The sequence below is a fragment of the Jatrophihabitans fulvus genome, assembly GCF_054781375.1.
Genome location: NZ_BAAGUN010000006.1, coordinates 284,481 through 339,400, shown reverse-complemented (window position 1 = coordinate 339,400; position 54,920 = coordinate 284,481). Strand labels below are relative to the sequence as shown.

At 70.6% G+C, this 54,920-nt stretch carries 53 protein-coding genes (1 of these 53 only partly in view); 25 read left to right on the top strand and 28 right to left on the bottom strand.

What is annotated here, in order from left to right:
* Positions 1-591: HNH endonuclease signature motif containing protein (locus tag ACYVP9_RS19525; RefSeq protein ID WP_460606610.1), on the top strand; the 591-nt coding region annotated here is incomplete at its 5' end.
* A gap of 4 nt (positions 592-595) precedes the next feature.
* On the opposite strand, the gene ACYVP9_RS19520 is transcribed toward ACYVP9_RS19525, so the two are convergent.
* The 7 genes from ACYVP9_RS19520 to ACYVP9_RS19490 all read right to left on the bottom strand — a co-directional run bounded on the left by ACYVP9_RS19520 (position 596) and on the right by ACYVP9_RS19490 (position 7,509).
* Entirely contained in the window at positions 596-1,579 is a 984-nt protein-coding gene (locus ACYVP9_RS19520; RefSeq protein WP_460606609.1) for an NBR1-Ig-like domain-containing protein, read from the bottom strand.
* A gap of 130 nt (positions 1,580-1,709) precedes the next feature.
* Positions 1,710-2,639 carry a SpoIID/LytB domain-containing protein gene (locus ACYVP9_RS19515; RefSeq protein WP_460606608.1) on the bottom strand — a complete coding sequence of 310 codons (930 nt, stop codon included), beginning with the start codon at positions 2,637-2,639 and terminating at the stop codon, positions 1,710-1,712.
* A gap of 1 nt (position 2,640) precedes the next feature.
* A complete protein-coding gene (locus ACYVP9_RS19510) occupies positions 2,641-3,498 on the bottom strand; it encodes a peptidase inhibitor family I36 protein (protein ID WP_460606607.1) in 858 nt (285 codons plus the stop codon).
* 44 nt (positions 3,499-3,542) lie between these two features.
* The gene (locus tag ACYVP9_RS19505) at positions 3,543-4,418 is read right to left on the bottom strand and encodes a peptidoglycan-binding domain-containing protein (RefSeq protein WP_460606605.1); all 876 of its coding nucleotides are present in this window, start codon (positions 4,416-4,418) and stop codon (positions 3,543-3,545) included.
* Between the two features lie 170 nt (positions 4,419-4,588).
* Complete coding sequence (locus ACYVP9_RS19500) at positions 4,589-5,656, bottom strand: carboxylate-amine ligase (RefSeq protein WP_460606604.1); 1,068 nt, start codon at positions 5,654-5,656, stop codon at positions 4,589-4,591.
* A 96-nt stretch (positions 5,657-5,752) separates the two neighbouring features.
* The gene (locus ACYVP9_RS19495) at positions 5,753-6,682 is read right to left on the bottom strand and encodes an SDR family oxidoreductase (RefSeq protein ID WP_460606602.1); all 930 of its coding nucleotides are present in this window, start codon (positions 6,680-6,682) and stop codon (positions 5,753-5,755) included.
* 47 nt (positions 6,683-6,729) lie between these two features.
* A complete protein-coding gene (locus tag ACYVP9_RS19490) occupies positions 6,730-7,509 on the bottom strand; it encodes a Rossmann-fold NAD(P)-binding domain-containing protein (protein WP_460606600.1) in 780 nt (259 codons plus the stop codon).
* Between the two features lie 103 nt (positions 7,510-7,612).
* Between ACYVP9_RS19490 and ACYVP9_RS19485 the strand changes: the two genes are divergently transcribed.
* Positions 7,613-8,182, top strand: coding sequence for a TetR/AcrR family transcriptional regulator (locus ACYVP9_RS19485; RefSeq protein WP_460606599.1), 570 nt, complete (start codon positions 7,613-7,615; stop codon positions 8,180-8,182).
* Positions 8,183-9,388: 1,206 nt separating this feature from the next.
* On the opposite strand, the gene ACYVP9_RS19480 is transcribed toward ACYVP9_RS19485, so the two are convergent.
* Positions 9,389-10,195, bottom strand: a complete 807-nt coding sequence (locus tag ACYVP9_RS19480; RefSeq protein WP_460606623.1) for a sugar phosphate isomerase/epimerase family protein — start codon at positions 10,193-10,195, stop codon at positions 9,389-9,391.
* Between the two features lie 120 nt (positions 10,196-10,315).
* Between ACYVP9_RS19480 and ACYVP9_RS19475 the strand changes: the two genes are divergently transcribed.
* From ACYVP9_RS19475 to ACYVP9_RS19460, 4 genes are all read left to right on the top strand, one after another.
* Positions 10,316-11,449: an epoxide hydrolase family protein gene (locus tag ACYVP9_RS19475; protein WP_460606598.1), complete on the top strand. Its 1,134-nt coding sequence runs from the start codon at positions 10,316-10,318 to the stop codon at positions 11,447-11,449.
* A gap of 14 nt (positions 11,450-11,463) precedes the next feature.
* A complete protein-coding gene (locus tag ACYVP9_RS19470) occupies positions 11,464-12,480 on the top strand; it encodes an LLM class oxidoreductase (RefSeq protein WP_460606597.1) in 1,017 nt (338 codons plus the stop codon).
* Between the two features lie 86 nt (positions 12,481-12,566).
* Complete coding sequence (locus tag ACYVP9_RS19465; RefSeq protein ID WP_460606622.1) at positions 12,567-14,075, top strand: MFS transporter; 1,509 nt, start codon at positions 12,567-12,569, stop codon at positions 14,073-14,075.
* A 123-nt stretch (positions 14,076-14,198) separates the two neighbouring features.
* Positions 14,199-15,350, top strand: coding sequence for a thiolase family protein (locus tag ACYVP9_RS19460; protein ID WP_460606596.1), 1,152 nt, complete (start codon positions 14,199-14,201; stop codon positions 15,348-15,350).
* A gap of 16 nt (positions 15,351-15,366) precedes the next feature.
* Here the strand turns inward: ACYVP9_RS19460 and ACYVP9_RS19455 are convergent, their stop codons facing one another.
* The gene (locus tag ACYVP9_RS19455; protein WP_460606595.1) at positions 15,367-16,422 is read right to left on the bottom strand and encodes an aldo/keto reductase; all 1,056 of its coding nucleotides are present in this window, start codon (positions 16,420-16,422) and stop codon (positions 15,367-15,369) included.
* Positions 16,423-16,503: 81 nt separating this feature from the next.
* Between ACYVP9_RS19455 and ACYVP9_RS19450 the strand changes: the two genes are divergently transcribed.
* Positions 16,504-17,295 (top strand): SDR family NAD(P)-dependent oxidoreductase, encoded by a 792-nt coding sequence (locus ACYVP9_RS19450; RefSeq protein ID WP_460606594.1) that lies wholly within the window; start codon positions 16,504-16,506, stop codon positions 17,293-17,295.
* Positions 17,296-17,326: 31 nt separating this feature from the next.
* On the opposite strand, the gene ACYVP9_RS19445 is transcribed toward ACYVP9_RS19450, so the two are convergent.
* Positions 17,327-18,097: a Rossmann-fold NAD(P)-binding domain-containing protein gene (locus tag ACYVP9_RS19445; protein ID WP_460606593.1), complete on the bottom strand. Its 771-nt coding sequence runs from the start codon at positions 18,095-18,097 to the stop codon at positions 17,327-17,329.
* A 79-nt stretch (positions 18,098-18,176) separates the two neighbouring features.
* Here ACYVP9_RS19445 and ACYVP9_RS19440 point away from each other — a divergent pair, with 79 nt between their 5' ends.
* From ACYVP9_RS19440 to ACYVP9_RS19430, 3 genes are read left to right on the top strand one after another with little or no spacing between them, the layout of a single operon-like run.
* Positions 18,177-19,355, top strand: coding sequence for a thiolase family protein (locus ACYVP9_RS19440; RefSeq protein WP_460606592.1), 1,179 nt, complete (start codon positions 18,177-18,179; stop codon positions 19,353-19,355).
* Positions 19,355-20,350: an NAD(P)H-dependent flavin oxidoreductase gene (locus ACYVP9_RS19435; RefSeq protein WP_460606591.1), complete on the top strand. Its 996-nt coding sequence runs from the start codon at positions 19,355-19,357 to the stop codon at positions 20,348-20,350. The genes ACYVP9_RS19440 and ACYVP9_RS19435 overlap by 1 nt, the downstream gene beginning before the upstream one ends.
* Complete coding sequence (locus ACYVP9_RS19430; protein ID WP_460606590.1) at positions 20,347-20,847, top strand: hotdog family protein; 501 nt, start codon at positions 20,347-20,349, stop codon at positions 20,845-20,847. Before ACYVP9_RS19435 ends, ACYVP9_RS19430 begins: the two co-directional genes overlap by 4 nt.
* A gap of 16 nt (positions 20,848-20,863) precedes the next feature.
* On the opposite strand, the gene ACYVP9_RS19425 is transcribed toward ACYVP9_RS19430, so the two are convergent.
* The 6 genes from ACYVP9_RS19425 to ACYVP9_RS19400 form a co-directional block, all read right to left on the bottom strand.
* Positions 20,864-21,328 (bottom strand): acyl-CoA thioesterase, encoded by a 465-nt coding sequence (locus ACYVP9_RS19425; protein ID WP_460606589.1) that lies wholly within the window; start codon positions 21,326-21,328, stop codon positions 20,864-20,866.
* Positions 21,325-22,584 carry an FAS1-like dehydratase domain-containing protein gene (locus ACYVP9_RS19420; RefSeq protein WP_460606621.1) on the bottom strand — a complete coding sequence of 420 codons (1,260 nt, stop codon included), beginning with the start codon at positions 22,582-22,584 and terminating at the stop codon, positions 21,325-21,327. Before ACYVP9_RS19420 ends, ACYVP9_RS19425 begins: the two co-directional genes overlap by 4 nt.
* Before the next feature lie 173 nt (positions 22,585-22,757).
* The gene (locus ACYVP9_RS19415) at positions 22,758-23,960 is read right to left on the bottom strand and encodes an acetyl-CoA C-acetyltransferase (protein WP_460606588.1); all 1,203 of its coding nucleotides are present in this window, start codon (positions 23,958-23,960) and stop codon (positions 22,758-22,760) included.
* A gap of 128 nt (positions 23,961-24,088) precedes the next feature.
* A complete protein-coding gene (locus ACYVP9_RS19410) occupies positions 24,089-24,859 on the bottom strand; it encodes a FadR/GntR family transcriptional regulator (RefSeq protein WP_460606587.1) in 771 nt (256 codons plus the stop codon).
* Positions 24,860-25,020: 161 nt separating this feature from the next.
* Positions 25,021-25,458 (bottom strand): acyl-CoA thioesterase, encoded by a 438-nt coding sequence (locus ACYVP9_RS19405; protein WP_460606586.1) that lies wholly within the window; start codon positions 25,456-25,458, stop codon positions 25,021-25,023.
* Positions 25,455-26,438: an LLM class F420-dependent oxidoreductase gene (locus ACYVP9_RS19400; protein WP_460606585.1), complete on the bottom strand. Its 984-nt coding sequence runs from the start codon at positions 26,436-26,438 to the stop codon at positions 25,455-25,457. The genes ACYVP9_RS19405 and ACYVP9_RS19400 overlap by 4 nt, the downstream gene beginning before the upstream one ends.
* A gap of 109 nt (positions 26,439-26,547) precedes the next feature.
* Between ACYVP9_RS19400 and ACYVP9_RS19395 the strand changes: the two genes are divergently transcribed.
* From ACYVP9_RS19395 to ACYVP9_RS19385, 3 genes are read left to right on the top strand one after another with little or no spacing between them, the layout of a single operon-like run.
* Complete coding sequence (locus ACYVP9_RS19395) at positions 26,548-27,702, top strand: amidohydrolase family protein (RefSeq protein ID WP_460606584.1); 1,155 nt, start codon at positions 26,548-26,550, stop codon at positions 27,700-27,702.
* 37 nt (positions 27,703-27,739) lie between these two features.
* Positions 27,740-28,594, top strand: coding sequence for an acyl-CoA thioesterase (locus ACYVP9_RS19390; protein ID WP_460606583.1), 855 nt, complete (start codon positions 27,740-27,742; stop codon positions 28,592-28,594).
* A complete protein-coding gene (locus tag ACYVP9_RS19385; protein ID WP_460606582.1) occupies positions 28,591-29,496 on the top strand; it encodes an SDR family NAD(P)-dependent oxidoreductase in 906 nt (301 codons plus the stop codon). The genes ACYVP9_RS19390 and ACYVP9_RS19385 overlap by 4 nt, the downstream gene beginning before the upstream one ends.
* A gap of 27 nt (positions 29,497-29,523) precedes the next feature.
* Here ACYVP9_RS19385 and ACYVP9_RS19380 read toward each other — a convergent pair whose 3' ends face one another.
* Together ACYVP9_RS19380 and ACYVP9_RS19375 are read right to left on the bottom strand one after the other, a co-directional pair.
* Positions 29,524-31,035, bottom strand: coding sequence for a class I adenylate-forming enzyme family protein (locus tag ACYVP9_RS19380; RefSeq protein WP_460606581.1), 1,512 nt, complete (start codon positions 31,033-31,035; stop codon positions 29,524-29,526).
* A gap of 12 nt (positions 31,036-31,047) precedes the next feature.
* Entirely contained in the window at positions 31,048-31,353 is a 306-nt protein-coding gene (locus ACYVP9_RS19375) for a hypothetical protein (RefSeq protein ID WP_460606620.1), read from the bottom strand.
* Positions 31,354-31,490: 137 nt separating this feature from the next.
* Here ACYVP9_RS19375 and ACYVP9_RS19370 point away from each other — a divergent pair, with 137 nt between their 5' ends.
* Together ACYVP9_RS19370 and ACYVP9_RS19365 are read left to right on the top strand one after the other, a co-directional pair.
* Positions 31,491-32,684, top strand: a complete 1,194-nt coding sequence (locus ACYVP9_RS19370) for an NAD(P)/FAD-dependent oxidoreductase (protein ID WP_460606580.1) — start codon at positions 31,491-31,493, stop codon at positions 32,682-32,684.
* On the top strand, positions 32,684-34,138 hold the full coding sequence (locus ACYVP9_RS19365; protein ID WP_460606579.1) for an acyl-CoA synthetase family protein: 1,455 nt from the start codon (positions 32,684-32,686) through the stop codon (positions 34,136-34,138). The genes ACYVP9_RS19370 and ACYVP9_RS19365 overlap by 1 nt, the downstream gene beginning before the upstream one ends.
* 35 nt (positions 34,139-34,173) lie before the next feature.
* Here ACYVP9_RS19365 and ACYVP9_RS19360 read toward each other — a convergent pair whose 3' ends face one another.
* Genes ACYVP9_RS19360 through ACYVP9_RS19325 form a run of 8 tightly spaced genes read right to left on the bottom strand, consistent with a single transcriptional unit; the run spans position 34,174 to position 41,121 of the window.
* On the bottom strand, positions 34,174-35,238 hold the full coding sequence (locus ACYVP9_RS19360) for a DUF2889 domain-containing protein (RefSeq protein WP_460606578.1): 1,065 nt from the start codon (positions 35,236-35,238) through the stop codon (positions 34,174-34,176).
* Entirely contained in the window at positions 35,235-36,047 is an 813-nt protein-coding gene (locus ACYVP9_RS19355) for an SDR family oxidoreductase (RefSeq protein ID WP_460606577.1), read from the bottom strand. The genes ACYVP9_RS19360 and ACYVP9_RS19355 overlap by 4 nt, the downstream gene beginning before the upstream one ends.
* Positions 36,044-37,288, bottom strand: coding sequence for an acyl-CoA dehydrogenase family protein (locus ACYVP9_RS19350; RefSeq protein WP_460606576.1), 1,245 nt, complete (start codon positions 37,286-37,288; stop codon positions 36,044-36,046). Before ACYVP9_RS19350 ends, ACYVP9_RS19355 begins: the two co-directional genes overlap by 4 nt.
* Before the next feature lie 5 nt (positions 37,289-37,293).
* Positions 37,294-38,445: an acyl-CoA dehydrogenase family protein gene (locus ACYVP9_RS19345; protein WP_460606575.1), complete on the bottom strand. Its 1,152-nt coding sequence runs from the start codon at positions 38,443-38,445 to the stop codon at positions 37,294-37,296.
* On the bottom strand, positions 38,442-39,236 hold the full coding sequence (locus ACYVP9_RS19340; protein ID WP_460606574.1) for a Rossmann-fold NAD(P)-binding domain-containing protein: 795 nt from the start codon (positions 39,234-39,236) through the stop codon (positions 38,442-38,444). Before ACYVP9_RS19340 ends, ACYVP9_RS19345 begins: the two co-directional genes overlap by 4 nt.
* 7 nt (positions 39,237-39,243) lie before the next feature.
* Positions 39,244-40,059 carry a mycofactocin-coupled SDR family oxidoreductase gene (locus ACYVP9_RS19335; RefSeq protein ID WP_460606573.1) on the bottom strand — a complete coding sequence of 272 codons (816 nt, stop codon included), beginning with the start codon at positions 40,057-40,059 and terminating at the stop codon, positions 39,244-39,246.
* 1 nt (position 40,060) lies between these two features.
* Positions 40,061-40,357, bottom strand: a complete 297-nt coding sequence (locus tag ACYVP9_RS19330; RefSeq protein ID WP_460606572.1) for an acyl-CoA synthase — start codon at positions 40,355-40,357, stop codon at positions 40,061-40,063.
* Entirely contained in the window at positions 40,354-41,121 is a 768-nt protein-coding gene (locus ACYVP9_RS19325; RefSeq protein WP_460606571.1) for a Clp protease/crotonase-like domain-containing protein, read from the bottom strand. The genes ACYVP9_RS19330 and ACYVP9_RS19325 overlap by 4 nt, the downstream gene beginning before the upstream one ends.
* A gap of 69 nt (positions 41,122-41,190) precedes the next feature.
* Here ACYVP9_RS19325 and ACYVP9_RS19320 point away from each other — a divergent pair, with 69 nt between their 5' ends.
* The 7 genes from ACYVP9_RS19320 to ACYVP9_RS19290 all read left to right on the top strand — a co-directional run bounded on the left by ACYVP9_RS19320 (position 41,191) and on the right by ACYVP9_RS19290 (position 49,374).
* Positions 41,191-42,126, top strand: a complete 936-nt coding sequence (locus ACYVP9_RS19320; RefSeq protein WP_460606570.1) for an acyl-CoA thioesterase — start codon at positions 41,191-41,193, stop codon at positions 42,124-42,126.
* Positions 42,127-42,181: 55 nt separating this feature from the next.
* Positions 42,182-43,414, top strand: coding sequence for a CaiB/BaiF CoA transferase family protein (locus tag ACYVP9_RS19315; RefSeq protein ID WP_460606569.1), 1,233 nt, complete (start codon positions 42,182-42,184; stop codon positions 43,412-43,414).
* Positions 43,415-43,643: 229 nt separating this feature from the next.
* The gene (locus ACYVP9_RS19310; RefSeq protein WP_460606568.1) at positions 43,644-44,861 is read left to right on the top strand and encodes a cytochrome P450; all 1,218 of its coding nucleotides are present in this window, start codon (positions 43,644-43,646) and stop codon (positions 44,859-44,861) included.
* Between the two features lie 55 nt (positions 44,862-44,916).
* Positions 44,917-46,998 (top strand): branched-chain amino acid ABC transporter permease, encoded by a 2,082-nt coding sequence (locus ACYVP9_RS19305; protein WP_460606567.1) that lies wholly within the window; start codon positions 44,917-44,919, stop codon positions 46,996-46,998.
* On the top strand, positions 46,995-47,825 hold the full coding sequence (locus tag ACYVP9_RS19300; protein ID WP_460606566.1) for an ABC transporter ATP-binding protein: 831 nt from the start codon (positions 46,995-46,997) through the stop codon (positions 47,823-47,825). The genes ACYVP9_RS19305 and ACYVP9_RS19300 overlap by 4 nt, the downstream gene beginning before the upstream one ends.
* Entirely contained in the window at positions 47,822-48,544 is a 723-nt protein-coding gene (locus tag ACYVP9_RS19295; RefSeq protein ID WP_460606565.1) for an ABC transporter ATP-binding protein, read from the top strand. Before ACYVP9_RS19300 ends, ACYVP9_RS19295 begins: the two co-directional genes overlap by 4 nt.
* Positions 48,541-49,374 carry an NAD(P)-dependent oxidoreductase gene (locus ACYVP9_RS19290; protein ID WP_460606564.1) on the top strand — a complete coding sequence of 278 codons (834 nt, stop codon included), beginning with the start codon at positions 48,541-48,543 and terminating at the stop codon, positions 49,372-49,374. Before ACYVP9_RS19295 ends, ACYVP9_RS19290 begins: the two co-directional genes overlap by 4 nt.
* 3 nt (positions 49,375-49,377) lie before the next feature.
* Here the strand turns inward: ACYVP9_RS19290 and ACYVP9_RS19285 are convergent, their stop codons facing one another.
* On the bottom strand, positions 49,378-50,949 hold the full coding sequence (locus ACYVP9_RS19285) for a class I adenylate-forming enzyme family protein (protein WP_460606563.1): 1,572 nt from the start codon (positions 50,947-50,949) through the stop codon (positions 49,378-49,380).
* A gap of 10 nt (positions 50,950-50,959) precedes the next feature.
* On the bottom strand, positions 50,960-52,195 hold the full coding sequence (locus tag ACYVP9_RS19280; protein WP_460606562.1) for a cytochrome P450: 1,236 nt from the start codon (positions 52,193-52,195) through the stop codon (positions 50,960-50,962).
* A gap of 78 nt (positions 52,196-52,273) precedes the next feature.
* Between ACYVP9_RS19280 and ACYVP9_RS19275 the strand changes: the two genes are divergently transcribed.
* The 3 genes in view from ACYVP9_RS19275 to ACYVP9_RS19265 are tightly spaced (each overlapping or abutting the next) and all read left to right on the top strand, a layout consistent with a single transcriptional unit that may run on beyond the window.
* On the top strand, positions 52,274-53,464 hold the full coding sequence (locus ACYVP9_RS19275; protein ID WP_460606561.1) for an acyl-CoA dehydrogenase family protein: 1,191 nt from the start codon (positions 52,274-52,276) through the stop codon (positions 53,462-53,464).
* On the top strand, positions 53,461-54,558 hold the full coding sequence (locus tag ACYVP9_RS19270; protein ID WP_460606560.1) for an acyl-CoA dehydrogenase family protein: 1,098 nt from the start codon (positions 53,461-53,463) through the stop codon (positions 54,556-54,558). Before ACYVP9_RS19275 ends, ACYVP9_RS19270 begins: the two co-directional genes overlap by 4 nt.
* A protein-coding gene (locus ACYVP9_RS19265; RefSeq protein ID WP_460606559.1) for an LLM class oxidoreductase crosses the window boundary here: on the top strand, positions 54,555-54,920 show its start. The gene runs 468 nt beyond the window's last position; 366 of the gene's 834 nt are visible here — the first part of the coding sequence; the start codon lies at positions 54,555-54,557; the stop codon falls past the right edge of the window. Before ACYVP9_RS19270 ends, ACYVP9_RS19265 begins: the two co-directional genes overlap by 4 nt.

The window sequence follows — 54,920 nt, the reverse complement described above, 5'->3', positions numbered from 1 at the left end:
GTGGACGAGCCGGTGGACGACGCGCCGATGGACGTCACGGGCAAGCTCGAGGCGCGTCCCGACGAGCCGGTGGTCGATCCGGTCGCGGCCATGGTCCCCGACTTCACGTCACCCGCACCCGGGTGCGGCACCCATTCAGCCGCTGCCGCTGGACTCGACGAGGCCGCGCTGTTCGAGGCCATCCGCCGCTTCCTCGCGCGCCTGCTCCCCCGCCGCCCCGGGCGAGGAACTGTCCTCGCCTACGGCCGGGTACGCCGCAACGCCACCGGCACCCAACGCAAGGCCATGGCCGCCCGCGACGGGGCCGGTTGCTGCTTTCCCGGCTGCACCCGCCCGCTGGCCTGGACCCAGGCCCACCACATCGTCCGCTGGGAGGACGGCGGCCGCACCGACATCGACAACATGTGCCTCGTCTGCACCTACCACCACCAACTGCTCGACACCGGCGACTGGCACGTCCGCATGAGCTCCGACGGCCGACCCGAATGGATGCCACCCCGCCTGCTCGACCCGCGCCGGCGGCCTGTGCGCAACGACGCGCATCACCCGCCCGACGTCCGGTTCGGACCCGTCCTCGTCAGGCTGAGCTGAGCGCTCAGCGCACGAACACCTGGAAGTTGAGCGGACGGCTTCCGGGGAAGGCGATGTGGCCGCGGTCGTCGATCATCTTGAAGCGCACGTAGCAGAACGTCGGCTCGGGCGGGGTGGTCACTTCGACCTGCACCTCGGCGAATCGGCCCGGGAGGGTGCGGGGCACGCGCACGTCGGTGATGGTCTGGCACTGGTCGCCGCGTTGCGGCAGGTCGAGGCGTCGCAGTTCGTACCGGTTCCAGACCCGCGTGCCGACGTTCTTCAACCGCCACACCTTGCGCACGGTGCGGTCGGTGCCGACCGTGCTGCAGTCGGGCAGGGTCAGGTCGGCGACGAGTTGGCCGCGGTCTCCGGCATTGGCCGGCGGCGCCGACGGCGGGTTCGTCCGCATCACCGGGCACCCGGCGGACGCCAGGCCGAGCGCACGGGAGCCGCTCGGCGGAGCGGCCGCCGTCCTGCCGTCGTCGCGGGACGCCGCCACGATCGCGACCGTCGCCGCGGCTGCCGCCGCGGCGATGCCGACGCCTGCGAGCACCTGCACCGATCGGGAGCGCGGCCGGCGTCCTCGACGGGGCGCCGACAGCTCGTCCCAGTGCGCCGGCTCGGGCTCCACCGAAGCCACCGTCGAAGCCACCGTCGAAGCCACCGTCGCCGTGACCTCGTCGGGTCCGACCGGGTCACCGCCGGCGGTGCGGGCGGTGGTGCCGTCGGTGGCGCCGTCCGTCCGCACGGCCCGGTTGGCCTCCTGCCACGCGGCGCGGTAGTCGGCGGGGTCGGCCCCGCAGGCCTTCACGAACTCGACGGTCGTCGGCCAGCTGGGCAACCGGTTGCCCTGCGCCGCCTCGTGCAGCGTGGTGTGGGAGATCGCGCGCGACCGTCCCGACATCTCCCGGAACGACGGGGTGCCGGCGGCGGCCCGCAGCTCCCGCAGGGTCGCGGCGAACCGCTCGATCGCCGCTGCCCGCCCGGAGGGTCCGCAGTCGGTCACCTCGCCGCTCCTGTTCGCGTCGTCGCTGTCCCGCGAACGCTAGGCTAGCGCCCGATTCGTCCCTTTCGCACGTCGGGACCGCCCGCCGCAGGACGCGGCGGACGGCCCCGGACGGGACGTCACCGGATGTTCAGTCGAGCGTGATCCCGTCGTAGTAGTACCGCAGGATCGTCTGCCAACCCTTGCCCTCCTCGGCGCGGTCCTGCGAGCCGTACTGCGACATCCAGTCGCCGTCGACGTAGCTGCTGCCGCAGGCGGTCGTGGTCGCGCAGTAGTGCGCCTGCAGGACGTGCCCGCTGCGCGCCAGCCGGGTGCCCCAGGTCGCGTCGACCGCGTTGCTGGTGGACGTGACCGCCGAGCCAGGCTTGTAGACCTGGCTGCGGGTGTCGTCGTACACGTCGAAGCACCGTCCGTCCGACGTCTTGCGGTCGGAGTGCAACGCCCAGTACCAGCCGAAGCTCTTGACGGCCATGGCGCCGGCCTTCAGTGCGTCGGCGTCCCAACTCGCCTTCCACTCGTTCGGCAGCACGTTCTTCACGTAGGTCTTGAACGCGACCCGGTCGATGGCCCCGGAGCCGGCGCGGTAGACGAGGATCGAGCTGGGCAGGGTGGTGTCGTTGCCGTCGCTGGAGCACCCGCCCCCGGAGCCCAGCAGCTGGTGCGACGCGTTGTTGTTCTTCAGCGTTGCGTCCAGATTGCCCTTGGCGCCGGCGGCGAAGTCCTGGCTGTGACCGGCGAAGTTGCTGTTGAAGTAGACCCGGACGGTCTTGCCGGTGCGGTTCCACACCGACGCGGCGTTGTTCTTGACGCACAGGCCCTTGCCGTTGCCGGCGCCCTTGAATTCGTAGCACGTCGGCTGCGTCGCGCCGTAGTCGTCCAACGAGCCGACGAAGTCGGAGATCGATCCCTGCTCGTCGCTGTTGAAGAAGTAGCAGAACTCGCCGCTGTCGCAGTGGCCGTCACGGCTCGCGGCCGCGGCCGGCGCGGCGAGAACCGCCGCGCCGGCCACGAGCAGGGCGAGCGTCGTGAGGACGGCCATGACGCCCGATCGTGCGGTCATGTCAGTGGTTCACCTTGAACCACGGCTGCGTCCACCCGAGGTAGTGCTCTCCGAAGCTGGACTCGATCGTGGCGATCGTCGTCCTGCCGTAGCGACCGGCCTGGTAACGCCCGTCCGTGCCGACGTCCGTCGAGGCGAAGCTGCCGTTGCCGAGCGAGAGCATCACGTGGCCGTAGCCCTGCGAACCGCCGGAGAAGAACGCCAGTCCACCCGCGGGCACCGTCCGGTCACCGCCGTGCTTGTACGAGGCGGGCACCTGGGTCCAGTGCAGGTACGCGTCGTGCGACCCGCTGTTCGACCAGCCGTAGGCGAGGGCGACGACGTGGTCGCAGGTTCCGGTGCCGAGCGAGGTGCTGCCGAGGTGGCTGTTGGCCCAGGAGACCGCGCCCGCGCACGTGCGCGGATCGCCGAGGCCCGAGGTCGAGCAACCCGCGGTGCTGGCCGCGCCGATCCGGTGGGACGCGTTGTTGTTCTTCAGCGTCGAGTTCAGGTTGGCCTTCGCTCCCGCCGCGAACGTCTGCGAGGCGCCGCCGTAGTTGCTGTTGAAGTACACCGTCACCGACTTGCCGGTGCGGTTCCAGACCGAGGCGGCGTTGTTCTTGATGCACTGGCCCTTGCCGTTGCCGTCGCCCTTGAAGTCGTAGCAGCTCGGCTGGGTGGTGCCGTAGTCGCCGATCGACGCCGTGAAGTCCGAGATCGAGCCGGCGTTGTCGGAGTTGAAGTAGTAGCAGAACTCGCCGTCGTTGCAGGTGCCGTCGCGGCCGGCCGCGGCGGCGGGCTGGGCGCTCAGCACGAGCGCGGGGGCGGCGAGCGTGAGCGTCGTCGCGGCGACGCCGAGGACCTTGCTGATGGTGCGCATCACTGTCTCCTTCGGGGTTGGGAACGGTGCGGTCGGTCGAGCGGTCAGGGGGAGCGCTGGTACTCCTCCCAGGTGCGGATCGGTGAGACGGGCGGACCGTCGTCGGGCGCCTTGTTCGCGAGGCCGTTGAGGCCGAGGTAGTAGTCGCCCACCTGGTGTTGGGCCTGCGACGACAGGTCGGTGTCGCTGATCGCGACGGCGTGGATGTGGAAGGGCCAGTCGCCCTGGCTGGGCGTCCGGGACCACGCGGCGAAGCCGACGACCCGCAACGCCCGCACGACCTTGGTCTTCGTCGTCGCGCTCATCCCGTCGACGTTCACGTCGACGACGCCGCCACCGTCGTGTGTCCCGGCGGAGGTCGGGTCGCCGCCCGGGTTGTACGAACCCTGGTCGAGCACGAGGTCGCGACCCAGCCTGGCCTCGGCGGCGGCGAGCATGTCGCGGGTGCGGGTGTCGATCGTCGTCCCGTTGCCGCCACTGACCTTCGTCCCGGGCGACAGGACGTGGGTGACGGTGAAGCGGCCGGTGCCGAGCTTCGTGAGCGAGGCCCGCCCCGGCAGCCCGTTCGCGGCGAGACCGGTGTAGCCGAGCGAGGCCTGGTACTTGGCGTACGCGGCGACGGTCGTGGTGCCGAAGTAGCCGTCGACCCACTGCGCGTCCAGCAGGCCCCGGGCCCGCAATGCCTGCTCGACCAGCAGGACGCTCGCCTTCGCGCCCGGCGTCAGGGTGTCGTCGGCGCGGCGCGGGTCGATCTGGGCTGCCTTGACGGTCGCCTCCATGTCGACGGCCGGCAGCGTCTGCGCCACGGCGGTGCCCGGCGCGGCCGCGGCGGAGGTCGTGACGATGCCGGCCGCGAGCGCGGCGATCCCGGTGAGCACGACAGCGGTCGCGCGCCGGGACGGACGGTGACGGTCGCCCATGGTGCCTCCTGGGTCCGCAGTGGTCCGGACCTGTGTCCGGTGCGGGCCCACTGTGGACCTGGGAGCTGGGTGTGCGAAAGGGGCAGTTCTCCCCTTACGGGCAGAACCCCGCGAAACGGGCGTCCGGGGGTGTTGTCAGACCGTCCGGGCGGCCGTCCTGACGCCGTCCGTCAGTGCACGGACGCGGTGGCGACGGCCCCGGCGGGATCGTCGGCGGCACGCTGGCGACCGTCCCAGGTGCCGGTGCGGCGCAGGTCGGCGAGCGCGCTCGCGACCGTCCGGCGCTCGTCGGGGGAGAGGGTCGGACGGACGAGTTCGGTGGCCCGGTCGGCGAGCTGCCACGCCTCCACCAGCGCGCCCGGTTCCCCGGTGGGGTCGGCGAGCAGGTCGGCCATGCCGTACCGCGACGCGCGCCACGTCGCACCCTGCAGCAGCTCGATGCGGGTGGTGACGGTCGGCAGGTCGTCGTCGAGCGCGGGCGTGACCAGCCCGCGGGCGATGCCGGCCAGCGCGGCGGCGTGCGACGCGTCCGGCAGCACGTCGAAGACGCGGAGCTCGACCGTCGGGTAGCGCTCCGAGAGCCGCGCGTCGAAATAGATCATCGCGGCGTCGTGGGCGGCACCGGACGCGACGAGCGCGCCGGCCGTGCGGTGGTAGGTCGCCGCGTCGCCGAACGCCGCCGTCGGTCCGGCGGACGGCCACTGGTTCCACAGCACGCGGCGGTACGACGCGTAACCCGTGTCGCGACCGTCGTACCAGGGCGAGTTCGCCGCGAGCGCCGTGAGCAGCGGCAGCCACGGCGCGATGCGGTCGACGACCGCGACGCCGGCCGTGTCGTCCGGGACCTCGACGTGGACGTGCATCGCGCTCGTCAGCTGCACCCGCGCCACCTGCGCGAAGCGGTCGCGCATGCTCTCGTAGCGTTCGACCGGGGTCGTGCGGTCGGACGCCGCGCCCGGCCAGGTCCCCGACGCGACGAGCCGCGCGCCCCGGCGGGCGGCGTCCTCGACGAGCGTGCGGCGCAGTCCCGCCAGGTCGTCGGCGAGCTCGCCGAGGGTGGCAGCCGGCTTGGTCGCGAGCTCGACCTGCGAGCGCTTGAACTCGGGGTCGTACTGCCCGTCCGGGTCGCGGCGGGCCGCGTCGTCGGCGACGGACGCGCCCGCGTCCACCAGCTCGGCCGAGCCGCTACGGGCGAGGAAGAACTCCTCCTCGACCCCGACCGTGGGTACAGCCCTCACGTCCATCCCTCCCGTCGCCTGCGAGGGTTCGTACCCGCGCTGCGCGGTGGGTGACCGGCGGTGACGGAAACGCCCACGGATACCCGGGATCCGGCGTCAGTGAGCGGGTCGACCCACCTCGTCGACCGCGGGTCGGAGCAGGTCCTCGAGACCGATGCGCCGGTAGAACTCGTCGCGGATGCGGTCCCCGACGGCGTTGACGACCTCGGCCCCGTCGTCCGCGGGATCGATGTGCACGCGGAAGGGTCGACGGCCCTTCGGGGTGTCGACGGCGCGGGCGACGGCGCGGGCGACCTCGGTCGGATCCTGGTCGGCGGGGGCGAGTGCGGCGAGACGCCGGCCGACCTGATCCATGAGACCCGCGTACTCGGCCTCGTACGCGGCGGCCACGTCGCCGTCCTGGGCGTGACCGGCGTGCGCGAAGTGGTTCGTGCCCACGGTGAACGAGCCGGGAACGACGATGGTGGTGTCGACGCCGAAGCGTGCGAGTTCTGCCGCGTAACTGACGGCCAGCGCGTCCATCGCGGCCTTGGCGGCGAAGTACGGCGCGAGGTAGGGCGGCGTTCCGCCGCGGGTGCTGGTCGAGCCGATCCACACGACGAGCCCGTCGCGTCGGGCGCGCAGGTGCGGCAGGGCGGCGCGGTTGAGGCGCTGCGCGGACAGCACGTTCACGTCGTAGACGGCGGCGAGCTGTTCCGGCGTGAACGCCTCCGCCGGCCCGAGCACCATGTGGCCGGCGTTGTGGACGACGACGTCGAGACGCCCGGTCTGTTCGATCACGGACGCCACGGCGGCATCGACCGATTCCTGGTCGACGACATCCATCTCGACCGTGCGCAGGTCGGCGTGATGGTCGGCGGCCCAGGCGGCGACGTCGTCGGACGCGGCCCGGTTGCGGGTGCTGACGTTCCGCATGCCGGCGAAGACGATGTGGCCGGCGGACGCGAGCTCCCGTGCGGTGAGCGCGCCGAATCCGCTCGAGGCTCCGCTGATGAGAACGGTCTTCGGGGAGGGTCCCGTGGTCATGTGCTTGTTCCTTCCGATCGGTTCGGTCGTCGCCTCGGGCCCGGGGCTCAGGCCACGCCGCCGTTGGCGTAGAGGACCTGGCCGTTGATCCACCGGGCGGGGCCGGCGAGAAAGGCGACCAGTTCGGCGATGTCGCTCGGGCGGCCGAGCCGCTCGAGCGGGGCCATGGCGGCCAGGTGGTCGATCGCCTCCTGGGGCTTCCCGTCGAGGAACAACGGGGTGGCGGTCGGGCCGGGAGCGACGGCGTTGACGGTGATGTCCCGTCCGCGCAGCTCCTTCGCCATGATCATGGTGATGGCGTCGACCGCGCCCTTCGTGGCGGCATACGCGGCGTAGCTCGGCAGGGCGAGTCTGACGACGGAGCTGGAGAAGTTGACGACGGCCCCGCCGCTGCGCACGCGGCGCGCGGCCTCGCGGCCCACGACGAAGGTGCCGCGGACGTTGGTGCGGTGCATGCGGTCGAGCTCGTCCAGGTCGAGGTCGGCCAGCGGGGAGAGCAGCATGATGCCGGCGGTGTGGATGACGACATCGATACCGCCGAGCTCGCCCTCGATGCGGTCGAACATGGCGGCCACGTCGGACTCGTCGGCCACGTCGGCCTCGACGACGACCGTCCGCGCGCCGCGGGCGGTGGCGGTGTCCGCGAGCCGCTGAGCGCGCTCACGGTTCCCGGCGTAGTGCACGGCGACGGCGAACCCGTCGTCGGCGAGCCGTTCGACGACGGCGCTGCCGATGCCTCCGGATGCGCCGGTGACGAGCGCGACACGTCCGGACGCGGTCTGCTCGGCAGGGCGTTCGGACGGTGCTGCGGCGGGCGTGTCGGTCATGGCGGTTCCCCTCTCGGATCGGTCGCTGCGGCTTCGATGCCGCTATGTGTACGACACGTACATATAAACACATGTGTACGCTGCGTGCAAATAGGAGGCAGTGGTGGGACGAGGCAGACGGCCGACGGACGAGGTCCGGTGTGACGTGCTCGCCGCCGCCGGCCGGCTGCTGCTCGAGCGGGGCATGAACGGGTTCACCATCGAGGGCGTCGCGGCGGCCAGCGGCGCGAGCAAGGTGACGATCTACAAGCTGTGGCCGTCGAAGGGTGCGTTGGCGCTCGAGGGTTACTTCACGACCGTGGAATCGGCGCTGGAGTTTCCCGATACGGGTGACCTCGAACGCGACCTGCGCAGCCAGCTGCACGCGTTCGTCACGCTGCTCAGCACCTCACCCGCGGGCGATGTCGTCCGTGGCCTCATCGCCGAGGCCCAGCACGACCACGAGCTGATGAAGGCCTACCGCGCCACCTACTCCGAGCCCCGTCGGCGGCTGGCCGTGCAGCGACTGGAAGCTGCGCGGCGGCACGGGCAGCTCGCGGATCACGTCGACGCGGAGTCGATCGTCGATCAGCTGTGGGGCGCGTGCTACCACCGGCTGCTGTTGCCCGACCAGCCGCTCGACACCGCGTTCGCCGACCGTCTCGTCGACAACCTCTTCCGCGGCATCACCTGACGGTCGACCGCACACGCACGGCTGCGCGTACTCGTGGCGTGACGACGTCCAAGCGGGTGGCGTGATTCCTGGTCGCCTTCGGCGTGTGGTCCTGGATCGTCTGGCCCACGTTCCGCAAACAGCACCTAGGTGACTTCCGCGACACCGTCGAGCGACTGCGCGGGGTCATCCGCGACTCGGCCCGGGCCCGTCCCGCCGGCATCACCGCACGGAAGTATCTGCTGCCGGGCTTTCTCGTGTGCGAGGTGGAGGGCTGTGGTCGCAAGCTGCGGTCACGTCCCCGCGGATCGACCAGGGGTGACGTCTGGAGACGTCGCACCGCGTTATCCAGGTAGAACCCTCGGAGGAGTCGTCACGACTGCAGACGGCGATCGACGCCGATCGAGCTGTCGCTCGAGGAGGACTCACGCAGCGCGTGGGCCGAGTGGGCCCTCGAGCGTCGCCGGGCGGTGTCGGCTGCGGTGATTTCGGACGTTGTCGTCGCGCCCGCTCGACGCGGCCTGCCGCGCTTCGACCCGTCGGGCATCGACGACGTCATCGGAGACGGCTGCGGCATCCGGAGGCGCGTTCGCGCCCGTGCCGACGCGATGGCGACGACGTGCAGAGCCGACGGCTCGGTGATGGTCGCACTGAGGCCCTGGCGCATTCGCGACGCGGCTACGCGCTGCCGTGCAAATGCGGCCGAAGTTGAGTTCGGGTTTCGTTCCGGCGTGCCGGCCAGTTTCGGATGGCCTGACGAGGGCGTCGGTTGGCATGGCCGCTTGGGGTGCATGCATCGTACGAGTGCGACGTGCTTCGGCAATCACGATGCGGCGCGTTGTCTCCCGTCATCCTGTAATTCGGATGGTGTTGCGCTCGGGCCGTCTCTGGCGGAGTGGGAACCCGGCGACGTGAAACGCCGGCAACCAGAGGAACGCACCATCTGCAGTCAGCTGTCGCTTTCGGGACCGTCCGCGGCAGTTCGGCCCCCACCCGTTCGCGGGGCCTCCCCGGTCTTGTCCGCCTCGCTGTCCTTTCTGCTGTGTACGCCCGCCTCCTCTGCATGCAGGCTGGCTTCGTCGGTGATGCTCTGGCTGGTGTCCAGTCCGGACATACGAACTCCTCGATCAGATTCGTGCTGGCGCCAATCCGCTATCTCATTTATCTCTTCCCGCTTTCGGGCCGTGCTTACCAGTGGCCGCGTCGAACGCGGCCGGTCACACCCGATCAATTGGCCGCCGTCCGCGGTTCGGCAGCAGTCGTGGTGGCGAGCGCGTCCGCGAGCCAGGTGATGCCGCGGGCCGTCGCCACCGTCGACCCCTCGGCGTCGATTCGAGGTCCGTTCAGTTCGAGGTCGAAGGGTCCGGTGTAACCGGCGGCCACAACCTGGGCGATCAGCCGACGCAACGGGACGACCCCGTCGCCGGGGACGGCCCTGCTCGGGAGGGCGCGGTCCCCGCTCGCGTAATCACCCAACTGCACGTGCGCCACGTGGGGAGCCGCCCTGCGGATCGAATCGGAGAAGTGCAGGTCGGTCCAGAGGTGGAAGAGGTCGACGCAGATCGTCGTGCCCACCGCCTCGGCGATCTCGACGGCGTCGGTCAGGGTGTGGGCGAAGGTCATGTCGGCGTAGAGCCAGGTTGCCGGTTCGACCGCGATGCCGACCGCCATCGACCGCGCGCGCTGCAGCGAGGGGCCGACGGCGTCGCCGAAGACCGGCACCGGGTCGTCCCACTGCGACTGCGGACGGGCGCCGGTGAGGATGTAGACCGTCGCCGCTCCCACCTCGGCCGCCGCGTCGACGATCGCATCCAGGCGCCGGCGTGTGGCCGGCCACGAGGACCGGTCGTCGAGGTCGAAGACGGTGCCGCCCGTGACCGCCACCGCCGAGAGGCCACGGTGGTCGAGTACGCGCCGCGTACGGGAAGCGGGCTGTTCGAGCAGGCGGGACGCGGTGACGCTCACCGTGGCCACGCCGTGTGCTGCCACCTCGTCGCAGAACTGCAGGACCGACAGCTGTGGGTGGCACAGCATGCTCACGCAGACACGTCGATCGCGCATCGTCACCCCGTTTGCCATAATCAGTTATCTACGTCAACTGATAGCACGACCCGAGGCCGACGTTTCCCATCGGGTCGAGAACGAGGCGAACGCGTGAAGCAGGAACCGTTCGAGGTCGCGGTGCCCGACGCCGATCTGGCTGACCTGCGCCGCCGCCTCCGGGCGACGCGCTGGCCCGACCAGCTGCCGGGGGACGACCTGTCCGGGGGGCCTGACGTCGACCGTCTCCGAGCGCTGTGCGACTACTGGGCCGACGGGTACGACTGGCGCGCCGCCGAGGCACAGCTGAACCACTGGCCGCAGTACGTGACGCACATCGACGGTCAGCGACTGCACTACCTGCACGTCCGCTCGCCGGAACCCGGTGCGCTGCCGCTGCTGCTGACCCACGGCTGGCCCGGGTCCACGTTCGAGTTCAGCAAGGTGATCGGCCCGCTCGTCGATCCTCGCCGGCACGGCGGGGATCCGGCGGACGCGTTCCACGTCGTCTGCCCGTCGTTACCGGGCTACGGGTGGAGCGGTCCGACCACCGAGCCCGGGTGGGACATCGTGCGGGTCGCCCGGGCGGAGGCGTCGCTGATGGCCGGCCTCGGCTACGGGCGCTACGTCGCGCAGGGCGGCGACTGGGGTGGCATCGCCGCGACACACCTGGCCCTCCTCGACCGCGAGCACGTGGCCGCCATCCACCTCAACCAGGTGCTCGCGCCGCCGCCGAGGGACGTCGACCCGGACAACGAGCGGGTGCGGGCCGCCGAACGCTTCCGGCGCGACGGCAGCGGCTACCTGGCCATCCAGTCGACGCGTCCGCAGACACTGGCGTTCGGGCTGACCGACTCGCCGGCCGGGCTGGCCGCCTGGCTCGTCGAGAAGTTCCGCGACTGGAGCGACTGCGACGGCGACCTCGACAAGGTGTTCGATCGTGACGAGTTGCTGACCGCCGTGTCGATCTACTGGCTGTCCGGCACCGTGGCCTCGTCCGCCCGCCTCTACGCGGAGAGTCGGCGGACCAGGACGTTGGGGCGCCCGCCGTCCGAGTTCGTCGCGACACCGACGGCGTGCGCGATCTTTCCGAAGGACATCGCCGTGCCCGAGCGTTCGTGGGCGGAACGCCACTACGCCGTGTCGCGGTGGACGGAGATGCCGCGCGGCGGCCACTTCGCCGCCTTCGAACAGCCGAACCTGCTCGTCGACGACGTCCGGACGTCGTTCGCGTCCGTGCGCGGTTGAGGAGAAGAGGTCACGTGCAGGTCGACACGACGGTTCCGGCCGATCGCCAGCGCGACCCGCGGGCGCCGGTGCGCGCCGCCGAGGAACGTGGCTACGACGGTGCCTGGCTCAGCGAGGTCAAGCACGACCCGCTCGTCGGCATCGCCCTGGCGGCGACCGCGAGCGAACGCATCGAGCTCGGCAGCTCCGTCGCGGTCGCCTTCGCGCGCAACCCGATGTCGTGCGCCGTCGTCGCCGACGACCTGCAGGCCATCACCGGCGGACGGCTGCTGCTGGGGCTGGGCACCCAGGTGCGCGCCCACGTCACCCGCCGCTTCGGTATGCCGTGGTCGCACCCTGCTGCGCGCATGCGCGAGTACGTCCTGGCGATGCGGGCCATCTGGCGGACGTGGCACACCGGCGAGCCACTCGACTTCGCCGGTGACTTCTACACGCACACCCTGATGACCCCGATGTTCGTACCCGAACCCCATGACCACGGCCCTCCCCGCGTGTTGCTCGCCGCGGTCGGCCCGGCGATGACCGAGGTCGCCGGCGAGGTGGCCGACGGGCTGTTGCCGCACGGTTTCACCACGGAGCGTTACCTGCGCGAGGTCACGCTGCCGGCTCTCGGCCGCGGCCTGGCGCGGGCCGGCCGTCCCGAGGGCGCCTTGACGGTGTGCGGGTCACCGATGGTCGTCACCGGTTCGACTCCCGAGCTCCGGCGGCAGGCAGACCGGCGGACCCGGGCGCAGATCGCGTTCTACGGTTCGACGCCCGCCTACCGGCCGGTGCTGGAGCTGCACGGCTGGGGTGATCTCGGCGCAGAGCTGCACACGCTGTCCACGGCGGGCCGATGGGACGACATGAGCGATCTCATCGATGACGACGTCCTGGAGACCTTCGCCGTCGTGGCGGAGCCGGACGAGGTGGCCGGCAAGGTGGCGTCGCGCTACGGCGATCTGCTCGACCGCGTGACCCTCACCCTGCCGCACGAGGACGAGTTGGCCGGGCGGATCGCCGACGCGCTGCGCACGTCAGCGCCGGCATGATCGGCGCCGCCGGTCGAGGGCCCCGACTCCGACGGCGCCGTCCGGACCACGGTGTCGACGCCGGCGAGAACGGACCGACGTTGGCGGTGCTGACCGCCGGCGTGATCGCCTTCGCCCTGCTGCAGTCGTTCGTGGTGCCGGTACTGCCGACGCTCGAGCGCGCCCTCGGTACGAGTGCGAGCGGCGGCAGCTGGATCCTCACGGCGTATCTGCTGTCGGCGTCGGTCGCCACCCCGATCGTCGGGCGCATCGGTGACGTCGTCGGCAAGAAACCGGTGCTCGTGGCGGCGCTGGTGACCCTGGGCGCGGGATCCGCGCTCGGCGCCGTCGCGCCGAATCTGACGGTCATGATCGTCGCCCGGCTGGTGCAGGGGATCGGCGGCGGTGTGCTGCCCCTGTCGTTCGGGATCGTTCGCGACCGGTGGGACGCCCACGCGGTTCCCCGGGTGATCGGCGCCCTCTCCGCGCTCGCGGGTGCCGCGGCCGGGCTCGGGACGGTGGCCGCGGGACCGGTCGTCGCCGCGCTGGGCCACGCCTGGCTGTTCTGGCTACCCGGCATCATCGTGGCGCTCGCCGCGTTCGCCGGGTGGCGTTTCATTCCGCGGGACCGTCAGCCGGCCGCCGGTGGCGGCGGGATCGGGTGGTGGCCGGCAATGATGTTGTCGGGCTGGTTGACCGCGTTGCTCGTCGCCCTGTCCGAGGGCTCGCGATGGGGCTGGACGTCGCCGGCGACGCTGGGACTGCTCGGCGCGGCGCTGGTGCTGGTCGCGGCATGGATCGCAGTGGAGGCGCACGTCCGCGTGCCCCTCATCGACCTGGCCGTCATGCGGCGCCGCGCCGTGTGGGCGGCGAACCTGGTGACCATGCTGATGGGCGCCGCCATCTACGCGTCGTTCGCCGCGGTGCCGGCGTTCCTCCAGGTGCCGACCGGGTACGGGCCCGGCGTGAGCATCACGCTGGCGGGGCTGATCATGCTTCCCTCGGCCGCGGTCACATTCGTGATGGGCCTGGCCTCGGCTCCGCTGGTACGCCGGTTCGGGCCCAAGCCCGTCGTCGGCCTCGCGCTGGGTTCCAGTGCGCTCGGTTTCGTCGGTCTTGCCTTCCGCCACGACTCCGTCGCCGCGATCTGCGTGTCCACCTGCCTCTACGGACTGGGCTTCGGGCTGGCGTTCGCAGCCCTGTCGGCGTTGATCGTCGAAGCGGTGCCGCTCTCGCACACGGGCGTCGCGAGCGGTATGAACGCCAACATCCGCACGCTGGGCGGCGCGCTCGGCGCGGCGGTCGTCGCCGGCACGCTCGCGGCGGCCACGACCCGCGCCGGCTATCCGGTGGAGTCGGCCTACCGCGATGCGTTCGTGTTGCTGGCGGTGGTGTGCGTCGGGGCCACCCTCGCCGTCGCCCTGATCCCGTCGCATTCCCGATCGGAGGGGCCCGACGGCGCCGACCGAGGCGACAGTGCCAACCGTATCGACGGTGTCGCCGACAGCCATCCGGTGCTCGGCATGGTCGCCGGCGGCACCGTCGTCGGTGACGGCTACGAGCGGGCACCGAAGGCGCCACGAGCAGCCTCCGACGCGCATCTCGCCGATGAGTGAAGACAGTTCTGCGCGCTGCCCGCAGCGCACACCGTCATCGCTATCCTAGGTAGAAAAGCACATCGAAGGGTGACAGTCGCGGCCCGGGTGGTGTGACAGGCTGCTCGAACGCGGAGGTGCGCGGTGCGTGATGCGGTGATCGTCGAAGCGGTTCGGACGCCGGTCGGCAAACGGAACGGCTCGTTGGCCGGGCAGCACGCCGCGGACCTGTCTGCCCATGTGCTCAACGCCCTGCTGGAACGGAGCGCCGTGTCGGCGAGCCAGGTCGACGACGTGCTGTGGGGTTGCGTCCAGCAGGTCGGGCAGCAGGCGAACAACATCGGCCGCAACGCCGTGCTGGCGGCCGGGTGGCCCGAGACGGTCACGGCGACGACCGTCGACCGGCAGTGCGGCTCGTCGCAACAGACCGTTCACTTCGCCGCGGCCGGGCTCGTCGCCGGGCACTACGACATCGCGATCGCCGGCGGGGTGGAGGTGATGAGCGCGGTGCCGATCGGCTCCAGCGTGACCGTCCCCGGCCTCGGCGATCCGACGAGCGACTCGATCCGCAAGCGGTACGGCGTCGACTTCAACCAGGGCGTCGGCGCCGAGATGATGGCCACGCGGTGGGGGTTGTCGCGCACGCGCCTCGACGAGTTCGCGTCCCTGTCGCACGAGCGTCTTGCCGCCGCGATCGACGCCGGCCGCCTCGAGGCACAGATCGCGCCCGTCACGACCGACGACGGCACCATCGTCTCGGTCGACGAGGGTCTGCGCCGCGGCACCTCGCCCGAGAAACTCGCCGGTCTGAAACCGGCCTTCGTCGAGGACGGGGTCATCCACGCGGGTAACTCGTCGCAGATCAGCGACGGCGCGGCCGCGTTGCTGATGACGACCTCGGAGAAGGCAGCGGAGCTGGGGCTCACGCCCCTCGCTCGCATCCACACGGCGGTCGTCGCCGGCGACGACCCGGTCATGATGCTCAGCGCGCCGATCCCGGCCACGGCCAAGGCGCTGGCCAGGTCTGGGCTCACCATCGACGACATCGGCGCCTACGAGGTGAACGAGGCGTTCGCGTCGGTTCCGCTGGCTTGGCTGGCGGAGACGGGTGCCGACCCGGACCGGATGAACGTCAACGGCGGCGCGATCGCCATCGGGCACCCGCTGGGCGGCTCGGGAGCGCGCTTGATGACCGCGCTGGTGCATCACATGGCCGACAACGGCATTCGCTATGGGCTGCAGACGATGTGCGAGGGCGGCGGCATGGCCAACGCCACCGTGCTCGAACTCCTCTGACCGTCCGGCGGCGCCGTCACGCGTGCCGGTCGGCGGGTGCCGGCACGCGCGAGGCCTGCGCGGCGGCATAACGCCGGCCGACGATGGTCCCTGGTGCGAACACCTGCGCCAGATGGGCCACCTCGTCCGCGCTGATCGGCACCGAGCTGGCCGCGGCGTTCTCGGTCAGATAGCTGACGCGTTTGGTGCCGGGGATCGGGACCACGTCGAGGGGCTGGGCGAGCAGCCAGGCCAGCGCCAGCTGGCCCGGCCGGCATGCCTTGCGTTCCGCCATCTCGTGCAGAACCTGCACGGGCTCGAGGTTGTGCGCGAGGTTCTGCTCGCTGAAGCGCGGATTGGTCGCCCGGAAGTCGGTGGCGTCGAAGGTCGTCTGCGCGGTGAAGCGGCCGGTCAGCGCAGCCCGTCCCAGCGGCGCGTACGGCACGAGCGTGACGCCCAGCCGGCGGCAGGTCGGGATGATGTCCGTCTCGAGGCCGCGCTCCCACAGCGAGTACTCGCTCTGGAGGGCCGTGATCGCGTGAACGGCGTGCGCGCGACCCAGCGTCTCCGACGTGACCTCGCTCAGGCCGAGCGCCCGGACCTTGCCGGCGCCGACGAGGTCGGCCATGGCACCGACCGTCTCCTCGATCGGTATCGACGGGTCGACCCGGTGGTAGTAGTAGAGGTCGACGTGGTCGACGCCGAGGCGACGCAGACTCGCCTCGCAGGCGGAACGCACGTACTCGGGCCGACCGTTCAGGACGATCCGGCCGTCACCGGCGTCGCGTGACACCGCGAACTTCGTCGCGATGACGGCCTCGTCACGGCGGCCGGCGAGCGCACGTCCGAGCAACTCCTCGTTGTGCCCGAACCGCACCAGAGCGCCCGGCGCGGTGTCGGCGGCGCCGTAGATGTCGGACGTGTCGAAGAAGTCGACGCCGAGATCGAGGGCGGCCCGGATCGTGTCCGTCGACTGGGCGTCGTCGGTCTCGCCGAAGAACTGCGACATGCCCATGCAGCCGAGGCCGATGGCACGTACGGAAATGTCCGAGTGGCCCAGAACCACGCGAGCCGATCCGGAGACAGCATCCATGGTCGTCCTCCTCTGTCGAGCATTGTGCAGATAGCTATATCAGTTATCGACTTCGAGGGCGTCGGGTTCTAGCCTTCGGACGTGCCCACACGCGCAGACGACTCGTTTCGCCGCTTCGAGGGCAAGGTGGTGGTGCTGACCGGAGGAGGTGCCGGCATCGGACGCCACTACGCGCACCGCTTCGCTGCCGAGGGTGCGACGATCGCCGTCACCGACCTCGACGCCGAGGCGGCGCGACGCGTGGTCGCCGAGGTCGAGGACCGAGGAGGCCGGGCGGCGGCGTATGTGATGGACGTCGCCGACCACGACGCGGTGCCGGCGGTCGCGGCCGCGGTCGCCGATGCGCACGGCGGCATCGACGTGCTGGTGAACAATGCCGGGATCCACCTCGGTGACGCCCAGGTGCCTTACGAGCTCGACGCGTTGCCGCGCTGGAGGCAGGTCTTCGAGGTCAACGTGCTCGGCGCGCTCGCCTGCGCCGTCGCCTGTCGCCCGTTCATGGCCGGTCGGGCGAATCCGAGCATCATCAACCACTCGACCATGGCCGCGTACGGCCCGAGCGGTGCATACGGGGCGTCCAAGCTGGCGCTCAACTCGCTGACGCTGAGTCTGAGCACCGAGTTCGGTGCGGACGGCATTCGTGTGAACGGCATCGCTCCGGGTCTGGTCGACTCGGAGGCCGCGACCGCATGGATGGCAGACCCCTCGCGCGCCGGCCTGTCGGAGTCGCTCGTCGCGGCGCAGTCGCTGCCGCGGCCCGGGCGGATGTCCGACCTGGCCGACGCCGCCCTGTTCCTGGCATCGGAGGCCGCCGGTTTCATCACCGGCCAGACCATCCTCGTCGACGGGGGCGCGACCAAGCGTCCTGCGTGACGAGGTGGTCCGGGTGGGGTGCGTCGTGCTCCTACTTCGGGCCGAGGCGCTGGGCGCCGTCGATCCGGATGACCTCACCGTTGAGGTAGTCGTTCTCGGCGATCTGCCGGACCAGCAGGCCGTACTCGTCGGCACGGCCCATCCGCTTGGGGTTGGGCACGAGGGTGCCCCACTTCTCCTGTGCCACCGACTCCTCCATGCGGAAGGCGGGGGTGAAGAAGGTCCCCGGCGCGATCGTCATGACACGGATGCCGAACGGGGCGAGGTCGCGGGCCGCGGCGAGGCCGAGACCGACGACGCCACCCTTGGCGGCCGAGTAGTCGCTCTGGCCGATCTGTCCTTCGAAGGCCGCGATGCTCGCCGTGGTGACCACGACTCCGCGCTGGCCACTGTCGAGGGGTTCGTTCTTCGCCATCGAGGACGCGGCGAGCCGGAGGAGGTTGAAGGTGCCCGTCAGGTACACCTCGACCGTCCTGCGGAAGAGATCGAGGGCGTAGGGCTTGCCCTCCCGGTCGAGCACCCGGCTGACCGCGGTGCCACCGCCGTGCGCGGACACCGCCACCCGCAGCGGTCCGAGGTCCGCCGCCGCATCGACGGCGGCCTGAAGCGAGGCGTCGTCGGTCACGTCCGTCCGCACGAACCGGGCGACGTCGCCCAACTCGTCGGCGAGGCGGGTGCCGTTCTCCTCCGAGAAGTCGGCGATCACCACCTTCATCCCGGCAGCGGCGAGGCGGCGGGCTGCGCCCGCGCCGAGTCCGCCGCCGCCTCCGGTGATCAGGGCACTGGCTCCGTCGAGCTCCATCGCGTTCTGGCTCCTGGTTCGTCGGTCGTGTAACTTCGGTTCAGTTAACTAATATACCCATCTCGCGAGGTTGCCCTCCATGCCTGAAGCCGTCATCGTCAGCGCGGTCCGCACCGCGATCGGCACGTCGTTCAAGGGCTCGCTCACCGAGACGTTGCCGGAGGAACTCACCCGGGTCGTGCTCGAGGAGTCGTTGCGCCGCTCGGGCCTGGCCGCCGAGGCGGTGGACGACGTGATCGTGGCCGAGGCCATCTACGGCGGCACGGACGTCGCGCGCCACGCCGCGGTCGAGGCGGGTCTTGCCCACGTGCCCGGCGCGGCCGTCAACCGCCACTGCGCGGGGAGCCTGACCTCGGTCGAGTTCGCGGCCGGTTCGATCCGCGCGGGCATGGACCGCGCCGTGATCGCCGGCGGTGTGCATTCCTACTCGTTGAACCCGGTGATGAAGCAGCGGGTGCCCGGCACCACCGACGAGTGGAACGAGGCCTGGCAGGCCCCCTCGCACCCCGACTCGCCGGACGCGCCCAACCGCGACATGAGCATCACCGTCGGCTGGAACACGGCGGTCGAGGCGGGGTTGACCCGGCAGGACATGGACGCGTGGGCGCTGCGCTCGCACCAGCGGGCGACGGCGGCCATCGACGAGGGTCGCTTCGTCGACGAGATCGTCCCGCTGCGCGGGGTGCTGCGCCGGGACGGCAGCCGCGCGGACTTCGCGGTGGACGAGCACCCGCGGCGTGACACGTCCATGGAGCGGCTCGCCGGCCTCAAGGTGCTGCACCCGGAGATCGAGGGTTTCTCGATCACGGCGGGAAACGCCAGCGGCATGAACGATGCCGCTGCCGCCGTCACGGTGGTGTCCGACGAACTCGCGGCGGCCGAGGGACTGACCCGGCTGGCCACCGTGCACGCCTGGGCGAACATCGGCGCCGAACCCCGTCGCAACGGAATGGCCGTCATCCCCGCGATCGAGAAGCTCCTCGGACGAGCGGGGCGGCGTGTCTCCGATGTCGCGCTCTGGGAGATCAACGAGGCGTTCGCATCGGTGCCGGTCGCGACCGTCCGGGCGCTCGGCATCGACGAGGACCGCGTCAACACCAGCGGCAGCGGGTGCAGTCTGGGCCATCCGATCGCCGCCTCCGGTGCCCGCATGCTCACCACGATGATCCACGAACTGCGCCGCAACGGTGGCGGTCTCGGTGTCGCGGCGATGTGCGCGGCCGGGGGCATGGCGGGTGCGATGCTCGTGGAGGTCTGATGCTGACCACCCGATTCACGAGAGAGTTCGGCATCGACCACCCGGTGATCTGCGGTGGCATGACCGCGGTGGGGACACCGGAACTCATCGGCGCCGTGGCCGACGCCGGCGCGCTGGGGTTCCTGACCGCGCTGACAGCCGGTTCGCCGTCGCGTCTGGCGGAGGAGATCGAGCGGACGCGGTCGATGACGGACCGGCCGTTCGGAGTCAATCTGACGATCCTGCCGACCATCGAGCCGGTGCCCTATGACGAGTACCGCACCGCCATCATCGACTCGGGCATCAAGATCGTCGAGACCGCCGGCAGCGACCCCAGCCCGCACCTGCCGTCCTTCCACGCCGCCGGGGTCAAGGTGGTGCACAAGTGCGTGGCCGTGCGCCACGCGGTGTCGGCCCAGCGCAAGGGCGTCGACGCCATCAGCATCGACGGCTTCGAGTGCGCGGGTCACCCGGGCGAGGACGACATCCCCGGGCTCGTCCTCATCCCGGCGGCGGCCGACGCCGTCGACCTGCCGCTCGTCGCCAGCGGAGGATTCGCCGACGGTCGTGGGCTGGCCGCCGCCCTCGCGCTCGGCGCCGATGCCGTGAACATGGGAACCCGGTTCATGGCGACCGTCGAGGCGCCGATCCACGAGAACGTCAAGCAGCGCCTCGTCCAGGCGAGCGAACGCGACACCGATCTCGTGTACCGCAGTTTCCACAACACTGCCCGGGTCGCCCGCAATGCGGTGTCCCAGGAGATCCTCGAGATCTCGGCGCGACCGGACGCGCAGTTCTCGGACATTGCCCACCTCGCGTCCGGGGCGCGCGGGCGCACGTCCGTGTACGCCGAGGGCGACGTCGACGGCGGGGTGTGGACCGCCGGCATGTCGCAGGGGCTGATCCGCGACGTGCCCACCGTGCGCACGCTGGTCGAACGCATCGTCGGCGAGGCCGAGGACATCGTGCGACACCGCCTCCTCGGCAGTGTCGTCGGCAGCGCGGTCGGCGGATGACCGGGGAACCGACCGGCGCCGTGCCCGGAGCCCGCAACGGCCGAGGTGTGCACTACCTCGACGATCTGCACGCCGGCCAACGCTTCGTCACCGCGTCGCGGACCATCACCGAGGCGGACGTCGTGGCCTTCGCCGGCCTGTCCGGCGACTTCAACCAGATCCACACCGACGTCGAGTTCGCGAAGCAGAGCGTCTACGGCCAACGGGTGGTGTACGGGTTGCTCGGCCTGTCCATCGCCACGGGTCTGCTCGATCGCCTCGGCATCTTCTCGGGCAGCGCCATGGCGATGCTGGGCATCGACAACTGGACCTTCACCGCCCCCGTCTTCATCGGCGACACCGTCCGCCTGCAGGTGGAGATCCTCGAAGTACGTCCGTCGCGCTCCAAGCCCGACCGCGGCGTCGTCGAACGACGCTTCGACCTGCTCAACCAGCGTGACGAGCTGTGCCAGACCGGACGCATCGACGTGCTCGTCCGCCGCGAACCGCGGGCGTGACCGGCGTGCCCCCGGGTCAGGCGCTCTCGACGACGGCCGAGCGACTGAGCGCCGCCCGGAAGCCCGCGGTGAACACGTGCGCCGATCCGGTCCGACGGTCGCGGACAGCCACCGTCGCATCGGACAGTGCGACGCAGCGACCGTCCTGGAAGAGTGCGGACAGGTACTCGTAGCTCGACCGGCCGATGGCGCCGATCCCGATCCCGACCTCGACGCGGCCGGGATACCGCAGGGGTTCCAGCAGGTCGAAGCTCACTCGCGCGAGCACGAAACCCGTGGCCGCGTCCTGCGCGTCTGGATGGTCGACGGCACGGCGAAGCAGGTAGCGCGCCTCCTCGAACAGGCGCGCGATCGCCTGCGGTCCGACCAGCCCACTCGGGTGGTCGACATCGGAGTTGCGTAGCTCGACCGTACGGCGCCTCGGGTAGTCGGCCGCGCTCGTCCGTCCGGGACGCGGCTCGGAGGGACCGACCGGCCTCACTCGATGCTGAAGCGTTGCAGCTCTGCCTGCACGACGCCCTCGAGGTCGTCGGCCGGCGGGGCGGGGAGGGTGACCTGGCCGCCGTCGCGGCTGGGCAGGATCACCGTGGCTGTGGCCGGCGAGGTGACTTCGCCCCGCTGGTTGGTGCAGGCGAGCTCGAGGTCGACGACGTGGTGCACCCCGTCGATCCGCTTGTCGACGACCTTCCCGGTCACCCAGGTCGTGTCGCCGATGTAGTTGAACTTGCGGTGCTCGCAGCGCAGCGTCCACAACCAGGCGTCGTCGCCCATCCAGTCGGTGATCGCGTGCGTGAGCCAGATCTCGCGCATCGCGCCGTAGTCGTACGACGTGACCAGGCCGAGTTCTTGCGCACGCTCCGGCTCCCAGTGCAGCCGTTGCACGGTGTCCGGGATGTTGAGGTGGTTCGGCGGATAGAGCCCGGGCGCCTTCTTGCGCGTGCGGTACGAGATCCCGAACGCGCCGGGTGGGGTCAGCTGCATTCCCCAGCCGATGTGCCACACCACCACGTCCGTGGTCGTGAGCGGTCCTTTGACCCGCGGCTGCAGGACGTTCCCGGGGGCGACGTCCTCCCAGTACCGAGGGGTCGCGCCACGACGCGTCTCGGCCTCGTAGCACGCGTCGATCTCGGCCAGTTGCTCCGGCGTGTAGGGCTCGGGGCCGACCTTCGGGCCACGCTCGCCCCTGGCCTTGGTCGCCGATCTCTCGGCATTGATCCACGTCCCGCGACGGATGGCGACCGGATCGCCGTCGCCGTTCGCGTAGAGGAAGTCGCGTGTCAGGTGGGCGGTGCGGCCCCCGAAGCGGCTCGGCTTCTCCTGCACCCCGACCTCGGTCAGCAGCATCTTGCAGGTGTCGCCGAGGGCGAACGGCCGGAAGAACTCGAACTCCATGACGGCCTGGTAGGAGCCGAGGCCGGCGAACGGATCACCCTTCAGCAGGGCCTTCGTCTCGGCATCCGGGGTGGGTGCCGCGTCTTCGCCCATCGTGTAGCAGAACCCGGGAGGTGCGATCAGCGTGCCCCAGCGGGTGCCGGCGGCGTAGTCGGGGTCGCAGTAGAGCGGATTGTCATCGCCGTACCCGTTGGCGAAGTGACGTGTGTTGTCGCGGCTGACCTGGAGGTTGTGGCACTTGCGCACGAGTGGCTGCGGCACGCCGAGGCGTCGACGGGCCCGGGCGAAGGCTTCGTCGGTGAGCCGGCCGAAGCCGTTCGCGGACGTCTCTGCGGCTGCCGGCACCTCGGCCACGGGGGCGGGGGACGGGAGGGTCCCTGCCGAGTCGTCGCCGGTGGCGAGATCGGTCACCAGCTCACCTCCTGTGCCGTCGCGGCCTCCGAACGGCCCGGGAGCGCCGTTCGCCTAATTCGGTAACTGTTTTAGTTTAGTTGAAGATGGGCGATGCCGATAGGCGATCACCCCGCGACTCGCTCGAAGACCGCGGCCATGCCCTGGCCGCCCCCGATGCACATCGTCTCCAAGCCGTAACGGCCCTGTCGGCGGCCGAGTTCGTGGAGCATCGTGGTCATGATGCGGAGGCCGGTGGCCCCGACCGGGTGACCGAGCGAGATGCCCGAGCCGTTGACGTTGAACCGGCTCTGGTCGTGCCAGCCCCATCCCTTGAGCACGGCGAGCACCTGCGTGGCGAACGCCTCGTTCAGTTCGACGAGGTCCATGTCGTCGAAGGTCAACCCGGTGCGGGCGAACAACTTGGCGACGGCGGGCACGGGGCCGATGCCCATCGTGGCCGGGTGACAGCCGACGGCCGCCCAGCCGACGAGATGCGCCAGCGGCTCGAGGCCGAGGGACTCGGCGACCTCGTCGGCCACCACCAGACAGGCGGCCGCCGCGTCGTTCTGCTGGCTGGCATTGCCCGCGGTGACCGTCCCTCCGGGGACGAGGGTGCGCAGCCTCGCCAGGGTGTCCGGTGTGGTGTCGGGACGCACGCCCTCGTCGCGATCGAACACGACCGGATCGCCCCTCCGCTGCGGAACCTGAACGGGGACGATCTCGTCGGCGAACGCTCCGCGCTCCCAGGCATCTGCGGCGCGACGTTGGCTTCCGGCGGCGTACACGTCCGCCTGCTCGCGGGTGATGCCGTACTCGGTGCCGAGGTTCTCGGCGGTTTCGATCATCCCGGAGATGACGCCGAAGCGGGACTCCGGCTGCGAACGCAGACGACCGCGGTCGAGGCGGTCGTGCACGGTGAGGCCACCGCTGCGCGTTCCCCACCGCGCTGCCTGCGTGTACAGCTCGACATTGCTCATGCTCTCGACCCCGCCGGCGACGACGACGTCCGCGACGCCTGTCTGCACCTGCATGGCGGCGGTGACGACCGCCTGCAGCCCGCTGCCGCAGCGACGGTCGAGTTGCATACCAGGGACCTCGAGGGGCAGATCGGCGTTCAGGGCGGCCCAGCGCCCGATGCAGGGCGCCTCGGAATTGGCGTACGACTGCGCAAAGACGACGTCGTCGATCTTCGCCGGGTCGATCCCGCTTCGGTCGACGAGCTCCCGGAGCACCGTGGTCGCGAGGTCCTCCGCCGCGACCGTCCGCAGCGACCCGCCGAAGGTGCCGACCGCCGTACGCACCGGGCTGACGATGACCGCTCTTCTCATCTGCGGGCTCCTGTCGAGGGCGACGAAGAGTGGCGCAGGCGAGAATCCGGCCACTCAGTTAGCTGATTGGCAGAGTAGCCGGTGGTGCAAGAAGATCGGCCGGCCGTCGAGGGCCGGTGCCGTGGCGGTCAGTTGAAGAGGTCGACGATGCGCTTGTTCTTCATGTCCTCGCCGAGGAGCGTGGTCGCCGCGGTCTGCATGTGCTTGAGCCAGTGCTTGTGGGCCGCCTCGCGGTCTCCCTCGGCGACGAACTTCGCGAGCTTGCGGAAGGAGAGCAGCACCCGACGAAAGCGTTCGGGCCGGTTGTTCTCGGCGAACTTCTCCGGCACCGTCGCCGCGTAGTGGGTGGCGACGACCTCCTGCAACAGGCACCCCTGCAGTGCCAGCGTCTTGTTGCCGCTTCCCTTCAGGACCAGCTCGTGGAAGCGATAGGTGGTACGCGACCAGGAGTGCGGCTCGGGCACGCCGTTCTCGCCCTGCGCGATGAGGGCCGCGACCTCGTCGCAGCACTCGTTCAGTTCGGCCAGGTCCGAGCCGTTCTTGCGCGCCGCCATCATGCTGGCGCAGATGGGCTCCAATGCCGTGCGTGCCTCGTAGACGTCGGCGATCGTCGCGCCTTCGAGTTGGAGCAACAGGCCCACATATCGCGCGCCGACGCTGATGTCCGGCGCGAGCACCAGCGCGCCGCCGCCCACGCCGCGTCGCACGCTGATCAGGGACTCGGTCTCCAGGATGCGGTAGGCCTCACGCAGTGTCGGGCGCGAGACGCCGAGCTGCACCATCAGCTCGCTCTCCGTGGGGAGGGTCATCCCCGGCTCCAACTCGCGTCGCACGATCTGGCCGCGAATCTGCGCGGCGATCAGTTCCGCGGTCTTGGGAGCTCTGATCTGTCGCCCCACTGTCGTACGGCCAGCACCTGGCATGTGCCCTCCTGCGTCGCCGGTTGAGTGACCCAGAGTACACATAGTTATCTGTTTTCTCGGTCGTCGCGGGCCATCTACCCCTGGCGGATCGGGCGGCCTTCCGCGCAACGGTCGACGGACGATGCCGGCGACCGCGCCTACGCGGCCGTGATCCGGTAACGATCGAGCTGATCACGCTCGACGGCGGAGAGAGGTTGAGACGCCGTGCGCGCGTCGTTGCGGCGCGCCATGGTCGCCCACATCAGGGCAGCGCAGGCACCGTCCTGGAAAAGGCCCGCGACGTTCTCGAACGACGTCCTGCCGTGGCCGCTCGTCCCGATGCCGACCGAGACCACGCCCGGGTACGACACCTCCCGCAGGTAGTGCACCTCGAGCCTGGCGAGCACGAGGGACGTGAAGGCGCCGGGTTCCTCGCTCGCCGTCGTGCGGTGCAGCGAGACGCGGGCCTCCTCGAACAGCCGGGTGATCGCCACGTTGTTCACGTGCCGCTGCACGTCCATGTCCGAGTACATGAGATCCATGACGCGGACGTGCGGGTAGGTGTCCAGCAGCAGCAGACGGGGGTCGTGTCTCATGTCGCGATCGTCGCAGTCGGCCTACGTCCCGGCGCGGGTTCGCCTGCGGCGGCGACCTCGGCGATGACCTCGCGCGCGTACCTCTCCAGGGCGTCGGTCGCGTCGGCGAGACCGCCCGTGGGCGTGTCGATGACGAACTGGGTGACGCCGACGTCGGCGAGCCGGGCGAGATGGTCGAGGTGTTCGTCCAGACGCCCGCCCGCGGCGAGCACCCCCGTGGCTGCTGACTCGACCTGGATCTCCAGAATCGCGGGGTCACGCCCCGCGTCGGCCGTACGGTGGTGCAGGTCGGCGATCGCGGCCGCCAGCTCGTCGACGGTCCCCAGCGCCGGCGTGCGGGTGGTGGCGGCCTGCCAGGGGGCGTACTGCACCGGACACCATCCGGCTCCGACGGTCGCGGCGCGCTGTCGCGCCCGAGCTGAATTGCCGGCGATCCACAGGGGTACCGAGCGCACCGCCATGGGTAGTTGGGTCTGTCCGATCGCGGTGAAGTGACGGCCTTCGTAGGCGATGGACCGCTCGCGCCACGCCCGCTGCATCACGTCCACGGCCTCGTCGAACAGGTCGTTGCGGTCGTCGAAGTCGACCCCGAGCGCTGCGAACTCCGACCGCAGGTATCCCACGGCGGCGGCGAGCACGACGCGGCCGCCCGACACGCGATCCAACGTGGCCACCTGCTTGGCGCCCAGGAACGGATTGCGGTACGGCAGCACCATCGCGTAGGGAATGAGGCGCAGGCGCGTGGTGACCGCTGCGCAGAACCCGAGGGCGGTCATTGCGTCGAGGGTGTCGTGGCCGCCGCCGTCGAGCCACTTCTGCGAAGGTGCCGGATGTTCGGTGAAGGCGACCGCGTCGTACCCGAGCCGCTCCGCGGTCCGGACGAAGGTCGAGATGGCCGCCGGCTCGAGCAGTTCCTCGGCGTACCCGGCCCCGGCACGCTCGGGCGCGGGGTGGATGGGGTACTGCACCGTGAATCGCATGCGAGGACATTATCCGATTCAGGTAACTGATTAGGCCTAGTCGTACTAGCGTTTCGCGATGACGCGACCTATCGTGAGGTCACCAGAGCACCGATCCAGGAGGCGTTCCGTGCCGCTGCAGGACGACATGCAGATCATCTCGACCGACGACCACGTCGTGGAGCACCCGAACGTCTGGCAGGACCGGTTGCCGGAAGCCATGAAGGAGCGGGGCCCCAAGATCGTCGAGGACGACAAGGGCCACCACGTCTGGCAGTACGACGGCGACATCTACCCCCAGATCGGCCTGAATGCCGTCGCCGGCAAGGACCCGAAGGACTACGGCATGGAGCCGGTCCGCTACGACGACATGATCCCCGGCTGCTACGACCCGGGCGAGCGCGTCAAGGACATGGACCTGGACGGGGTCCAGGCCGCGCTCAGCTTCCCGTCGTTCCCCGGCTTCTCCGGCGGCGTGTTCCAGCGCGCCAAGGACAAGGACCTGGCCCTCGAGTGCGTCAAGGCGTGGAACGACTTCCAGGTCGACGAATGGTGCGCCGCGGCCCCGGACCGCCTGATCCCGCTCGGCCTGCTGCCGACGTGGGACCCGGTCCTGGCCGCCCGGGAGGTCGAGCGTCTGGCGGCGCGTGGGACCAAGGCGATCAGCTTCCCCGACGGACCGGTGCCTCTCGGCCTTCCCTCCTTCCACCACCCGACCCACTGGGAACCGCTGTGGGAGGCCTTCGCGGCGACCGGGCTGCCGATCTGCCTGCACTTCGGGTCCGGCAGCTACGTCCCGGGCTTCTCGTTCCTGCCCGGGGTCGAGGACCCTCACGCGCCCTTCGCGGTGGCGATCTCGGTGTTCGCCTCGAACTCGTGGTGGACCACCGCCGACCTGCTGTTCTCCGGTGTCCTCCAGCGGCACCCCGATCTGAAATTCGTGCTCTCCGAGGGCGGCATCGGGTGGGTGCCCTACCTGCTCGAGCGCATCGACTACACCTGGGAGCGCCACCGCTGGTACCAGGACATCGACAAGACCACCCGCCCGTCCGACCTGTTCAAGAAGCACTTCTGGGGGTGTTTCATCGACGACTTCCACGGCATCAAGAACCGGTACGAGATGGGTGTCGAGAACATCCTGATCGAGGTCGACTACCCGCACTCGGACTCGAACTGGCCGAACAGCCGCAAGCGCATCGCCGAGAACCTGATCGACGTCCCCGACGACGAGTGCCGGCTGATCGTGGAGACGAACGCGCGCGAACTGTTCAAGTTCGGTTTGTGACGGCGCGACAAGCCCCGCGCGGAGGGGTCCGCCCTCGATGGACCTGACCGAGGATCCGGGCAGCCCGCCGACGAGTGCCCCGTCGTTGACCCGCCTGCTCGAACTGGACGACATCGATCGCGACATCTACCGGTCGACGGAGCTGTGGGACGACCCCGAGGGGTTGTACGGCGGCCAGGTGATGGCGCAGGCCCTGCGTGCGGCTTCGCTGACCGTACGTGCCGAGTACCTCCCGCACTCGCTCCACGCGTACTTCGTCCGGCCGGGCAACCCGCTCGAACCGGTCGTGTACCGAGTGCAACGGGATCGGGACGGCCGCTCGTACGCGGCACGCCGTGTGGTGGCGCTGCAGTTCGGCAAGACGCTGTTCTCGATGTCGTGCTCGTTCCACGTGCCGGAGGACGGTCCCGACTCCCAGGCGGAGCCGGCGCCTCCGGCACCCGATCCCGACGCGCCCGGCACAGGACGGCTGCGGACCCGGGCCGTCGGCGTCGAGTTCCGGGATGCCGATCAGGGTTCGGATCTGCCGACGCCGGCGCGAGTCTGGGTGCGGCCGGCCGCTCCGGGCATCGCCGACGACCCGCACCTGTTCGGATGCTTCGTCACCTACGTGTCCGACATGTGCACGGGGTTGTTCCGCATCGCGCCCTTCGACTGGAACGTGCGACTGACCAGCATCGATCACGCACTGTGGCTCTACCGGCCCGCCCGGCCGGATTGGCTGCTGATGGATCTGGCCGGCGAGTCGGTGGGTCGCGGTCGCGGCCTCTACCGGGGTCGGATCTTCGACCGCGACGGGACGCTCGTCGCCGGTCTGGCGCAGGAATCGCTGTTCCGGCGCCTGCCGCAGGGTCGCCGTCACACGATCGTCCGGGTTCCGGAGCGCTCGTGACACCGGACGAGTTGATGGCGCGGGCGCGAGCCGTGCACGAGACCCGGCTCGCGCCCGATGACGTCCTGCTGACCGGTCGCTCCGTCGTCGTCACCGCGGGTGGCGGGGGGATCGGGCTGGGCATCGCGCTGGCGGCCGCCCGTTTCGGGGCGGACGTGGCCGTGCTCGACGTCGACGAGGATCGGTGCCGCGCCGCGGAACGGGCCCTCCTCGCCCACGGTCACCGCGTCCTGGCCGTGCCGTGCGACGTGCTCGACACCGATGCGCTGCGCGATGCGATCGGGCAGGTGGACGACACCTTCGGTCGGCTCGACGTGCTGGTCAACAATGCCGGAGGGGTGCGTGGCGGCTCGTTCCTCACCCAGCCGGAGCGCAGTATGCGCAAGCACATCGACATGAACCTGGTCTCGATGCTGGTCGCCTCCCAGGAGGCCGCGAACCTGATGATCGCCCGCGGCCACGGCGGATCGATCCTCAACGTGAGCAGCATCGAGGGCATGCGTGCCGCGCCCTCGTACGCGGTCTATGCGGCGTGCAAGGCCGGGATGCTCAACTTCACCAGGACGCTCGCGCTCGAGGTCGCCGAACACGGCATCCGCGTCAACGCGATCGCGCCCGACCACACCATCTCGCCGGGCATGCGCGGGAATCCGACCGGCCCGCTGACACCGGACGACTGGGCCGACACCGACGAGAGCTGGGGTTTGCTCGTGCCGCTCGGCCGGGAGGGCCTCGTGGACGAGTGCGCCGGGGTCGCCATCTGGCTCTGCTCGCCCATGGCTTCCTACGTCACCGGGGTGACGGTGAACGTCGACGGCGGCACCTGGGCCTCGAGCGGGTGGCTGCGCGACGGCCGGGGCGGTTGGACGCTCAACCCGAACGGCTCCGAGGTGCTGCTCTGACGTGATCGGCCGGCGGCGTCACCGCGCTCAGACCGTGGCGTTCGCGCCCTGGGTGATGCGGGCGACGGCCTCGCGGCGGACGAGCTTCCCGGTCTCGGTGCGCGGCAGCTCGTCCCAGATGAGCACGCGATCGGGCGTCTTCGACCCGCGCAGGTGTGCTCGAACGTGCTCACGCAGGGACAGGCCGTCCGCGGTGGAGCCGCTGCGCAGCACCACGGCGGCCTCGATGTGCTGACCCCACTCGGGGTCGGGGACGCCGACCACGACCGCGTCGACCACGTCGGGGTGGGCGAGCAGGCTCGCCTCGATCTCGGCGGGCGCGATGTTCTCGCCGCCTCGGATGATCGTGTCGTCGGCACGGCCGCGGATGAACAGGTAACCGTCCGCGTCGAGGTGGCCGATGTCGCGGGTGTCGAACCAGCCGCCGGCGTCCAGCACCGAGCCCGATCCGGTGTACTCGCCCGAGACCTGCTCGCCGCGCACCCAGATGCGTCCGGCCTCGCCCTGCTCGAGCACCGCGCCGCTCTCGTCGCGGATCTGCAGCTCGATCGATGGCACGACCCTGCCCGCGGACGACAGGCGAGCCCGGATCGCCGGCTCGTCGCTGGCGAGGGCCGCGCGGTGGTCCTCCGGCCCCAGCACCGCCACGGTGGAACTGGTCTCGGTGAGCCCGTAGGCGTTCACGAAGTCGACGTGCGGCCAGTGGCGCAGGGCGCGCTCGATCACGGGGAGGGGCATGGCCGCGCCGCCGTAGGCCAGCGTCCGCAGCGAGGGCACGTGGAGCTCGACGCTGTCGTCGGACATGATCCGCGCGAGCATCGTCGGCACGACCAGCGCGTTGGTGATCCGCTCGGTGCGTGCGGTCTCGAGCCAGTCGGCGGCGCTGAACTGGTCCAGCACGACGGTTCGCCGTCCTGCGTACAGGTTCGTGACCGCGTTGGCGACGGCAGCGATGTGGTACGGGGGGACGCTGATGAGGGCGGCCTCGTCAGGCTCGGCGGACGCGAACTCCACCGATCCGAAGACGTAGGAGAGCAGGTTCGAGTGCCGGATGACCACGCCCTTGGGCGTCGAGGTCGTGCCGCTGGTGTAGATGATCACGGCCGCGTCGGACTGCGCATCCGGCAGCGCGTCGTCGTCGGCGTCGTCGCCGAGGTCGTCGGTGACGGACAGCCACTCCTCCGGGGTGACGGACGGCGTGCCCAGCGTCCGCGCCCGGTCGGCCTGCGCGGGGTCGACGATGGCGAGCGCGTCGGGATGACGCCCGAGCAGTTCGGCGAGTTGCTCGTCGCCGAGCCGGTAGTTCAGCGGTACCAGCGGGATGCCCGCCCGGGCGGCAGCGAACATGGCGACGGGGAAGGCCGGGCCGTTGACCGCGAGGTACACCAGAGCGCTCGCTCCGGCCCGGTGCAGGTGCCGCGCCCCGCCGACGGAGCGGCGGTGAAGCCCTTCCGCCGTGATGCCGGACGCGCGGGTCCCGAGCAGCACGCGGTCGCCCAGACCGTCACGCGTCATGTCCAGCAGGAGCGAGAGATTCATCCGGGCGCCTGTTCAGTCCGAGGCCGGCAGAGGCTTGGCGGACTTCACCACGAGGATCTCGCCGTCGATCGCCAACGAGCTCGTGCCGCCCTTCGTGCACAGCAACTCGACGCTTGCCGCCGAGTTCTCGTAGCGCTTGCCGAGCAGGGCGCCGTCGGCGAACCCGGGCGCGGCAGCCTGCAGCGGCTGCTCGGCCGCGGACTTGGCGTCGACCATGGGCACGCCGCCGCAGGTGATCTCGACGTCCTCGCCGGAGGCGCGGACCACGATCACCTTGGTGGTGTCGGTGACGCTGGCAAGGGCCTGGCCGACTGTCATGCGCACGGGGACTCCTTCGTTGTGAAACGGATCCTAGAACAGTTTAATCAGTTATCCGAAAGGCATAGGTCCGGGTGGATCCGGCGGCCGACCAGTTATCTTACTAAGATAGATATTGAGTGGGAAGGTGGAGGCGGTTGAGCGTCGGGTCGGTGGTGATCGCCGGAGCGTCCGTGGCGGGTCTGCGCGTCGCCGAACAGCTGCGCGAGGGGGGCTTCGCCGGTTCGGTCACGCTCGTGGGAGCGGAACCCCACCTGCCCTACGACCGTCCGCCGCTGTCGAAACAGGTGCTGTGGGGTTCGCGCGCCGGCCAGGACCTCGCGTTCCGCAGCCGCGAGGAACTGGCCGCTCTGGACATCGGTGTCCACGTCGGCGTCGCCGCCACCGGGTGGGACGGCTCGGCGCTCACGCTCGCCGACGGGACCGCGCTCACGGCTGATCGGCTCGTGATCGCCACCGGCGTCTCGCCCCGCCGCTTGCCGTCCCAGCCCGATCATCCGGCGATCGGCGTGCTGCGCACCGTGGACGATGCCGAGTGGCTCGTGGCGCGCCTGGCCTCCGGGGGCACCGTCGCCGTCGTGGGTGGCGGTTTCGTCGGGGCCGAGGTCGCGTCGGCCGCGCGGCGGCTCGGCTGCCGCACGTTGATGTTCGAGGCCACTGCCCGACCGCTCGAGCGGGCGCTGGGCGCCGGCGCCGCCGCGCTCGTCGGCGCGGCGATCGCCGAGGCCGGCGTCGAGTTCCGCGGCAACGTCTCGGTGTCGGATCTCGTCCCGGACGGCGACGCCGTGATCGTCGAGCTGACGGGAGGCGAGTCCGTGCGCGTCGACACCGTCGTCGTCGGCATCGGCAGCACGCCGGCGTCGGGCTGGCTCGGTTTCGACGGCTCCGGCGGCATCCCGTGCGACGGTCGCGGCCGCGTGGTGGGTCTCGGCAACGCGTACGCGATCGGCGACGTGGCGGCGTGGCCCGACCCCTTCACGGGCGAGCCGCGCCGCACGGAGCACTGGACGAACGCCGGCACACATGCGGCGGCGGTGGCGGCCGACATTCTCGGGCGCGAACCCCTGCCCGCCGAGCCCGACTACTTCTGGACCGACCAGTTCGGTCTCAAGGTCCAGATCATCGGACGGCCCGACCGCGCGGACCGGACGGTCGTCCTGCGGCCGGTCGGCGGAGGGGTGAAGAAGAGCGTGGTGCTGTACCTCCGCCAAGGGAGGCTGACCGGGTGCGGGCTCGTCTCCGCGGCAAGGCACCTCGCCACCGCCACGGCGTTGGTGCGCGACGGCGCCGACGAGCAGACCGCGCGCGATGCGATCGGGCCGGCCGCCTGATGCCCGTGGTCGCGCTCGAGCGCGCCCTGCGCGACGCCGCGGCGCGCGACCCGGATCGGCCCGCGATCACCGACGCGGGCCGGACCTTCAGCCGTGCCGACGTCGACCTGCTCGTCGACCGCGGGGCGCGCCGACTGCTCGGTGACGGCGTGGCGCACGGTGACCTGGTCGCACTGAGCGGCACCAACTCCGCCGAGTTGCTGATGGCGGTGTTCGCGATCTGGCGGGTCGGGGCGGTGCCGGTACCGCTCCACCCGCGCAAGGGCCGCGACGAACTCGTCGACCTGGTGCTCACCTCGGCAGCGAAGGTGGCCATCGGGTTCCCTGCTGACCACGCCGAGGCCTGGCCCGGCGTCGCGACGCCGACCCTGGCGGAGCTGTTCGACGGTGACGACGTGACGCCGGTCCCCGAGGCCCCGGTCGCACCCCGCCTCCGGATCGGTTCGAGCGGCGGGTCCACCGGGCCGTCGAAGCTCATCTCTGTGGACGTCCCCGCGATCACGAACCCGGCCCGGCCGTGGCACTACGGCCTGCGCGCCGACGGTGTCCATGTCGTCCCGCTCGAGGTGTGCGACGGCACCGGGTTCGTCGCCACGACAGTGGCCCTCGCGATCGGCTGTCATCAGGTGCTCATGCGCGAGTTCGACGCCACGGAGCTGCTCCGGTTGGTCGCCGAGCACCGTGTCGACTGGATCGCCGCCACCCACCCCGTGCTCGTCGCGCTCGCCAAACTGCCTGCGTCCGCGCGGAGGCGTCATGACGTCAGCAGCCTCCGCTGCGTCACGCAGTACTCCGGCGCCATCCCGGTCTGGGCCAAGCGGGAGTTGATCGACTGGCTCGGACCGGAGCGGCTGGCCGAGAGTTACGGCGCCACCGACGCGCGCGGCAGCTGCTGGATCGACGGCGTCGAATGGCTGGCCCACCCCGGCTCGGTCGGACGGGCGGCACCGGGTTGCGAGATCGCCGTTTTCGACGAGACGGGACGTCGCCTCCCACCCGGGGAGGTCGGTCTCGTGTACCTGCGTGACCTCACCGGTCGGCGCAACTTCCACTACCTGAACGCCGAGGTCACGACGCTCGACGGCGGCTGGGAGACGTTCGGCGACCTGGGTCGGCTCGAGGACGACGGCTACCTCTACCTCGTCGATCGGGTCAAGGACATGATCCACACCGCGGACGGGCCCGTCGCACCGTTGCCGATCGAGGGCGCGCTCGAGCGTCACCGCAACGTGCGCTCGGCCGTGGTCATCGGCCTGCCCGGCCCGGACGGTGATCGTGTGCACGCCCTGGTGGACACCGCCGGCCATGAGGTGTCCGACGACGAGCTGCGCACGATGCTGCACGACCTGTTCCCCGAGGTGCGGGTGCCCGACACGTGGGAGCACGTGGACCTTCCGCTGCGCGACATGGCCGGTAAGGCCCAGCGGCTCCGGCTCAGGGCTTCCCGGCTCTGATCGAGCCCAGGGACGGTTCCGCACGTGACCGTGGCTCAGTCGGAGGGGGCCGCTGGGCCGTCGAGGGCCGACGCGAGCGCCGCGACGTCCTGCAGTGAACGCAGCGCGTCGTTGAGGTGGGTGCAGGTCGAGGTGCCGACGAGTTCGGCCCGGACCCAGCTGCGCAGCTCGGTCACCGGGCGTCCGATCACGCGCTGACCGCTCGTCGCCGCGGCCGGGCACTCGATCCACGGCAGGACCCGGGCCGTCGACGTCAACTCGGTGACGGTCAGTGCGGTGTCCACGGCAGCCTCGATCGTGTACTCGTGGATGACCGTCTCGCCGCCGTCCGGCAGGGCGTAGGAGTCGCGGAACATGGCGTCGACCTCGTAACCGCCGGCCACCCGGGTGAGGTCGAGGCGCCGACGCCGGCGCATGCCGGTCGGGGGCAGCTCGGGCACGTCGTGCCAGGACCACGGGTCGTCCTCGCGCTCGAGAGCCGGGGCTGCCGGCCCGACGACGGTCGGCGCGTAGCCGGTGCCGGCCGCTTCGGACATGATCGTGCCGCCCGTCGCGAAACCGGCGCACTGGTCGGCGCGCGCCGTCAGGACCGCGAGCGAACCGTCGCCCTCGTCGCCGTCCCACACCTCGGCGGGATCGGCGGCGGTGGCCGCGACGACGTGACCGGAGATGAGCACGCAGACCGGCACGTCGTCGAGCAACAGGTGCAGCGGGGTGCAGTCGCGGGCGTCGGCGCCGAACGCCTCCTGCACGGCGGCCCGGAACCCGCTGCGGGAGCCGCGGCCGACGAGCGCGGCGCCCGCCGGGCCGGCGCCGTCCAGTTCGAGCACCGTGCAGCCGTGCGTGTAGTCGACGACCGCGTGGGTCGCGGCCGTTCCGAGCACCTCGGGGGTCCCGTCGCCCGCGGTCCGCAGGTCGCGCGCGGCGCCGATCAGGTGCAGGGGGCCGGTCAGCCCGTCGGTGCGCAGGATCTCGGTGCTCGCGGTGCGACGCACCGAGTTCGGACGCCGGATCGGCGTGGACCGCGTCGGTTCGTGAATGCCGTGCCGCGGGTGGACGGTCTCGGCCCTGCGTGCCCCCGGGTCGCCGGGCTCGGTCATCCGAGCCAGGAGCCGGTCATGGTGGTGATCACCGATCCGTCGGTGTCGGCCAGCTTGAGCCCGACCATGCGGGCGGAGAGCTTGCAGGTCTGGTAGCGCAGCCGGGGCCGGGGATCGTCCGCGCACGCCAGCACGACGCGTGCGGTCTCCTCGGGCGGCCGGGGACGCGCGGTGGACGCGGCCTCCTCGTAGCTGCGCTCGATGCGGGCGAGTTCCGGATCGTCGGTCGCGACGCGACGCAGCCCCCGGTCGTCGTGCTGCGACTCGATCTTGCCCGGTTCGACGAGGCTCACGCTGACGCCGAAGCGGGCCGCGACCGGGTGCAGTGACTCGAACAGGCCCTCCAGCGCGAACTTGGCCGCGCAGTAGGCGTCGCGGAACGGCTGGCCTACGACGCCGCCGATGCTCGAGATGGCGATGACGTGTCCGGTTCCGGCGGCACGCATCATCGGCAGGAAGGCCTTCGTCGTGCGCGCGGCGCCCAGGACGTTGACCTCGAAGCTGCTCGCGAGGTCGTCCATCGACAGCTCCTCGAGGGTGCCCTGATATCCACGCCCGGCGTTGTTGACGAGCACGTCGAGTCGTCCGAACCGCTCGGCGACGAAGGCGTGCAGCGCGTCGACCGACGCCGGCGAGGTGACGTCCAGCGGGTGCACGGTGATACCGGGCGCCGTCAGCGCCGCGGCCGCGGCCGCGGCCGCGGCGTCACGCGATGTGGCGACGACCAGGTCTCCGGCCTCGGCGAACGCCCTCGCCGTCGCCAGACCGACGCCCTGTGACGCGCCGGTGACGCAGACGACCCGGTTCACCGGGGCTCCCGGGGAAGGCCGAGCACGCGTTCGCCCAGCATCCCGCGCAGCACCTCGTCGGTGCCGCCGGCGATGCGGTACCCGAGGGCGCCCATCAACCATCGGTTCCAGTTGAACGTGCCCCACTCGCCGGTGTCGGCCACGAAACGCGGTCCGAGCAGATCGAGCGCGAGCTGCCCGATGGCCCGCAGGTTGTCGACGAGCAACAACTTGTCCATGGCCCGCTCGGCTCCGGTCAGCACACGCTCCGGGGTGGCCTGCATGCGTTGCTGCTGGAACCGTGCGGCCCGGACGTTCGTGTGGAGCCTGGCCCAGGCGTCGCGGATCAGCGGGTCGTCCGACCGGCCGGATCGCTGCGCCAGCTGCCACAGCAGCTCCGTCGCCCGCGCGACGATCTCGTGGGACCGGTCGCCGGTCACGCGACGCTCGTGGGCGAGGGTGTCGAGCGCGATCGTCCAGCCGGCGCCGACGTCCCCCAGGCGGAGTGAGTCGTCGACGACGACGTCGTCCAGGAACACCTCGCAGAACGAGGCGCCGCCGGTCATCTGCCGCAACGGGCGGACCGTGACGCCGGGACGGTCCATCGGCACGATGAACATGGTCAGGCCCCGGTGCTTGGCCACCTCGGGATCGGTGCGGACGAGGGCGAGACCGATGTCGGCGAAGTTGCCGTTCGACGTCCAGACCTTCTGCCCGTCCAGGTGCCATCCGTCGTCGTGGCGGACGGCGCGGGTGCGGACGCCCGCGAGGTCGGAGCCGGCGCCGGGCTCCGAGAACAGCTGGCAGGCGATGCGGTCACCCCGCACCAGCGATGCCGCGTACTCGCCCACCTGCTCGGGCGTGCCGTGGTAGCGGATGGCCGACTGCACCGTGCCCAGGCCGATGCGCAGCGGGCTCATGTCGACGACGTCGAAGGCGCCTTCGAGCATGCGGTAGAGGCGCTCGTAGGAGTCGGGCAGGCCGCGCCCACCGTGTTCGGGCGGCCCCGAGATCCAGCCGAAGCCGGCGTCCCAGCGGAGGCGCTGCCAGGCCCGCGCCGCGTCGACCTCGGCGCGTTCCTGCTCGCCGGAGGTCTCGTGGAACAGGGTCAGCCGTTCGTCGCCCTGTCCCCAGCGGACCGCCTGCTCGGCGCGCGGCGGCGCGTGGGCGGTGAGGAAGCGGAGCGCCTCGGCCGCGAAGTCCCGCTCCTGAGGATCCTCCGCCAGGGCGAGCAGTGCGTTCGTCGTGACGTCCGCGGTCATCGCGGTCACCGTCCCATCGCGGTCATCATGGCGGCGCGGTTCGCGGTCGGGGAACCGAGTAGCGCGGTGCCGGCGACGGCGCGCTTGTAGTACAGGTGCGCCGCCGATTCCCAGGTGAAGCCGATGCCGCCGTGGAGCTCGATGTTCTCCGTCGCCGCGTACAGGTACGCCTCCGACGCCAGGCCCAGGGCGAGGGGGGCGAGTTCCGCGAAGTCCTCGGCGCCGGTGTCGAGGGCGTGGGCCGCCGCCGTCACCGCCGAGGTGGCGGCCTCGACCCGCAGCAGCATGTCGGCGCATCGGTGCTTGACCGCCTGGAACGAGCCGATGACGCGTCCGAACTGCTCGCGCACCTTGGCGTACTCGACCGCCATCTCGAGCGCACGTCGGGCGCCACCCATGTGCTCGGCCGCGAGCGCGACCGAACCGACGGCGACGGTGCGCGCCAGCACGTCCGCGGCCCGCCCGGCAGCGCCGATGAGCCGCGCGGAAGCGCGGTCGAGTTCGACGCTGCCCTGGCGACGCGTCTCGTCCAGCGTCGGCAACGGGGTGCAGCGCACGCCCTCGGCGAGGGCGTCGACGGCAAACAGCGCAGGGCCGTCGTCGTGCACGGCGGTGACGAGGTAGAGGTCGGCGGCCTGCGCGTCGGGCACGAATGTGCGACGACCGGACAGGACGTGTCCCTCGCCCGAGCGCGAGGCACGCACCTCGAACACGTCCGGACCGCCGTAGGAGCCGCTGTCGCCGAGCGCGGCCAGCGTCGCGACACGGGAACCGTCGGCAACGGCCGGCAGCAGGTCGTCGCAGACCGCGGTGTCGTCGGACGACAGCAATGCGGTCGTCGCCAGCACGGCGGAGGAGAGGAAGGGCACGCAGGCGAGAGCGCGGCCGAGCTCCTCAAGCACGACCTGCAGTTCGCCGGCACCGAAACCGCTGCCGCCGTAGGCCTCCGGGACGGCCAGGCCGGGCAGCCCGAGCTCGTCGGACATCCGCCGCCACAGCGCGCGATCAAGGCCGGACTCCGTCGCCATGACCCGACGCACGTCGGCCTCGGGCGCGTGGTTGGCGAGGAAGGCGCGCACGCTGGCGCGCAGGGCCTCGCGCTCGTCGTACCCCGCGGCGGGTGTGTCGTGCCCGGTGCGGTCGATCTCGTCGGTCACCACAGGGTGCGCACCTGCCCTCCGTCGACGACCAGGAACTGCCCGGTGATGAAGCCGGCCCGGATGGAACACAGGAAGGCAACCGCTGCCGACATCTCCGACGGGTAGCCGATGCGGCCCACCGGCACGATGTCGCTCTGCATGGCGTCGAACTCGCTGTACGGCACCCCACGCTCCTCGGCCTGACGCTGCATGTAGTCGGTGAACCGGTCGGTCAGGAAGGAACCGGTCCCCATCGTGTTGACGGTGATGCCATGCGGCGCGACCTCGGCCGACAGCGACTTGTTGAACGACACCGCGGCGCTGCGGGTGAGGTTCGCGGTGAACAGCGGGAGGTCGCGATGGACCTCCTTCGCGGAGATGGAGTTCAGGGTCACCAGACGGCCCCACCCGGCCGCCGTCATGTCGGGCAGGACGGCCTCGGTCAGCCAGTGCAGTGCCAGCACCATGTCGTGGTACGCCGACGTGAGGGCGTCGTCGGTGACCTGCTCGTAGCGGCCGTGGGTGGGCCCGTACACGTTGAAGACCGCGATCTCGACCGGCCCCAGCTGCTCCCTGGCCGTCGCGACGACACGTCGGATGTCGGCCTTCACGCGCATGTCGGCGACGACGCCGACGGCGGTGCCTCCCGCTGCGGTGATGGCGTCGACGGTCTCGGCGAGCGCCTCGGCGCCGCGGGCGCTGACGACGACGCGAGCCCCTTCGGCCGCCAGTTCGGTCGCGACCGCGCGGCCGAGACCCTTGCTGCCGCCGCTGACCACGGCCACCTTGCCGTCGATGCCGAGATCCATCGCCGGCTCAGTACTGACTGTTGCCGGCATCGACGGTCAGCGCGAGCGCCGTCACGTGCCTCGACTCGTCCGAGGCCAGGAACAGCACCGCGTTGCTGATGTCGACGGCCTCGGTGACGTCGATCGGCAGGCTGTTGGTGAACATCGCTCCGACGCGGGGGTTCGCGGCGATGCCCCCCTCGATCGCGCCGCCGGTGTCGCCGGTGCCCATCGGGGTGTCGACGCCGGTGGGGTGGACGCTGTTGACGCGGATGCCGTCCTTCGCCAGCTCGTGGGCGAACGCCCGGGCGAGCCCGGTGACACCGTGCTTGCTGGCGACGTACGGGACGAGGAACGGCAGAGCCTTCAGTCCGGCGACGGAACTGGTCAGGACGATCGAGCCGCCGCCACCGCTCACCAGGTGCGGCGCCCCGGCCATCACGGTGTTCCAGCTGCCGATCAGGTTGACGTCGATCGTGTCCCGGAAGATCTCCGGCGTGACGTCCTGCCACTGGGCAGGAATGCAGATGCCGGCGTTCGCCACCACGATGTCGAGGCGGCCCAGCCGGGCCACGCCGTCCGCCACGGCGTCCTCGAGGGCCGAGGCATCGCGGACGTCGACCTCGTGAGCGACGGCCCGGCGGTCGAGTGCCTCGACGAGCCGGACGGTCTCGGCGAGGTCCTCGGGTGTCGCGGCCGGGTAGTTCACGCCGCGCATCGGTGCGCACACGTCGACCAGGACGACGTCTGCACCCTCCTGCGCCAGCCGGACCGCGTGCGATCGTCCCTGCCCGCGCGCGGCGCCGGTGATGAGCGCGACCTTGCCCTCGACCCGTCCGGCCACGTCAGCCGTCCCTTCTCGGTGTGAGGCCGAACCGCTGCATGAAGATCTCCGCGGTCTCGTGCTGGCGCGCATACCGCTCCCTGCCCTCCTCGAGCACGGCGATGCGTTCCTGCTGCCGGGCGACGGCCCCGTCGTCGGGCCGCTCGGCGGTGCGCAGGTCGTCCAGGACGCGGCGCTCGTCGCGCAGCAGCTCGGCCAACCGCACGACGACCTCGTTGTAGGTGAGGAGGTCGTAGTCGTCGTCGTCCCCCCGCTGGGGTTCGTGCTCGTCGGGAGTGGTGGCGTCCTCGGTCGTCATCGTCCGGTCCATTCCGGAGCCCGCTTCTCGGCGAAGGCGCGGGCCCCCTCCTCGGCATCGTGGGAGGTGAAGACCGGGGCGAAGATCTTCTCCGACTCGCGCCAGGCCTCGTCGTCCATCGCCCAGTCCGTGGCCTTGCGGACGATCTCACGCGTCGCAGCGACCGCCAAGGGCCCGTTGGCAGCGACCCGCCGTGCGAGCGACATGGCGCCGTCCAGGGCGCCGCCCTTCGCGGTGACGGCGTTGATCAACCCGAGCCGCAGCGCCTCGGGTGCGGAGATCGGATCGCCGGTGAGGGCGAGTTCCATCGCCACGGCCTGTGGGATGCGCCGGGGCAGCCGCAGCAGCCCACCGCCGCCGGCGACGAGCCCCCGCTTCACCTCCGGGATGCCGAACGAGGCGTCCTGCGCCGCGACGATCAGGTCGCACGCGAGCGCGATCTCGCACCCGCCGGCGAGCGCCGGGCCTTCGACCGCCGCGATGAGCGGCTTCTTCGACGGTCGGCGGGTGAAGCCGAGCATGCCGCGTTCCTCGTCGGCCACCTTCTCGCCGGCGAGGAAGGCCTTGAGATCCATGCCGGCACTGAAGTAGCCACCGGCGCCGGTGATGATGCCGATGGTCAGGTCACTGCGAGCGTCCAGCTCGTCGACCGCGCGCTGGGCGGCGTCCGACACCGCCCGGTTCACGGCGTTGCGGGCCGAAGGGCGATTGATCGTGATGACCGCGACCCCGTCGCGGTGTTCGACCAGGACGACGTCGTCCACAGGTGCTGTCCCTTCGATCCGGCGGGAGTAAGGATTGCTCCAAGAAGCAAACTAAGTAAACTATTTTGCATGATAGCGCCCCGCCCCTCGCTGGCGGCAGCCCTCCGGGTGGAGCGGACCGGCGACTGGCGATTCTGCGCGCTCATGGAGGACGGTCGGCCCGACCGGGTCTTCGGCGGCCAGGTCATGGCCGTTGCCTTGCTCGCGGCGGGAACGACCGTCTCGGGCGATCTCGGCGCCCACGTGCTGCACTCACGCTTCCTGTGGCCCGGTGACCCGCACGAACCCATCGAGTTCACCGTCGAGCCCGCCGAGGACCGGGGCGCGTTCGCGCACCGCCGGGTCGTCGCCGGCCAGGGCGCCACGCGCATCCTCGACCTCACCGTGTCGTTCCATCGCGACGAGTCCGGTCCGGAGTTCGAGCCGACCGCCGTCGCCGTCGCCGTCGAGGACCCCGAGCGGTTGCCGACCCTCGGTGAGCTCGCCGAGCGGGTGGACGGTGGCGCCCGGAGGTGGTGGCAGCGACTGGAGCAGTGGCTGCCGGTCGAGATGCGTTCGTCGGTGCTGCCCGGTCGCTGGACGCCCGCGCCGGAGGAACCCGTCCTTCCCCGGCAGTCGATCTGGGTGCGGTCGTTCCACCCGCTCGACGCCCCGCTCGATGCCGTCCCGCCCATCCCGGAACGGCTCGGGCATGCCGCCTCTGCCGTCTACGTGTCGGACCTCTTCATGCTCACGGCGGCCATGGTCCGACACGGTGTCCGTCACGACGACCCCGGCGTGCTGTGCGTGACCTTGAACCACTCCATGTGGTTCCACCGACCCTTCCGTGCCGACGAGTGGTTCGTGCACGAACAGGAAGGCTTCTGGAGCGGCGCCGGCCGTATGCTGTCGCGCGGCCAGATGTTCGATCGCGCCGGCCGGCTGGTGGCGACCACCATGCAAGAGGGCCTGATGCGCGTGAGCGACGAGTCGCTCCTGCTGGCCTCGGCGCGCCTGCCGCGTTGAGTATGCGATTCCCGCCCGGGCCGTCGGCCGAACACGACTAGAGAGCGAGCACCACATGTCCAAGCCGATGCAGGGCGTCAAGATCCTCGAGGTCGCTCAGTACACGTTCGTCCCCGCTGCGGGGGCCGTGCTCAGCGACTGGGGCGCGGACGTGATCAAGATCGAACCGGCGGAGACCGGCGACGCCCAACGGGGCATCGTGCACGTTCTGGGTCTGAGTGCGCTGGAACCGGGCAGTTCGTTCTTCCCGATCATGGAAGGGCCGAATCGCAACAAACGGTCCGTCGGTCTGGACCTGTCGAAGCCCGAATCGCGCCCGGTGATGGAGTCGCTCATCGAGCAGGCCGACGTCTTCCTCACGAACTACCTGCCGAGGCTGCGCACGAAGTTCGGTCTCGAACTCGAGGACGTGCGGCGCATCAACCCCGACATCATCTACGTGCGAGGCACCGGGTTCGGGGCGCAGGGACCGGAGGCGGGCAACGGTGGCTACGACTCCACCGCCTTCTGGGCGCGGGCCGGCAGCGCAGCGCACGTGACGCCACCCGGCGCGGACGCGTTGTGCGCCATGCCCACGGGCGCATACGGCGACAACCTCGGCGGCATGACCATCGCCGGCGGCATCTCGGCTGCGCTCTACAAGCGTGCCGTCACGGGCGAGACGTCCGTCGTGGACGTCTCGCTGTTCGGCGTCGGCGCCTGGGCGATGCAGTACGCGATCAACCTGTCGATGGTCGTCGGCGGCCCCCTGCACGAGATCGGCAACCCGCGCAACGTCGGTTCGAAGAATCCCCTCAGCGCCAGCTATCAGACCTCGGACGGGCGCTGGGTCATGCTCACCATGCTGCAGCCCGGCCGGTTCTGGCCGGGATTCGTCGAGCTCATCGGCCGTCCCGAGCTCGCGACCGACGAGCGCTTCGACACGGCGGAGAAGCTGATGGAGAACGCTCCTCTCGCGGTGACGGAGCTGGCCGCGACGATCGGCCGACAGCCTTACGACCACTGGGTCTCGCTGTTCGAGACGATGGACGGTCCGTGGGCACCGGTGCAGGAGGCGTGGGACATCGCCAACGACGCGCAGCTGCGTGCCAACGGCCAGATCGCGTCCGTCGTCGACGCGGACGGCAAGGAACGGGAGCTGGTGACCAGCCCGGTGCAGTTCGACGAGACGCCGCAGACGCTGCGGCGAGCACCGCTGTTCGCCGAGCACACCGACGAGGTGCTCGCCGAACTCGGCCTGTCCGAGGAGCAGATCATCGATCTGAAGATCGCCGGCGCTGTGACCTGACGAGACCGCCCGACAGCGTCCTCACGCCCTCCGCCGGACCGGTCGGCGGAGGTGTCGTGCTGCCCGGAAACGGGCACTGCGAAGTGATGCCGACCGACCCCGTCCAGCGTCCCGAACTGGTTGTCTTATTTAGCTAACTGTTCTAGTGTGACGACGCTCGCTGTGACCTGCGCCGCACCCACCGCGGCCCCCCGTCAGTCGCTCCGCGACGACCTCGAAGGGACCCGACATGACAGCTGTTTCCGAGTCCAAGGCCGACGACCTCCGCGACGCCGGGCCGACCGTGCACTTCGACCAGCTCATGCAGCAACCGCCGCGTGAGGCCTGCGCCCATTTCCGCATCATGATGGACCTGAAGGAGCAGGGCCCGGTCCACTTCGGTGACGCGTCCGGCAACCCGTTCTGGGTGTTGACCGGGGCCGACGACCAGCGGGCGGCGTACCAGAACTCGCGCGTGTTCTCGTCCAGCGCGGTCGTCCCGGACTCGCCGAATCCGCCGTACTTCTGGATCCCCGAGATGCTCGACGCGCCGTTGCACAACAAGTGGCGCAAACTGCTCGGTCCGCTGTTCTCGCCGGGCACCGTCGAGGCGATGGAGGGCAAGATCCGCGAACGTTTCACCACGGTGATGGACGAGGTGGCCGGCCGCGGCCGGTGCGAGTTCAACCAGGACGTCGCCCTGAAGCTGCCCAACCAGGTGTTCATGGACCTCATGGGTCTGCCGGTCGAGGACGCCGACCAGTTCCAGGTGTGGGAGACGCAGATCCTGCACCAGGGCTCGTCCGCGTCCGAGAGCGGTATGCAGGCCGCCATGGCGGTACACGCCTACTTCGACAAGCTGATCAACGAGCGGCGGTCCGCGCCCAAGGACGACATCCTGAGCAAGGCGTTGAGTTGGGAGATCGACGGCGCGCCGATCTTGCACGACGACCTGCTCGCCTTCTGTCTGCTCATGTTCATGGCCGGTCTCGACACCGTGGCCACGCAGCTCTGCTACACGATGTTCCACCTCGCGAACCACCCCGAGGATCGCGCACGGCTCGTCGCCGACCCCTCGCTCATCCCCACGGCCATGGAGGAGTTCCTGCGCTACTACTCCTTCGTGACTCCCGGCCGGAAGGTGCTCGAGGACACCGAGATCGCGGGCCAGCAGCTCAAGGCGGGGGAGATGGTGTTCCTGCCCCTCGTCACCGCCAACCGCGACGCGCGCGAGTTCGCCGAGCCGGACAAGGTCATCATCGACCGCCGGGAGAACCGGCACGTCGCCTTCGGATCGGGCCCGCACCGCTGCCTGGGCGCGCACCTGGCCCGGCTGGAGCTGAACGTGGCGCTCGAGCTGTGGCTGCAGCGCGTCCCCGACTTCCGCATCGACACGTCGACGCCGGTTCGTGAGCACGGCGGTCAGATCGGACTCGTGAACCTCCCGCTCGAATGGGATCTCGCGTAGCGGAACCGCCTTCCGGACCCCGCCGCCGATCCTCCATCACCAGAGAGTCTGCTGAATGCTCACGTACGTCATCATCGGGCTGGCCGCCGGGTCGATCTACGCACTCGCGGCGGCCAGCATGGTCGTCACCTATGCGTCGGCCGGAATCCTCAACTTCGCGTTCGGCTCGATGGCCTATTTCGTCGCCCGGTTCTTCTACTGGGCGAATCAGACTCACCAGTGGAATCTGGGCCTGTCGGCGTTCCTCGCTCTCGCGGTCGTCGCGCCGCTGCTCGGGGTGATCCTCTACCTGGCCGTGTTCCGATTCCTCCGGAACAAGGCCACGCTGGTGAAGATCTGCGCCGCGATCGGCGTCTCGGTGGCGCTCCCCGCCATCGCGATCATGCTGTTCGACAACCCGGCGATCACCGCGGCGCCGGGGCTCGCCCCGATCCCGGTGAAGTCCTGGCAGATCCTGGGCACGTCGATCGACCTGGACACGATCATCATCTTTGCGTCGCTGCTCGTCGTGGTGGTCGTGGGAACCGTCGTCATGAGGTACACCGATGCGGGGCTCAAGATCCGCGCCGTGGTCAGCAGCGAGGCGCTGACCTCGCTGTCCGGGACCAACCCCAATCGCGTCGCCCTGGGCGTCTGGGCGGTCAGCGGTCTGCTCGCCGGCGCGGCCGGCATCATGTCCGGCCCGACGCGCGGCATCGAGATCTCGACGATGACCGCGCTGATGGCCAGCGCGTTCGCCGCGGTGGTCGCGGCCAAGCTGCGCAACGTCGGCACCGCGGTGGTCGTCGCCCTCGGCATGGGGGTGCTGACCTCGCTGCTCCAGTACTGGCTGCCGGACAACTCGCGTACGAGTACGGCGATCTACCAGTCGGTGCCGCTGTTCATCATCGTGGTCTTCCTCGTCTGGTTCATGATCCGCGGCACCATCCTCGACCAGGAGGCGTCCGGCGGGGGAGCGTTGGACGCGGCGATCAAACCGGCCGGCGGCGAGTCGGCCGGGGTGGCGCAGGAGGGCTCGGCGGACAAGGTGGGTCTGCTCTCCGCCCGCCAGCTCGTCGCGATGCTCCCCATGGTCTTCCTGCTCGTGGTGCCGCTGCTGTTCCAGGACGACAACTACTGGCTGGGGTTGGCGGCGCGCGGCATCGCACTCGCCATCATCTTCCTGTCGTTCAGTCTCGTCACGGGTGACGGCGGCATGATCTGGCTCTGCCAGATCACCTTCGCCGGTGGCGGTGGGCTGATCGCCGCCAAGCTGTCCAGCGAGCACGGCTACAACCCGATCGTCGCCGCACTGATCGGTGCGCTGTGCATGCTGCCCGTCGGTGTCCTGATCGGTGCATTGACCATCCGGCTCGGCGACCTGTACGTCGCGCTGGTCACGCTGACGTTCGGACTGCTGATCGACACCATCATCTTCCAGGACCCTGCCTACTCGCCGGGTCTCGGCGGGGTCCCGATGGACCGGCCCGATTTCGCGTCGTCCAACTTCGACTTCGCCTACTTCGCGCTGGCCGTCTTCTGCATCATCGGCCTGTTCATCTGGAACCTGCGTCGGTCGACCACCGGACTCGCCATGACCGGCACGAGGTGGAGCGAGACCTCCGCCCGCATGCTGGGGCTGCGCACGGTGTACCTGAAGTTGTTGCTCGCCGGCATCGCCGCGTTCGTCGCCGGACTGGGTGGCGCGATGCTCACCATGTACGACCAGAGCAACGACCCGTTCACCTACAGCACGTTCGCCGGCCTCATCTGGCTCGCGGTCCTGGTCACCAGTGGCGTGCGGTCCGTGACCGCCGCCCTGCTCGCGGGCCTGGGCTTCACCCTGCTGCCCGCCTTCTTCTCCGACAACCTGAGCGGTGACATCTGGCTCCAAGTGCCGACGGTGCTGTTCGGGCTGGGTGCGATCGGGCTCGCGACCAATCCCGACGGAGTTGTGGCGATGCACGGCCGCCAACTCATGCACCTCATCTTCGGAGTGCTGTTCAGGGGAAGGAAGGTGGACGTGCGTCCCGACAAGCTCGACGACCTCGACACCGACGCCGTCCTCAAGAGCGATGCCGAACCCATGACGGCACCCGATCCGAACCCGGGCGCACCGGCGGTCGCCGGCGCCGCACCGGCGGAGGTCACGCGATGACGCGCCTTGCAGATGCCGCCCCGGTCCTCGAGGCGCGCGGGATCACCGTCCGCTTCGGCGGCCTCACCGCGGTCAACGACGTGTCCGTGGCCGTGGCGCCGGGTCAGGTGGTCGGCCTGATCGGACCGAACGGCGCAGGCAAGAGCACGTTGTTCAGCGTCCTGTCGGGGTTGCGCCGACCGAATGCCGGTCAGGTGTACATCAGCGGCGGCGACGTCACGAAGGCCTCGCCGCAGGATCGGGCCGGCCTGGGCATGGCACGGACCTTCCAGCACCCGGAACTGTTCGCAGGCCTCACGGTGCGCGACCACGTCACGCTCGCGTACCGGGTCGCGCGCACACCGCGGCGCGTCTGGACCGACATCTGGGCGGCGGGCGGGTTCCGCCGGCCGTCCAAGGTCGAGACGGAGCGGGTCGATCTCATCATCGACAACCTGAACCTGACCTCGATCCAGCACCGACCGGCGATGGGCCTGCCCCTCGGGCTGGCGCGGCTCGTCGAGCTCGCGCGGTCCTTCGCCCGGGAACCGCGCTTCCTGCTCCTGGACGAGGCGTCATCGGGTCTCGACCAGGCCGAGACGGACGAGCTCGTCGACGTCCTCAAGCAGATGGTGCACAGCCGCGGGGTGTCGTTGCTGATGGTTGAGCACGACGTCGAGATGGTGCTCGGCATGGCCGACTACGTCTACGTGCTCGACTTCGGGACACTGATCGCCGAGGGCCCGCCGGAACAGATCCGCAACGACCCGAAGGTGCGCGCCGCGTACCTGGGCGAGCAACTCGACGACGCCGGCCCGGCGATCGGCACAGTAGGAGCCACGGCATGAGCGCCACCGACGCGATCCTCGACATGACCGATGTCGAGGTGCGCTACGGGACGGCGTTGGCGCTGTCGAAGTTCTCGCTCACCGTGAGGCGGGGCAGCGTGCTGGCGCTGCTCGGGCCGAACGGCGCCGGCAAGTCCACCGTTGCCCGAACCGTCAGCGGCCTGATCCGAGCCACCCGCGGTTCGATCACCTTCGACGGCCAGGACATCACGAAGAAGCGGCCGGACGAGATCCGGCGGCTGGGGCTGCTGCACCTGCCCGAGGGCCGCGGGGTCTTCACCGGGCTCACCGTCTCGGAGAACCTGCGTATGGCCGCCGCGACGCTGCCGCGCGCCGAGCGCGGCGACGCCATCGCCCGCGCCTACGACATGTTCGGTGTCCTGGGCGAGCGGCGCCGGCAGCTCGCCGGCACCCTGTCCGGTGGTGAGCAGCAGATGCTGTCGCTGTCCCGGGCGCTCATCCTGTCGCCCACGCTGGTGGTGGCCGACGAGATGTCGCTCGGACTTGCCCCACTGATGGTGGACGCCGTGTTCGAGGGACTGGCGCGGGCGAGGGAGGCGGGGGTGGCCATCGTGCTCATCGAACAGTTCGTCCACCGCGCGCTCGCCTTCGCCGACGACTGCGTCGTGGTGTCACGTGGGCAGTCCGTCTGGAGCGGATCGGCCGGCGAAGCCAAGGACGAGGTGCTGCAACGCTATCTCGGGTCGGCCGCGGCATGACGCCGGCGTCGCTCGTCGGCACGAAGGTCGGCTTCGTCGGAGCCGGTCGCATCGGGCTCCCCATGATCGAGATGCTGACGCGTGCCGGCGCCTCGGTGACGGCCTACGCGCGCAGGGCGGAGGTCCGCGAGCAGGTGGCGGCGACAGGCGCAGGGGCGGTGGCGTCCCTGCCGGAACTCGGCGACGACAACCAGTTCGTCATCGCGTGCCTGTTCACCGACCAACAGCTGAGCGACCTCGCGGACGACTTCGTCGGCGTGCTCGGGCCTGGTGCGACGTTCGTCTCTCACACCACCGGCTCGCCGCAATGGCTCCAACGTTTCGCCCGTCGGTTGGACGCCGAGGACCGCGGCGTCGGTGTCGTCGACGCTGCCTTCAGTGGCACGGCCGAGCACATCCGGTCCTCGTCCCTCACCGTCATGTTGGGCGGCGCGAAGGAGGACGTCGAGAGGGTCGAGCCGGTGGTGCGCGCCTATGCCGACCCGGTGATCCGTACCGGCGAGCTCGGCTCGGCGATGGTCTTGAAGTTGATCAACAACGCCGTGTTCGCGGCGAACGTGCAGCTCGCGCTGGAGGTGGCCGGGGTCGCCCGGACAGCCGGCGTGCCGCTCGAGTCGTTGTACGAGGTGTTGCTGTCCTCCAGCGGGGGTACCCGCGCGCTCGCCTACATGCAGGACTTCTCCTCGCCCGAGGAGTACGGCCGGCAGGTCATCCCGTACCTCACCAAGGACATCGCCACCTACGAGGCCGTGGCGACCGAGCTGGGTCTCGATCTGGGACTCATCTCGCGGACCGCCCGCGGCGGTGCGATCGACGTCTCGGGCGGCTGACGCTCAGGGCGCCGTCGTCTGCGGCACCAGGCGGTGCCGCTGCACCTTCCCGAGGGCGTTGCGCGGCAGCTCCGCCACCTCCTGCACGCTCTCCGGCGTCTTGTGGCGCGCGACGGCAGCTGCCGCGAAATGAGCCCGAACCGCGGCGAGATCGACGATGTCGGCACCGCGTTCGCGCACCACGAACGCACGGACCCGCTCGCCGTAGCGCTCGTCCGGGACGCCGACGACGGCGGCTTCTGCGACGCCGGGGCACGAGGCCAGGATCTGCTCCACCTCGAGCACCGAGATGTTCTCGCCGCCCCGGATGATGACGTCTTTCTTGCGCCCGGTGATCGTCAACCGCCCGTCGGTCATGTGCCCGAGGTCGCCGGTGTGGAACCACCCGTCGGTGTCCCGGGCCGGCTCGCCGCCGACGTAACCGAGGAACTGTTCCGGGCCCTGCAGCGCCACCTCACCCGTCACGCCGTCGGGCACGACGACGCCCGACTCGTCGAGGATGCGGACGGAGGTACCGCGGCCCGGCCGCCCGTCGGTGTCGGCGCGCTCCGCGAGCGTCTCGTGGGATCGCCCCGATGTCGCCGAGGGATGTTCGGTCGAGCCGTACGCCCGCATCATCGTGACGCCGTACGCCTCCGCGCGTCGGACGAGTTGCGCGCCGACCACCCCGCCGCCGGACTGGAGCACGGTCAGCGGGGACGAGGTGATGCCGCGTCGGTCGAACTCGTCGAACAGCGTGGTGGCGTAGAACGGTGTCGATCCGCCGGCCGTCGCGCCGTGCGTCAGCAGGGCATCGGCTGCCACGGCGGCGTCCCAGGCCGCGATCATGGTGAGGTCGCGTCCGAGGCACGTGCTGACGAGCAGGCTGTCCAGACCGGCCACGTGGCCGAGCGGGAACGGTGCGAACACGTGTCCGCCCTCGATCAGATCGCACGAGCTCGCCCAGTCCTGCACCTCGGCCCAGAGCGAGGCGTAGGTGTGCAGCACCCCTTTGGGGACCCCGGTGGTTCCCGACGTGTACAGCAGGAATGCGGCGGCGTCGTCGTCCGCGGGGAAGCGGTCGGCCGGCCACGGCTCGTCGGCACCGGGCAGGACGACGGCCCCCGGGACATCGGGCGGAGCGGTGTCGGGGGCGGACAGCAGCGACACCGGCGGTGCTCCTGCGGCGGCGATGCGGGAGAGGTGATCGGTGAGCGGGCGTTTGGGCCCGGCGGGCTCGGACAACAGCAGGGCCGCGCCGGACAGCTGCAGCACCTGCTCCACGTCGGCGTCGCCGAGCAGGGAGACCAGCGGCAGCGTCGTGAGCCCGGCGAGGACGCACGCGGTCACGGCCCGACTGAAGGCCAGGGTGTTGCCGCCGCGCACGGCGACGACGTCCCCGGTGCGCAACCCGCGGGAACGCAACGACGCCGCCAGGAGCAGCGCCTCGTCGAGGAACGGCCCCAGTCCCCACTGGTGCGTCGTGCCGTCCAGGCCGACGAAGTGCAGTGTTCGGTCGCGGCTGTCGACCCGGCGCTGCAGGATCGCCTCGACCAGGGTGGGGCGTTGCGAGGTCTCCTCGGGCACCGCCGTCATTGCCGGCGGCTCACCGTCGCCGGCACCGGATCGTGAGGTCCTCGGGCCCATAGAGCATGGCGACGGGGTTGGTCATCGTGCCCGCCGAGAGGACCTCGACGTCGGTGACGGTCGCGGCGAGGACGGCCAGCGCCTCCTGGACCTCGGCCCGCGCCAAACCGGCCCCGAGGCAGTAGTGGTCGCCCAGCCCGAAGGGCACGTCGTAGGACTCGGCGTGCCGACCCGTCGAGCGCGGGCAGAAGGCGTCCGGGTCGCTGAAGTGCTCCGGATCCCGGGACGCCGACTTGAAGTTCAGGATGACCCGACGGCCCTTCTCGATCGCGACGCCCTTGTACTCGAAGTCGTGCTGCGCGACGCGGACGACGAAGTTCACGACGGGCAGCACGCGCAGCGTCTCCTCCGCGGCCTGCTCGACCAGCGCCGGATCGGTGGCCATCCTGTCCCACAGGCCTTCGTGGGCCACGACAGCACGCAAGGCGGACGCCAGCTGGTACCGCGTGGTGTCCTGCCCGGCGAAGATGAGGTTGACGACGTTCCAGGCCAGCTCGTCGTCGCTGATCCTGCCCTCGGTCACCTGGGCACGGATCAGCCCGCTGATGAGGTCGTCCTGTGGTTCGCGGGTGCGGGTGGCCACCAGGTCGAGCGCGTAGGTGCGCAGCGTGAGCAGGGCTTCCTCGATCTCGGCGAAGCCGGGCTCGATCGGGCTCGCGGCGAGCAGGTGAAGCTTGGTGGCCGCCGCTGTGAACGCGGGGATGTCCGCCACGGGGATGCCGATGAGGCGGCACAGGACCTGCATCGGGAACGGGTTCGTGAACGCCGCGACGAAGTCGAACGGCGTGCCGTCGGCCGGGAAGTCGTCGACGAGGGTGCGCGCGATGTCGCGCATCATCGGCCGGGCCTCGTTGACCATGCGGGCCCGGAACGAGGCGAGGAACACCCGCCTGATGCGGTCGTGCTTCTCGCCGTGCAGCGCGACGAGCAGACCGTGCTCGGCGAACGAGGAGAGCATGGGTTGGGCACCGTAGCGCCGGTAGACGTGCGCGTCCTGCGTCTCGAGCCGTTCGTCGGTGAGCAGTTCCTGGACGTCGTCGTGGTGGAGCACCTCGATGCCGCGCCGGCTGAACGCGAATCGTCCCTCGCTGCGCGCTCGCCGCAGTGCCTCGGCCTGGTCGGTGCGGAACAGCGCTGAGTCGACGTCCAGTGACGGCAGATCCGCCTCGCGCAGCGGACGGGGCGTAGTGGTCATCGCAATCGCTTCCTGGGCCGAGGGGCAGCAGCTAGATTGACAGAAGGTACTTTCAATAACTTAGTTAACGATGAAGCTGTGGGCAACGACGGAGGTGCCGAGGTGGCCGCGATCGACTACGGCCCGGAACTCGAACAGTTCCGGCAGGACGTGCGCGCGCACATCGCCACCCACCACCCGGGTCTGCCCCGTCTTTCGGGCACGCGCAGCCCCGACGCGGCCACCATGGACCGTTACCGGGCGTGGTGCGCGTCGCTGTTCGCAGCGGGCCTGATCGGCAGCGACTGGCCCGAGGAGTGGGGCGGCAGCGGCTCCTACGACCCGCTGCGCGAGTACGTCGTCGACCAGGAGCTCGCCGGCGCCAACCTTCCGCGCCCGGTCGGTGCATGGAACCTGGCCTGCGGTGCGCTGTTCCGGTACGGCACCCCGCAACAGCAGGCGTACTACCTCCCGCGCATCCGCGATTTCGACGACCTCTGGTGCCAGCTGTTCAGCGAGCCCGACGCCGGTAGCGACCTCGCGTCGCTGCGCACGTCCGCGGTGCGCGACGGCGACGAATGGGTGATCAACGGTCAGAAGGTCTGGACGACGCACGGACACGTCGCCGACCTCGGGTTCCTGCTCGCCCGCACCGATCCCACCGTGCCGAAGCACGGGGGCATCAGCGCGTTCGTCGTCGACATGTCGCTGCCCGGGATCACCGTGCGGCCGTTGGTCGAGATGACCGGCCACGCCGACTTCAACGAGGTGTTCTTCGACGACGTCCGGCTGCCGGCCGACGCGATCATCGGCGAGCCCGGCCAGGGGTGGGTCATCGCGCGAGCGGCCCTCGCGCACGAGCGGGGGCAGTCGTTGCGTGAGGACAGCGCGACGGCCAAGGTGGCGCGACTCGCTGCCGACGTGCGCACGCTGTCCGGCGCCTCGCTCGACACCGCGACCCGACGCGAGCTGGGTCGCCTGCATGCCCGGTCCGCCGTCGTCGAGCTCCTCGGGCTCGAGAGCGTGCTGAAGGAGGCCGCCGGCCGGACGACGGTGTACGACGCCCCGGTCGTCAAGGTGTTGTTCAGCGAGACCAACCTGGCGATCACCACGGCGGCCGTCGGGCTGTTCGGCCCGAGCGGGGCGGTCGTCGCACCAGCGCCGGACGCGATCGACGGCGGGTACTTCCAGGACGCCTTCCTGTGGGCACGAGGTTTCACCATCTCCGCGGGCTCGAACGAAGTCATGCGCAACGTCATCGCCGAGCGGGGATTGGGCCTTCCCAAATGAGACTTGCCACCGACCAGGAGGACGCGCTGCGTGACGGCAGCCGCGACGTGCTGGAACGATCGACGACCTCAGCCCACGTGCGGAGCCTCATCGACTCCGCCACCGGCCACGACGCGGAGTTCTGGAAGCGGGCCGTCGACCTGGGATGGACGGCGCTCGCGCTTCCCGAGCAGCTCGGCGGGCTCGCCGGGTCCCTGGGAGACATCGCCGCAGTGGTCGAGGAGCTGGGCTACGCGGGGCAGCCCGGGCCGTTGCCGCAGACGCTCGCCGTGTCCTATGTCGCCCGCCGGGCCGGCACCGACGACCCGGACGTCACCGCCCTGCTCGACGCGGTCGGTACCGGAACGGCCATCGTCTCGTGGGGCGGCGTCGGACCCGACAGCCCGCACCGGGTCACGATGACGAACGGGACGCTCGACGGCACGGTCGAGTTCGTGCCGGACGCGCCGTCCGCAACCCACCTCGCCGTCCCGGTGCGGGATGACGACGGTCCCGACCTCGAGGTGGTGGTCGTCGTGCCCCTCGCCGACGCCGAGGTCACGCACGTGGCGACCATGGACCTCACCCGGCGCTACGGGCGGGTACGCCTGGACGGTCTCGCCGCCGGACCGGTGCGACTGCCCGGAGCGGCGGCCGCACTGCTGTTCGAGGTCGCCGTCGTCCTGCAATGTGCCGAGAGCACCGGCATCGCGAGGCGGCTGCTCGACATGACGGTGGCCTACGCCAAGCAGCGGGAGCAGTTCGGTCGTCCCATCGGCAGCTACCAGGCGCTGAAACACCGGATGGCGGACATGCTGGTCGAGACCGAGGGGTGTCGGGTCGCCATCCGCGAAGCCGTCGACGCGTTGGCCGGCGATCCCGACGACGGTCACGAGGCCGTCAGCGTCGCGAAGTCGTGGGTCGGTCGTGCGGCCAGCCACGTGGCGGGCGACGCTCTGCAGATCCACGGTGGCATCGGGTTCAGCTGGGAGCACGACCTGCACCTGTTCCTGCGCCGTGCCAAGACCAACGAGCTGCTGCTGGGCGCGCCGTCGTGGCACGACGAGCGGATCGAGCGGGTCGCCCTGGCCGGCGCCGACGGGGCCGAGTCGTGACCGCCGCGCGGCGACCGATCGGGTTGTGCGTTCCCAACAACGAGCCGGGTGGCGCGCGCAGCCTCGACCGGTTGCCGTTGCGTGCCGAGGAGATGGGGTTCGAATCGGTGTGGTTCACCGACCACGTCGTCGGCGTGCGCGCGATGGAGGGTGTGTACGGCTCCTACTGGCTGGACCCGCTGATCGCCATGACCTGGGTGGCCGCTCGCACGTCCACCATCCGGCTCGGCACGGGCGTCCTCGTCGTCCCCATGCGTGATGCCGTGCTCACGGCCAAGATGGTGGCGACCATCGACGTCTTCAGCAACGGCCGGGTCGACCTCGGCATCGGCACCGGATGGAGCCGGAGCGAGTTCCGCGCC

Excerpts from the sequence above, each read along its gene's own strand:
- ACYVP9_RS19330 (WP_460606572.1), bottom strand. The coding sequence starts at position 40,357 with ATGACGACCGAGGACGCCACCACTCCCGACGAGCACGAACCCCAGCGG.
- ACYVP9_RS19480 (WP_460606623.1), bottom strand. The coding sequence starts at position 10,195 with ATGCTGTGCCACCCACAGCTGTCGGTCCTGCAGTTCTGCGACGAGGTG.
- ACYVP9_RS19340 (WP_460606574.1), bottom strand. The coding sequence starts at position 39,236 with ATGGATCTCGGCATCGACGGCAAGGTGGCCGTGGTCAGCGGCGGCAGC.
- ACYVP9_RS19435 (WP_460606591.1), top strand. The coding sequence starts at position 19,355 with ATGCTGACCACCCGATTCACGAGAGAGTTCGGCATCGACCACCCGGTG.
- ACYVP9_RS19290 (WP_460606564.1), top strand. The coding sequence starts at position 48,541 with ATGACGCCGGCGTCGCTCGTCGGCACGAAGGTCGGCTTCGTCGGAGCC.
- ACYVP9_RS19280 (WP_460606562.1), bottom strand. The coding sequence starts at position 52,195 with ATGACCACTACGCCCCGTCCGCTGCGCGAGGCGGATCTGCCGTCACTG.
- ACYVP9_RS19510 (WP_460606607.1), bottom strand. The coding sequence starts at position 3,498 with ATGCGCACCATCAGCAAGGTCCTCGGCGTCGCCGCGACGACGCTCACG.
- ACYVP9_RS19405 (WP_460606586.1), bottom strand. The coding sequence starts at position 25,458 with ATGAGACACGACCCCCGTCTGCTGCTGCTGGACACCTACCCGCACGTC.
- ACYVP9_RS19295 (WP_460606565.1), top strand. The coding sequence starts at position 47,822 with ATGAGCGCCACCGACGCGATCCTCGACATGACCGATGTCGAGGTGCGC.
- ACYVP9_RS19400 (WP_460606585.1), bottom strand. The coding sequence starts at position 26,438 with ATGCGATTCACGGTGCAGTACCCCATCCACCCCGCGCCCGAGCGTGCC.
- ACYVP9_RS19430 (WP_460606590.1), top strand. The coding sequence starts at position 20,347 with ATGACCGGGGAACCGACCGGCGCCGTGCCCGGAGCCCGCAACGGCCGA.
- ACYVP9_RS19445 (WP_460606593.1), bottom strand. The coding sequence starts at position 18,097 with ATGGAGCTCGACGGAGCCAGTGCCCTGATCACCGGAGGCGGCGGCGGA.
- ACYVP9_RS19505 (WP_460606605.1), bottom strand. The coding sequence starts at position 4,418 with ATGGGCGACCGTCACCGTCCGTCCCGGCGCGCGACCGCTGTCGTGCTC.
- ACYVP9_RS19455 (WP_460606595.1), bottom strand. The coding sequence starts at position 16,422 with ATGGATGCTGTCTCCGGATCGGCTCGCGTGGTTCTGGGCCACTCGGAC.
- ACYVP9_RS19390 (WP_460606583.1), top strand. The coding sequence starts at position 27,740 with ATGGACCTGACCGAGGATCCGGGCAGCCCGCCGACGAGTGCCCCGTCG.
- ACYVP9_RS19365 (WP_460606579.1), top strand. The coding sequence starts at position 32,684 with ATGCCCGTGGTCGCGCTCGAGCGCGCCCTGCGCGACGCCGCGGCGCGC.
- ACYVP9_RS19380 (WP_460606581.1), bottom strand. The coding sequence starts at position 31,035 with ATGAATCTCTCGCTCCTGCTGGACATGACGCGTGACGGTCTGGGCGAC.
- ACYVP9_RS19490 (WP_460606600.1), bottom strand. The coding sequence starts at position 7,509 with ATGACCGACACGCCCGCCGCAGCACCGTCCGAACGCCCTGCCGAGCAG.
- ACYVP9_RS19495 (WP_460606602.1), bottom strand. The coding sequence starts at position 6,682 with ATGACCACGGGACCCTCCCCGAAGACCGTTCTCATCAGCGGAGCCTCG.
- ACYVP9_RS19285 (WP_460606563.1), bottom strand. The coding sequence starts at position 50,949 with ATGACGGCGGTGCCCGAGGAGACCTCGCAACGCCCCACCCTGGTCGAG.
- ACYVP9_RS19440 (WP_460606592.1), top strand. The coding sequence starts at position 18,177 with ATGCCTGAAGCCGTCATCGTCAGCGCGGTCCGCACCGCGATCGGCACG.
- ACYVP9_RS19515 (WP_460606608.1), bottom strand. The coding sequence starts at position 2,639 with ATGACCGCACGATCGGGCGTCATGGCCGTCCTCACGACGCTCGCCCTG.
- ACYVP9_RS19315 (WP_460606569.1), top strand. The coding sequence starts at position 42,182 with ATGTCCAAGCCGATGCAGGGCGTCAAGATCCTCGAGGTCGCTCAGTAC.
- ACYVP9_RS19300 (WP_460606566.1), top strand. The coding sequence starts at position 46,995 with ATGACGCGCCTTGCAGATGCCGCCCCGGTCCTCGAGGCGCGCGGGATC.
- ACYVP9_RS19270 (WP_460606560.1), top strand. The coding sequence starts at position 53,461 with ATGAGACTTGCCACCGACCAGGAGGACGCGCTGCGTGACGGCAGCCGC.
- ACYVP9_RS19360 (WP_460606578.1), bottom strand. The coding sequence starts at position 35,238 with ATGACCGAGCCCGGCGACCCGGGGGCACGCAGGGCCGAGACCGTCCAC.
- ACYVP9_RS19415 (WP_460606588.1), bottom strand. The coding sequence starts at position 23,960 with ATGAGAAGAGCGGTCATCGTCAGCCCGGTGCGTACGGCGGTCGGCACC.
- ACYVP9_RS19375 (WP_460606620.1), bottom strand. The coding sequence starts at position 31,353 with ATGACAGTCGGCCAGGCCCTTGCCAGCGTCACCGACACCACCAAGGTG.
- ACYVP9_RS19320 (WP_460606570.1), top strand. The coding sequence starts at position 41,191 with ATGATAGCGCCCCGCCCCTCGCTGGCGGCAGCCCTCCGGGTGGAGCGG.
- ACYVP9_RS19350 (WP_460606576.1), bottom strand. The coding sequence starts at position 37,288 with ATGACCGCGGACGTCACGACGAACGCACTGCTCGCCCTGGCGGAGGAT.
- ACYVP9_RS19310 (WP_460606568.1), top strand. The coding sequence starts at position 43,644 with ATGACAGCTGTTTCCGAGTCCAAGGCCGACGACCTCCGCGACGCCGGG.
- ACYVP9_RS19305 (WP_460606567.1), top strand. The coding sequence starts at position 44,917 with ATGCTCACGTACGTCATCATCGGGCTGGCCGCCGGGTCGATCTACGCA.